At 58.7% G+C, this 57,671-nt stretch carries 49 protein-coding genes and 5 tRNA genes (2 of these 54 running past the window's edge); 8 read left to right on the forward strand and 46 right to left on the reverse strand.

Annotated elements, in window-relative coordinates; translation table 11 throughout:
* From H586_RS0114575 to rpmE, 35 genes are all read right to left on the reverse strand, one after another.
* Nucleotides 1-8 carry the 5' portion of a hypothetical protein gene (locus H586_RS0114575; protein ID WP_011368781.1) on the reverse strand. The gene continues 688 nt to the left of window position 1, outside the view, so 8 of the gene's 696 nt are visible here — the first part of the coding sequence; it begins with the start codon at nt 6-8; its stop codon lies off the left edge, out of view.
* Nucleotides 9-1,298, reverse strand: coding sequence for a L,D-transpeptidase family protein (locus H586_RS0114580; RefSeq protein WP_027182423.1), 1,290 nt, complete (start codon nt 1,296-1,298; stop codon nt 9-11).
* A gap of 63 nt (nt 1,299-1,361) precedes the next feature.
* Complete coding sequence (gene pyrE / locus H586_RS0114585; protein WP_011368779.1) at nt 1,362-1,922, reverse strand: orotate phosphoribosyltransferase; 561 nt, start codon at nt 1,920-1,922, stop codon at nt 1,362-1,364.
* A gap of 19 nt (nt 1,923-1,941) precedes the next feature.
* Nucleotides 1,942-3,237, reverse strand: a complete 1,296-nt coding sequence (gene purB, locus H586_RS0114590; RefSeq protein ID WP_011368778.1) for an adenylosuccinate lyase — start codon at nt 3,235-3,237, stop codon at nt 1,942-1,944.
* A gap of 83 nt (nt 3,238-3,320) precedes the next feature.
* A complete protein-coding gene (locus H586_RS0114595) occupies nt 3,321-3,614 on the reverse strand; it encodes an FmdB family zinc ribbon protein (protein WP_011368777.1) in 294 nt (97 codons plus the stop codon).
* 373 nt (nt 3,615-3,987) lie between these two features.
* Complete coding sequence (gene larE, locus H586_RS0114605; RefSeq protein ID WP_027182424.1) at nt 3,988-4,803, reverse strand: ATP-dependent sacrificial sulfur transferase LarE; 816 nt, start codon at nt 4,801-4,803, stop codon at nt 3,988-3,990.
* Nucleotides 4,804-4,808: 5 nt separating this feature from the next.
* Nucleotides 4,809-5,981, reverse strand: a complete 1,173-nt coding sequence (locus H586_RS0114610; RefSeq protein WP_027182425.1) for a homocysteine biosynthesis protein — start codon at nt 5,979-5,981, stop codon at nt 4,809-4,811.
* A gap of 140 nt (nt 5,982-6,121) precedes the next feature.
* Complete coding sequence (locus tag H586_RS0114615) at nt 6,122-7,477, reverse strand: response regulator (protein WP_011368773.1); 1,356 nt, start codon at nt 7,475-7,477, stop codon at nt 6,122-6,124.
* Between the two features lie 286 nt (nt 7,478-7,763).
* A complete protein-coding gene (locus H586_RS0114625) occupies nt 7,764-8,582 on the reverse strand; it encodes an ion transporter (protein WP_011368772.1) in 819 nt (272 codons plus the stop codon).
* On the reverse strand, nt 8,579-9,340 hold the full coding sequence (gene gpmA, locus H586_RS0114630) for a 2,3-diphosphoglycerate-dependent phosphoglycerate mutase (RefSeq protein ID WP_011368771.1): 762 nt from the start codon (nt 9,338-9,340) through the stop codon (nt 8,579-8,581). The genes H586_RS0114625 and gpmA overlap by 4 nt, the downstream gene beginning before the upstream one ends.
* 39 nt (nt 9,341-9,379) lie before the next feature.
* Nucleotides 9,380-10,777, reverse strand: coding sequence for a sigma-54-dependent transcriptional regulator (locus tag H586_RS0114635; RefSeq protein ID WP_011368770.1), 1,398 nt, complete (start codon nt 10,775-10,777; stop codon nt 9,380-9,382).
* A complete protein-coding gene (locus tag H586_RS0114640; protein ID WP_027182427.1) occupies nt 10,774-12,183 on the reverse strand; it encodes an HD domain-containing phosphohydrolase in 1,410 nt (469 codons plus the stop codon). Before H586_RS0114640 ends, H586_RS0114635 begins: the two co-directional genes overlap by 4 nt.
* A gap of 11 nt (nt 12,184-12,194) precedes the next feature.
* A complete protein-coding gene (locus tag H586_RS0114645) occupies nt 12,195-13,148 on the reverse strand; it encodes a TIGR01777 family oxidoreductase (RefSeq protein ID WP_027182428.1) in 954 nt (317 codons plus the stop codon).
* A 39-nt stretch (nt 13,149-13,187) separates the two neighbouring features.
* Complete coding sequence (locus tag H586_RS0114650; protein WP_011368767.1) at nt 13,188-15,389, reverse strand: sensor histidine kinase; 2,202 nt, start codon at nt 15,387-15,389, stop codon at nt 13,188-13,190.
* Between the two features lie 12 nt (nt 15,390-15,401).
* The gene (locus H586_RS0114655; protein ID WP_011368766.1) at nt 15,402-16,004 is read right to left on the reverse strand and encodes a DUF4390 domain-containing protein; all 603 of its coding nucleotides are present in this window, start codon (nt 16,002-16,004) and stop codon (nt 15,402-15,404) included.
* 269 nt (nt 16,005-16,273) lie between these two features.
* Entirely contained in the window at nt 16,274-20,434 is a 4,161-nt protein-coding gene (rpoC, locus tag H586_RS0114665; RefSeq protein ID WP_027182430.1) for a DNA-directed RNA polymerase subunit beta', read from the reverse strand.
* Between the two features lie 112 nt (nt 20,435-20,546).
* A complete protein-coding gene (gene rpoB / locus H586_RS0114670) occupies nt 20,547-24,674 on the reverse strand; it encodes a DNA-directed RNA polymerase subunit beta (protein ID WP_011368764.1) in 4,128 nt (1,375 codons plus the stop codon).
* A 493-nt stretch (nt 24,675-25,167) separates the two neighbouring features.
* Nucleotides 25,168-25,551: a 50S ribosomal protein L7/L12 gene (gene rplL / locus H586_RS0114675; RefSeq protein ID WP_011368763.1), complete on the reverse strand. Its 384-nt coding sequence runs from the start codon at nt 25,549-25,551 to the stop codon at nt 25,168-25,170.
* 39 nt (nt 25,552-25,590) lie between these two features.
* Nucleotides 25,591-26,112, reverse strand: coding sequence for a 50S ribosomal protein L10 (rplJ, locus tag H586_RS0114680; RefSeq protein ID WP_011368762.1), 522 nt, complete (start codon nt 26,110-26,112; stop codon nt 25,591-25,593).
* 176 nt (nt 26,113-26,288) lie between these two features.
* Complete coding sequence (rplA, locus tag H586_RS0114685; RefSeq protein WP_011368761.1) at nt 26,289-26,996, reverse strand: 50S ribosomal protein L1; 708 nt, start codon at nt 26,994-26,996, stop codon at nt 26,289-26,291.
* A 95-nt stretch (nt 26,997-27,091) separates the two neighbouring features.
* Nucleotides 27,092-27,514, reverse strand: coding sequence for a 50S ribosomal protein L11 (gene rplK, locus H586_RS0114690; protein ID WP_011368760.1), 423 nt, complete (start codon nt 27,512-27,514; stop codon nt 27,092-27,094).
* 57 nt (nt 27,515-27,571) lie between these two features.
* Entirely contained in the window at nt 27,572-28,126 is a 555-nt protein-coding gene (nusG, locus tag H586_RS0114695) for a transcription termination/antitermination protein NusG (protein WP_011368759.1), read from the reverse strand.
* Between the two features lie 11 nt (nt 28,127-28,137).
* Nucleotides 28,138-28,389: a preprotein translocase subunit SecE gene (gene secE, locus H586_RS0114700; RefSeq protein ID WP_011368758.1), complete on the reverse strand. Its 252-nt coding sequence runs from the start codon at nt 28,387-28,389 to the stop codon at nt 28,138-28,140.
* 24 nt (nt 28,390-28,413) lie between these two features.
* Nucleotides 28,414-28,490, reverse strand: a tRNA-Trp gene (locus H586_RS0114705).
* Between the two features lie 16 nt (nt 28,491-28,506).
* On the reverse strand, nt 28,507-28,656 hold the full coding sequence (rpmG, locus tag H586_RS0114710; RefSeq protein ID WP_011368757.1) for a 50S ribosomal protein L33: 150 nt from the start codon (nt 28,654-28,656) through the stop codon (nt 28,507-28,509).
* A gap of 4 nt (nt 28,657-28,660) precedes the next feature.
* On the reverse strand, nt 28,661-29,854 hold the full coding sequence (gene tuf, locus H586_RS0114715) for an elongation factor Tu (RefSeq protein WP_011368756.1): 1,194 nt from the start codon (nt 29,852-29,854) through the stop codon (nt 28,661-28,663).
* A gap of 48 nt (nt 29,855-29,902) precedes the next feature.
* Nucleotides 29,903-29,978 (reverse strand) — tRNA-Thr (locus H586_RS0114720).
* 36 nt (nt 29,979-30,014) lie between these two features.
* Nucleotides 30,015-30,091 (reverse strand) — tRNA-Gly (locus H586_RS0114725).
* Between the two features lie 52 nt (nt 30,092-30,143).
* Nucleotides 30,144-30,229, reverse strand: a tRNA-Tyr gene (locus tag H586_RS0114730).
* Between the two features lie 5 nt (nt 30,230-30,234).
* A tRNA-Thr gene (locus H586_RS0114735) sits at nt 30,235-30,310 on the reverse strand.
* A 187-nt stretch (nt 30,311-30,497) separates the two neighbouring features.
* Complete coding sequence (gene lpxC, locus H586_RS0114740; protein ID WP_011368755.1) at nt 30,498-31,415, reverse strand: UDP-3-O-acyl-N-acetylglucosamine deacetylase; 918 nt, start codon at nt 31,413-31,415, stop codon at nt 30,498-30,500.
* Between the two features lie 136 nt (nt 31,416-31,551).
* On the reverse strand, nt 31,552-32,445 hold the full coding sequence (gene prmC, locus H586_RS0114745; RefSeq protein WP_027182431.1) for a peptide chain release factor N(5)-glutamine methyltransferase: 894 nt from the start codon (nt 32,443-32,445) through the stop codon (nt 31,552-31,554).
* A gap of 2 nt (nt 32,446-32,447) precedes the next feature.
* A complete protein-coding gene (gene prfA / locus H586_RS0114750; protein ID WP_011368753.1) occupies nt 32,448-33,521 on the reverse strand; it encodes a peptide chain release factor 1 in 1,074 nt (357 codons plus the stop codon).
* A gap of 5 nt (nt 33,522-33,526) precedes the next feature.
* Nucleotides 33,527-34,450 (reverse strand): DUF1385 domain-containing protein, encoded by a 924-nt coding sequence (locus H586_RS0114755; RefSeq protein ID WP_148204249.1) that lies wholly within the window; start codon nt 34,448-34,450, stop codon nt 33,527-33,529.
* A 214-nt stretch (nt 34,451-34,664) separates the two neighbouring features.
* Entirely contained in the window at nt 34,665-34,874 is a 210-nt protein-coding gene (gene rpmE, locus H586_RS0114760) for a 50S ribosomal protein L31 (protein ID WP_011368751.1), read from the reverse strand.
* Nucleotides 34,875-35,094: 220 nt separating this feature from the next.
* On the opposite strand from rpmE, the gene H586_RS0114765 reads away from it, so the two are divergent.
* The 3 genes from H586_RS0114765 (at nt 35,095) to H586_RS19455 (ending at nt 37,594) form a co-directional block, all read left to right on the forward strand.
* Nucleotides 35,095-35,844: a TlyA family RNA methyltransferase gene (locus H586_RS0114765; protein ID WP_011368750.1), complete on the forward strand. Its 750-nt coding sequence runs from the start codon at nt 35,095-35,097 to the stop codon at nt 35,842-35,844.
* 96 nt (nt 35,845-35,940) lie between these two features.
* Complete coding sequence (locus H586_RS0114770; protein ID WP_027182433.1) at nt 35,941-36,156, forward strand: hypothetical protein; 216 nt, start codon at nt 35,941-35,943, stop codon at nt 36,154-36,156.
* Between the two features lie 238 nt (nt 36,157-36,394).
* Entirely contained in the window at nt 36,395-37,594 is a 1,200-nt protein-coding gene (locus H586_RS19455) for a carbonic anhydrase (protein ID WP_081701869.1), read from the forward strand.
* 92 nt (nt 37,595-37,686) lie between these two features.
* On the opposite strand, the gene H586_RS0114785 is transcribed toward H586_RS19455, so the two are convergent.
* From H586_RS0114785 to H586_RS19465, 4 genes are read right to left on the reverse strand one after another with little or no spacing between them, the layout of a single operon-like run.
* Entirely contained in the window at nt 37,687-38,259 is a 573-nt protein-coding gene (locus H586_RS0114785; protein WP_011368747.1) for a manganese efflux pump MntP, read from the reverse strand.
* The gene (locus tag H586_RS0114790) at nt 38,259-38,675 is read right to left on the reverse strand and encodes a MarR family winged helix-turn-helix transcriptional regulator (RefSeq protein ID WP_011368746.1); all 417 of its coding nucleotides are present in this window, start codon (nt 38,673-38,675) and stop codon (nt 38,259-38,261) included. Before H586_RS0114790 ends, H586_RS0114785 begins: the two co-directional genes overlap by 1 nt.
* A gap of 56 nt (nt 38,676-38,731) precedes the next feature.
* Complete coding sequence (locus H586_RS0114795; RefSeq protein WP_027182434.1) at nt 38,732-39,487, reverse strand: urease accessory protein UreH domain-containing protein; 756 nt, start codon at nt 39,485-39,487, stop codon at nt 38,732-38,734.
* Nucleotides 39,488-39,533: 46 nt separating this feature from the next.
* Nucleotides 39,534-40,355 (reverse strand): energy-coupling factor transporter transmembrane component T family protein, encoded by an 822-nt coding sequence (locus H586_RS19465; RefSeq protein WP_011368744.1) that lies wholly within the window; start codon nt 40,353-40,355, stop codon nt 39,534-39,536.
* A 96-nt stretch (nt 40,356-40,451) separates the two neighbouring features.
* On the opposite strand from H586_RS19465, the gene H586_RS21180 reads away from it, so the two are divergent.
* The 4 genes from H586_RS21180 (at nt 40,452) to H586_RS0114825 (ending at nt 45,958) form a co-directional block, all read left to right on the forward strand.
* Nucleotides 40,452-41,039, forward strand: coding sequence for a LexA family protein (locus H586_RS21180; RefSeq protein ID WP_337955204.1), 588 nt, complete (start codon nt 40,452-40,454; stop codon nt 41,037-41,039).
* Nucleotides 41,040-41,120: 81 nt separating this feature from the next.
* A complete protein-coding gene (locus H586_RS0114810) occupies nt 41,121-42,539 on the forward strand; it encodes a Y-family DNA polymerase (protein WP_234702975.1) in 1,419 nt (472 codons plus the stop codon).
* A 140-nt stretch (nt 42,540-42,679) separates the two neighbouring features.
* Nucleotides 42,680-43,264, forward strand: coding sequence for a hypothetical protein (locus H586_RS0114815; RefSeq protein WP_011368741.1), 585 nt, complete (start codon nt 42,680-42,682; stop codon nt 43,262-43,264).
* Between the two features lie 672 nt (nt 43,265-43,936).
* Entirely contained in the window at nt 43,937-45,958 is a 2,022-nt protein-coding gene (locus tag H586_RS0114825) for a methyl-accepting chemotaxis protein (RefSeq protein ID WP_027182438.1), read from the forward strand.
* Nucleotides 45,959-46,064: 106 nt separating this feature from the next.
* On the opposite strand, the gene rlmN is transcribed toward H586_RS0114825, so the two are convergent.
* From rlmN to H586_RS0114850, 5 genes are all read right to left on the reverse strand, one after another.
* Nucleotides 46,065-47,141 (reverse strand): dual-specificity RNA methyltransferase RlmN, encoded by a 1,077-nt coding sequence (gene rlmN / locus H586_RS0114830; RefSeq protein WP_027182439.1) that lies wholly within the window; start codon nt 47,139-47,141, stop codon nt 46,065-46,067.
* A gap of 165 nt (nt 47,142-47,306) precedes the next feature.
* Nucleotides 47,307-48,629, reverse strand: a complete 1,323-nt coding sequence (locus H586_RS0114835; RefSeq protein WP_011368738.1) for an HD domain-containing protein — start codon at nt 48,627-48,629, stop codon at nt 47,307-47,309.
* Nucleotides 48,630-48,743: 114 nt separating this feature from the next.
* Nucleotides 48,744-50,024, reverse strand: coding sequence for a dihydroorotase (locus H586_RS0114840; RefSeq protein ID WP_027182440.1), 1,281 nt, complete (start codon nt 50,022-50,024; stop codon nt 48,744-48,746).
* Entirely contained in the window at nt 50,024-50,980 is a 957-nt protein-coding gene (locus H586_RS0114845) for an aspartate carbamoyltransferase catalytic subunit (protein WP_027182441.1), read from the reverse strand. The genes H586_RS0114840 and H586_RS0114845 overlap by 1 nt, the downstream gene beginning before the upstream one ends.
* Nucleotides 50,981-51,026: 46 nt before the next feature.
* Complete coding sequence (locus tag H586_RS0114850) at nt 51,027-52,253, reverse strand: amidohydrolase family protein (protein WP_011368735.1); 1,227 nt, start codon at nt 52,251-52,253, stop codon at nt 51,027-51,029.
* Between the two features lie 366 nt (nt 52,254-52,619).
* Between H586_RS0114850 and H586_RS0114865 the strand changes: the two genes are divergently transcribed.
* Nucleotides 52,620-53,441 (forward strand): WcbI family polysaccharide biosynthesis putative acetyltransferase, encoded by an 822-nt coding sequence (locus H586_RS0114865; protein WP_011368734.1) that lies wholly within the window; start codon nt 52,620-52,622, stop codon nt 53,439-53,441.
* 65 nt (nt 53,442-53,506) lie between these two features.
* On the opposite strand, the gene amrB is transcribed toward H586_RS0114865, so the two are convergent.
* Both amrB and H586_RS0114875 read right to left on the reverse strand, forming a co-directional pair.
* On the reverse strand, nt 53,507-54,391 hold the full coding sequence (gene amrB / locus H586_RS0114870; protein WP_051364047.1) for an AmmeMemoRadiSam system protein B: 885 nt from the start codon (nt 54,389-54,391) through the stop codon (nt 53,507-53,509).
* Between the two features lie 26 nt (nt 54,392-54,417).
* Nucleotides 54,418-57,671: the 3' portion of a tetratricopeptide repeat protein gene (locus tag H586_RS0114875; protein WP_155891406.1), read on the reverse strand. It continues 193 nt past the right edge of the window; only the last 3,254 of its 3,447 coding nucleotides appear in the window; the start codon falls outside the window, past its right edge; its stop codon occupies nt 54,418-54,420.

Consider the following 57,671-nt stretch of genomic DNA (forward strand, 5'->3'; position numbering starts at 1 on the left):
TCGCTCATCTAGTCCTGTCTCCAGTCTTCTCGAACAATCCGCCACGATTCCCCTTCGGGGCGGAGGACGAGCGTTTTCACTCCCTCATCGCTATAGCCAGACGAGTCGGCATAGCGCTGTGTCATGGTCAGTTTCAGTCCGTCATGGTGCAGACTTACATTGATGTCGTCAAGAATAACCCGCCGGGGTTTTTTCTGCGACCACAGTGCGGCTTTCTGGCTGCGTATGTCGGCAATGCCGGAGCGGCCGCCCTGTACGGCGTCACGGGCATAACATTCCATATACTTTTCCATGTCGGCGTTCAGCCACGCCGTGCGCCAGCGGCTGACAAATTTTTCGCCCTCGCCGCGGACAAAGTCCATATATTCCTGCTTCATGCCCACGGCACCGGGGCGCCACTCCATGCCGGCCACACGCCAGGCACCCTGCGGGTCCTGCAGCCAGTACAGTCTGCGGATTCCTTCTGTGGTCAGGTTGGGTGCGCGGTAATACTGTCTGAACCATGTAACCCAGTATCCGGGGCCTTCCAGAGCCTGAACGTCACGTACTATGGTCTGTATCCAGTCCAGATGGCGGAACAGGCGTTCTTTCTGCTGCCGGAAGGCATTGAAGCGCCCTGAACCGGAAAGAGTGTATTGTTCCGGTGCGTAAAAATCAAAAAAGTCATCCGAGCGTGCCTGCCATGCGGCGGCCCACTGCTGCGAACGTTGCGCCAGCAGGCGTGCTGTGGCGGCGTCCCGTTCTGCTTCGGGCTGTGCGCCGGTGGCGTTTACTCCCTGTGCCACAATGACGGGCAGCCCGCGCTCCAGACCGGGGCCGAGCACTTCGATGTCGGCCATGTTCAGGGCGATGCAGCCCTGCGTCTCACGCGGGGTAATCTCGTGACCGCGCCCGTGTATCCATATGCCGAAGCCTGTTTTGCGGCGCAGTGCGTCCACCGGGTTGGGGTAGTTGAGAGTATAGGCTATGCCGCCGTACAGGTCCCAGTCCAGTCCTTTGTCAATGCGGTGCTCGACAAAGTAGACCCCTTCGGGCGTGCGCAGGTCGCCTTCCACCTGTTTGTCTCCGGTTGCCTGTCCGGTGGTGCAGGTGTATGTGGCCGAAACTTCCAGCGGGCTGCTGTGCCTGTACAGAAACAGGGTCTGCCTGCTTTTGTCCACGGCGACAAAACGCGGAGGAAGGTGCGGCAGTTCGCCTATGGCGGCATTCCAGCCCCCGGCGTGCGCATGCGCTGCGGGCAGTATGCAGAAGGTCAGAAAAATAAGCAGGCTTGCAAGGGGTCTGCGTGTTCCGGTCATATAAGTATGTGTGGCTGAATGGTACGCGGAGAGCCGCAAAGGGCTCTCCGCACGGTTGCAACGTTATGAGCGTGCAGCTTCCACAAGCTGCTTGCGGGTAAAAATGGAATGCAGGGCATAGCCCTTTTCTTCCAGTGCCTGGCGGCCGCCTTCTTCTCTGTCCAGCACGCAGCACACTGCGGCTACTTTCAGCCCTGCGGCTTCAATGCGTTCGATGGCTGTAAGCACCGAACCGCCGGTGGTGACCACGTCTTCAAGCATGATGACGGTGTCGCCCTGACTGAAGTTGGCCAGTCCTTCTACGTACTGTCCTGTGCCGTGCCCTTTGGCTTGTTTACGTACAATAAGGCCCGGCAGGGGGCGGCCTTTTTCGTGCGATATCACCGTGACGGCAGTGACCAGCGGGTCTGCGCCCAGCGTCATGCCGCCCACACCGGCACCGTCCATGTTCTGTATCATTTCAAAGAACAGGTTGCCGATAAGCCACGAACCTTCCGCATGCAGGGCGGTCTGACGGCAGTCGAAATAATAATCGCTTTTCTTGCCGGAGGCGAGTGTAAAGTCTCCTTCTTTATATGATTTTTCTGCAAGTATTTTTGCAAGACGGCGTTTGAGATCGTTCATGTATTGCTCTCCTGAGCGGTTAGCCCGCAAAAACGCGGTCAAAGATCATGTCTTCGTGACGCAGGTAGTACCCTGCGTCGAACAGCGCATCAAGCACCTCAGGCTGCAGATGTGCGGTTATGTCTGCATCGGCCCGGACATTTTCGGGAAAACTGGTGCCGGTATCCCAGCTTTTCATGGCTGCTTTCTGCACCATGACATAGGCTTCCTGCCGTGCCATGCCCGACTCCACCAGAGCGGTGAGCACCCGCTGTGAAAAGAACAGACCGTATGAGCTCATAAGGTTGCGGTCCATGTTTTCGGGAATAACACGCAGGTTTTCGAGCAGATTGCACAGGCGGTGCAGCACATAATCCATAAGTATGGTCGAATCGGGCATGATGACGCGTTCCACGGAAGAGTGGGATATATCGCGTTCGTGCCACAGTGCCTGATTTTCCATGGCGGCAACGGAGTTGGTGCGGATAAGCCGTGCAAGACCGGTCATGTTTTCCGCCGAGATGGGGTTCTTTTTGTGCGGCATGGCCGAAGAACCTTTCTGCCCCTTGCGGAAACCTTCTTCGGCTTCCAGCACTTCAGTGCGCTGCAGGTGGCGCAGTTCAACGCACAGACGTTCTATGCCGCCGGCGCAGACCGCCAGAGCGGTAAAGAAATGCGCGTGTCTGTCACGCTGGATGATCTGGGTGGAGATGGGGTCTGCGTGCAGTCCCAGAATCTGGCAGGTGATGCGCTCCACTTCGGGGTTGAGCATGGCGTAGGTGCCCACGGCACCGGAAATCTTGCCCACGCGTACGCTTTCCACGCCGGCCTTCACCCGTTCCAGATGCCGGCGGAATTCGGCGTAGTAGCCTGCCATTTTCAGTCCGAAGCTGGTGGGTTCGGCGTGAATTCCGTGGGTTCTGCCCATGCACAGGCGTCCCTTGTTGGCACGGGCCAGTTTTTCCAGCGTGACCAGCAGACGCTCAATACCCTGCACCACCATATCGCCCGCACGGCTCAGCATCACGCCGTTGGCGGTATCCACGATGTCAGATGAAGTGCAGCCCAGATGGATGAACCGGGCGGCAGGGCCTACCTTTTCTTCCACGGCGGTCAGAAAGGCGATGACGTCATGGCGGGTCTGTTCTTCGATTTCAAGGATGCGCTCCACATCGAAGTCTGCTTTTTCCCGTATGGTGGTCATTGTTTCGTCGTCTATCACGCCCAGGCGGTTCCAGGCTTCGCAGACGGCGATTTCCACTTCAAGCCAGACGCGGAATCTGTTTTCCAGCGTCCAGAGCTGCCCCATTTCGGGACGGGTGTACCGTTCGATCATCGGTCTGGTCTCTATAGTCGCTACGCGGTTGTGGGCTAAGCGCCCTGTGGGTATGAAAAAGGCAGCCGGAGGCTGCCAAAAAATCAGGATGCCTGGCCTGCGGTGGTGCCGGAGGCTGATGCATCGGAAGGCGAGGAAGACGAAGCGGAAGGCTCGGGTGCAGAGGCACCTGTGCCGCCGCTGTCTGAAGCGGCGCTGCGGTTGCCGTATTCTGTGGCGTACCAGCCGCCGCCTTTAAGCATGAATGAGGTGTTGGACATAATGCGCTTGGCGTTGCCGCCGCATACGGGGCAGGTTTTTGCCTGAGCCTCGAAGTTGCGCTGCCATTCCTCGAAGATTTGCTGACAGTCGTCGCATTTGTATTCGTAGATAGGCATTGCACGCTCCTGATGTGAAATACAGACGATAGACAAAAGTAAACAGCGGCTTGCGCGTTGTCAAACACCAAACCGCTGCTGAAATATGCGGGTTACACAGCGAACACCGCACTCCGGCGATGCTTCTACGTCGGCAGAGCCCCCGGTTCTCGACGAACTAGGCCTTAGCGGCTGCCTTCGCTTCTTTGATGCGCTGCTTAATGCGCTTTTCGCGACGGTGGCGCTTACGGTCCAGTTCTTTTTTTCTTTCAATTTTTTTATGAGCCATGGTTAGTCTCCTTCGAAATGAATGGGCAGACAGAGTGCATACCCCATGTGCGGGGGGCTTGTCCAGCCTTTGACACACCGGAGTGGCTTTTGGCCTGTGCGCGCTTCAGCAGCGGCGCGGGACAAGCCCGGCAGCCCTGTCATAATGACCCGAAAGCTGTTGTCCGGCGGATATGGTGCACTCTGTAAATCCTTGTTCTTCCAGCACGGTGCGCACGGTCTTCATCTGCGCCCCGAAACGTTTGTGCTCCGCACTGCTGATGTGCAGCTGCGGGGGGCCATCGGCACTGGTGATGCGCAGCCGGAATTCACGCAGCCCCAGTGCGGCAAGAGCATCTTCGGCCGCGCCGAGTCTGCGCAGCATGTGGCGGCGGGGGCGCACGCCGTAGGCAAAGCGGGTCAGCAGGCACGGACGCGCAGGCTGGTCGGCACGGGCAAGCCCCGTATACTGTGCCAGTGCGCGGATATCGTTTTTGCCGATGCCCAGCTCCATGTACGGGCTGCGTATACCGCACTCCTGCAGGGCCTTTTGCCCCGGGCGGTATTCGCGCGTGTCCGATGCGTTGGTGCCGTCGCACAGCGGACGACCGGAACAGGCGTCCAGCAGTGCGCCGTAAATGTATTTTTTACAGTGGTAGCAACGGTCATGACCATTGCGCGCTATCTGTTCCACCTGCAGAGGGTCCACGGTGACAATGACGGCGTTCACATGCGGCGCTGTCAGTTCTGCAGTGACGGCTTTTGTTTCCGCCGGAGTAAGATGCGGGCCGGAGGCGTGCACCAGCAGCGGATGCAGCCCCGCGCGCCCGGCGATGTGGGCCAGCAGTCTGCTGTCCAGCCCGCCGGAGTATGCCACGGCGGGTGATGAAAAGCCCCGGAGCAGCTGCTCCAGGGCTTTGAGTGTCGTCCGGGTGCGGGCCATGGGCATCAGTTGGACTGAATGGATTCCACAGGTTCGCTCAGCTCGAATTCGCCTTTGCTGATAAGTGCTTTCAGCTCGTTGGCGATTTCAAGAGACAGCGGGTAGCTGGTCAGGGGAACTGTGTCCACATGTTTACCCTGAATTTCCACCGAGCCGGATTTGAGCTGTTCATAGTTCACATGCTGCAGAACCCGCGGCAGGCAGTTGGGGTAATCATGACCGTAATCTTTTACCGGCATTTCAATATCGCAGTCATCCACGCCGGTGTACCACGCCACTTCTTCATTCAGTACCGGAATGGGAATGCCCACCCCCACGCTGAGCGAGCAGCCGTATCCGATAATGCTGACACCGCGCAGGTATCTGGGGTTCATGCCCTTCATGTGGCCTTTAAGCTGCAGCGTGCCGGAAGGCGAAAGCGGGATGCCCCTGTGGTTGCGTTTGGGGTTGGGGTTGTGCTGTGTGCCCGCGCCCACCACATACCCTGTGGCGCCCGCCAGAAACACGCGTGTTCCCAGACCGATGGTCATGAAAAACGGATCGTTGAACAGCGGCGACAACCTGCCGGCAGTGGCAAAGTTAAGGTTGCGCATGTTCGGTTTAAGCGGCCCCATGTAGGTGTAGATGATGCGGCTGGTCAGGTTTACCGCCGCATTATAGTTCTGGTAGCAGTTGCGCGGGTTGTACAGTTCGGCGTGGGGCAGATCGGCCAGCGAGACCATCCTGTCCATTTCGCGTCTGGGGTAGCAGTCCGTGCCGTAGGCCTGCGCCTTGAACTGCACGGACTTTCCGCGCACCAGATCTTCTATCACATGGCCGCCGCCATAACTGAACTGGCCGGGATAGACCTTGTTCAGCGGGTCGTCCTCGCGGGGTTCGGTGGCTCCCAGATAACCGTCAACGGCCGCCAGCCCCGCATAGCACGGCACGCCGTTCAGCGTGATGCGCGAGGTTTTGATGGTGGGGGCTTCCGGCTGTCCGGTGTTGAAAAGCATGCCGGAGGAACACATGGGCGAAAAGGTGCCGGTGGTGACCACATCCACTTCACGGGCGGCTTTTTCCTTGCCCATGGTACGCACTGCCTCGGTCATTTCCTCGGCATTGAGCACCACGGCGTTGCCCTTGCGGATGCGCTCGTTGATCTGGGCGATGGTTTTGTTGACTTTGTAACGGGACATGAGCCCTCCCTGTGTGTTCTGCGGCATGGAATCGTCGTCGGGCTGAAAGACGGAACGCTGAAGGTGGAGCGTGCCGTCGTCTGCGTATCGCATAAGCAGTGAGGCACTATACGGAAAAGTCCCGCGGGAGACAATGCCGGTCAGCTTTCCAGATTTTCCAGCGCCTTCTGGGCTTTTTCGAACGAAGGGTCGAGCCGGAGGGCGTTTTCGAACAATACCCTGGCATCCGCGGGTTGCCTGCCCCGCGAGAAAATTATGCCCATATTGTACGAAAGCGTTTTGTCCATGGAACCGAATGACGGTGTAATCTGGCGGATGCGCATCACGATGCTGCAGGCTTTGTCAAATTGCCGCCCCTCGGCATAGGCCATGGACATGTTGTACATGAGGTTGGGGTCATCCGGCGTGATGTGCAGGGCCTTTTCGTATTCTTCAATGGCCTGCTGCCATTTGCCCTGACGGCGCAGGGCAATGCCCAGCCTGTTGAAGGTGGCTATGTCGGTGTGGTCAAGATGACTGCCCTTGGCATCCAGAGCCTGCCGGTAGTATTTTTCGGCTTTGTGGGGGTCTCTTGAACTGTAAACAGCCGCTATTTTTTCAGAAATTTCACCAATGTAGTTCAGGGCGTCTTTGGTGGCCTGTTGTACGGCGGTTTCAAACAGCTCTTCGGCGCGTTCTTCGTTGCCAAGTTCCACATGGATTTCACCCATGTCCACCTTGCGTTCGACATTGAGTGGCGAAAGCTGATCAAGCCGTTCCAGATAGCGCAGCCGTTCGTTCATGTCGCCGGTCAGTTTGTGCAGTTCGGCCAGTTTTTTCAGCGGTTCCATATACAGGTTGGCGTGTTCGCTGGCCTGTTCAAAACTTTCACGGGCTTTATCCAGCTTTCCCAGCCCCTGCCATGCGTCACCCATCACCAGATAGCCGGCGGCGCTGTTGGGCTTCACTTCCAGAATTTTACGCGCGGCTTTCAGTGCCGTTTCAAAATTGCCCTGAGCCACCAGCGCCTTGGCGGCATCTATCAGCTGGCCCAGCTTGCCCTGCGGCTTGATGGTGAAGGCTATCTTTTCGATGAGGGTGTTGATGGATATGGGCTTGCTGATGAAGTTGTCCGCACCTATCTCGTGCAGCAGCACAAGGCGCTGCCGTTCGGTTTCTCCGGTAAGAATGATGATTTTGACGTTGGCGAAGGTGTTCTTCATCTGCCGCACCAGCATGCTGGTGTCCTTGCCCTGCATCATGCGCTCTATGAAAACAACCAGATGCTTACGACGCAGTGAAGTGTCGCGGATGACTTTCAGGATGTAGTCGGGGTCGGTGACGGATGTCAGCGGGTCGCCGCTGATGGCAAGCTGCTTGAGCAGCGTTGTGCGCAGAATGCCCACAAAGGTCTGATCGTCGCTGGCTACGATGAAATGACCCCCCTGTGCGCCAAGGTATTCTATAACTGTCTGCTCATATTGTTTGAGCTTCATTTTCATATCAAGCTGAGACATGCGGATGCCCTCCGGTGTGTGATGTGAGGTAGGGCATTCCCTCCCCCGGGTATGCCGCCCGGTACAGTATGGGGGCTGTTTTCAGTATGTCAACCATTCAGACACCCAATGCCGACAATATAAACCATACAATGATGCCGATGCCCACGGCACCGTACATGACCAGTCAGGAAGAACACCGGTCGCGCGCTGCCCTGCGGATGACAAAGGCGGCCACGGCGGCAGCGGTTATGGCCAGAGCCATGCGTATTTCCATTTGTTGCTCCTGCGCCCGGCACAGGCCGGTTTACAGTGCCGTGCCGCAGTACTTGCAGTGGACTGCGTCCACGTCGTGGCCGTCTCTTCCGCATGCGGGGCAGGCCTGCGTGCTTACCGGACGCGGTCTGACCAGCGCGGAGGTGACAATGCCGGTGGGAACGGCAATGATACCGTAGCCCAGCAGCATTATGAATGAAGCTATGCCCTGTCCCAGCGGGGTTCCGGGCGAAATGTCGCCGTACCCCACCGTGGTCAGCGTGACCACGGCCCAGTACATGCTGCGTGGAATGGAGGTGAAGCCGTATTTTTCACCTTCGATGACATACATGAGCGTGCCGAATATGGTGACCAGCGACAGTACCGCAAGCAGAAAAACCAGAATTTTGCGCCTGCTGTCCCGTAATGCGCGGATGAGATGCCGTGCCTCGGAAACATACTGGGCCAGTTTGAGTACCCTGAATATGCGCAGTACGCGCAACAGCCGCACCACGGCAAGGTAATGCGTGCCGGGCAGCAGCAGGGTGGCCCATGTGGGCAGTATGGCCAGCAGGTCCACCACCCCGAAAAAGCTTCTGGCGTACGCGGCAGGGCGCAGCACACACAGCAGCCGCAGTATATATTCCACCGTGAACAGCAGGGTGAACAGCCATTCCAGCGTGAACAGCAGACCGGCGTACCGCATGCGGACAGTGGTCACGCTGTCCAGCAAGACTACCAGCACGCTGAAGAGAATGGCGATGATAAGTATAATATCAAAAAGGCGGCCCGCAGGGGTGTCCGCCTCAAAGATGATTTCATGCAGCGTGCGCCGCCACCCGTGTACGGGTTTTACCGGATTCTGCGTCACGGGCGTTCCGTTGTTCCAGCCTTTGCCTGTTCGGCAACGGCTCTGGCTTTTGCCTCGGCGGCTTCGGCATCACCCAGATACGCGCGCCGCAGCGGTGTAAGATTACTGTCCAGTTCGTACACCAGCGGCAGCCCGGTGGGAATGTTCAGCCCCGTGACTTCGTCGGGCGACATGCCGTCAAGGTGCATGACGAGCGCCCGCAGACTGTTGCCGTGTGCGGCCACCAGCAGGCGGCGGCCGGCCTGTATGGCCGGAGCAAGGGTTTCGTGCCAGTATGGCAGCACTCTGGCCACGGTGTCTTTAAGGCTTTCGCACAGCGGCATCTGACGGGCTGTCAGCGAGGCGTACCGCCGGTCATGTGCGGGGTGGCGCGGGTCGTCGGCGGTAAGGGCAGGGGGCGGTGTGTCAAAGCTGCGCCGCCAGATGAATACCTGTTCCTCGCCGTATTTTTCCGACATTTCTTTTTTATTCAGTCCCTGCAGCGCGCCGTAGTGGCGCTCGTTGAGCCGCCAGTGGCGGTGCACAGGCAGCCACAGCAGGTCCAGCTCTTCCTGTATGATGTTCAGGGTGCGTATGGCCCGCTTGAGCACCGAGGTATGGCATTCGTCAAAGGTAAGGCCCGCTGCGGCTATCAGACGTGCGCCTTCGCGGGCTTCGGTTTCGCCCAGCGGGGTCAGATCCACATCGGTCCAGCCGGTGAACCGGTTTTCCAGATTCCATGTGCTTTGTCCGTGGCGGACAAGTACCAGCTTGTACATGCTGCCTCCTGCTTCCGGCGGGCGGTGCACCCGCGTGCACTACTCCGGAGTCTGAATGTTGTATGATTTCAGTTTGCGGTACAGGTAGCTGCGTTCAAGGCCGATGGCTTCGGCCAGGCGGGTTATGTTGCCGCCGAACTCCTGCAGTTTCGCCTCCAGAAAGCGGGCCTCGAAGGCAGTGCGCGCCGCCTTGAAATCCATGACACCTTCGGGGATCATACCATCCGACGGGCCTGCGGTACAGGGCTGAGGCATTATGCCCGCACCGGCGCAGCGGTATTCGGGCGGCAGCATGGCGGCGGTCACCGTCTGGCCGGAGTGCATGATGAGCATGCGTTCCACAAAATTTTTCAGTTCACGCACGTTGCCCGGCCAGTGGTAGCACAGCAGGGCGGAACACGCATCCGGTGCAAACGTGACAGGGCGGAAACCGTGTTCCGCGGTCATTCTGTTCATGAATTCACCGATGAGCAGCATAACGTCATCGCCGCGCTGGCGCAGCGGCGGCACCACAAGGGGGATGACCCGCAGGCGGTAATACAGGTCTTCGCGGAACCGGCCTGCGGCTATTTCATCCTCCAGACTTTTATTGGTTGCCGCGATAACGCGCACATCGACCTTTACCGTTTTATGGCCGCCCACCCGCTCAAAGCTCTGCTCCTGCAGAATCCGCAGAATCTTTGCCTGCGTTTTCAGGCTCATGTCTGCAATTTCGTCCAGAAACAGCGTGCCCTGATGAGCCATTTCAAATTTGCCGGTCTTGGCAGTTTCGGCACCGGTGAAGGCGCCTTTTTCGTGTCCGAAGAGTTCGCTTTCGATAAGCTCTTCGGGTATGGCGGCGCAGTTGACCGCCACCAGCGGTTTATCTTTTCTGCGCGAGCTTGCGTGAATGGAGCGTGCCGCTATTTCCTTGCCCGTGCCGTTTTCTCCCGTGATGAGCACCCATGCGTCCGTGGGGGCCACCCTGCCTATCTGGCCGCGCAGTTCCACAATGGAAGCGGAGTTTCCGGTCATTTCCACGGTGGTCGACTGGGTGAGCCGCGAGCGCAGGGCCTGATTCTCTCTGCGCAGGCGGTAATACTCCAGCGCCTTGTTGGCCGAAATGACGACTTTTTCCAGCGAGAGGGGTTTTTCGATGAAGTCGTAGGCCCCTTTTTTTATGGCGTTGACCGCGGTTTCGATGTTGCCGTGACCGGAAATCATGATCACCGGCAAAGAGGCATCGGCCGTACGCAGATTGTCCAGCACTTCCAGTCCGTCCATGCCCGGCAGCCATATATCCAGAAATATAAGGTCGGGGGGCGTTTCCGTGGCCAGTTTCAGGCCTTCTTCACCGGTTTCCGCCTCCGCTACCTCATAGCCTTCATCTTCCAGAATACCCCGCAGGGAAAAGCGGATGCCGTCTTCGTCATCAACAATAAGAACGCGCGCGTTCATGGTGTCAGGTCTCCGTCATTGTCCGCGGGATGCTCCGCGGGAGTGTCAAAGGCAAAGCCCTCGTCAAAAAGTTCCAGGCAGGCACGCACGGCGTCAGCACAGTACAGGGTACCGGCTCCGGTGCGTATTTCGTCCAGCGCGTGTGTCAGCCCCAGCGACGGGCGGTACGGCCGGTGTGAGAACATGGCCTCCACCACGTCGGCCACGGCCAGAACCCGTGATTCGGGCAGTATGTCATCTTTGCAGAGCCCCAGCGGATAGCCGCTGCCGTCCAGCCGTTCATGGTGCTGCAATACTGTCTGTGCCACCGGCCACGGAAAATCAACGCCCTTGAGGATGTCGAAGCCCACCCGCGGATGGGTGCGCATGATGTTCTGTTCAATGGCGGAAAGTGTGGCGGGCTTTGTCAGAATTTCCGAGGGAACATAAATTTTGCCGATGTCGTGCAGCAGGCCGGCCATGCGTATGCCCTGACAGCGGTGTACATCCATGCCGGTGCGGGCCGCAATGGCGCAGGCCAGACGTGCCACGCGCTGCTGGTGTCCTGCGGTGTAAGGGTCTCTTTTTTCCGAGGTCACGGCAAGGGCCATGACCGTCTGTTCAAATACCCGCTGCAGTTCGTCCAGAGCCTTTGTCAGCGATGCTTTGTCGCGGCGGCGGGTTGTCATGTCGCGCAGCACCAGCACGGTGCCCGCCCTGTCCGGGCTGTCGCCGGTGACCGTGGCCGAAATTTCCACAGGGCAGTGTCCCGATGCGTGCTGCAGTATTGCGTTGAGCGACCTGCGGCCTGTACCTGCATGGCGCAGCACCAGCCGTCGGGGGTCTGAGGCGGTTGCGTCTCCTTCCACCATCAGGCTGGCGACGGAGGCAAACACCCGTTGTTCCAGCTGTGCTGCCGAAAGGTGCAGCAGTTCCTGCGCAGCGGGGTTGCAGAACGTTATCACCCCCTGCCTGTCAATGATCATGACCGCTTCGCGTATGGAACGCAGCGTGGCGGCAAAAAGCTGCTCGCGCTCGGTGCGTTCCCGTTCCGCTGCGTGTTTGTACAGCGCCATCTCAATGCAGATGTGCAGTTCCCTGTCGTCAAACGGCTTGACAACATACCCGAACGGGCCGGTTATTTTGGCGCGCTCCAGCAGTGACGGTTCCATGAGGCCCGTAAGGTAGATGACAGGCACGTCGAACCGGTCATGCAGCAGCGCGGCCGTTTCTATGCCGTCCATCTCTCCTTCCAGCATGATGTCCATAAGGACGATATCGGGCCGCATGGCAGCGGCGGCACGCAGCGCTTCTTCGCCGGAAGGGACCGTGGACGGCGCGGGATAACCCAGCAGCTGCAGCCGGTGCGCCACGTCAAAGGCCACGACTGGTTCGTCTTCCACCAGCAGGATGGAACGAGGTGTCATGTGTTCTCCGTTCAGCTGCGCGGCAGAAACAGGTCGTCGAACGCCTGCCCCAGCGTGGGAAACCGGAATGTGAACCCTGAGGCGAGAAGCCGTGCGGGCAGAATGCGTCTGCCGCCGGTAATGAGTTCCGCTGCCATTTCGCCCAGCAGCGTTTCAAGCAGCCATGCGGGTGTGCGCAGCCACGAGGGGCGGTTGAGCGCTGTGCCGAGCTGACGGCAGAACGATTCCATGGTCACGGGGTCCGGTGCGGTAAGGTTGAAGGCGCCGTGCAGTGAACTGTCATTGATGAGGTGTCTGATGGCGCGTACCTCGTCTGCAATATGTATCCAGGATATCTCCTGCCTGCCGCTGCCCAGCGGGCCGCCGGCAACCAACCGGAAAGGCGTGACAAAACGCGGCAGAGCACCGCCATGCGTGCCCAGCACCATACCGGTGCGCAGCACCACGCGGCGCACTCCCATGGATTCGGCTTCCAGCGTCGATGCCTCCCAGCGGACGGTGGTGTCTGCCAGAAATCCGCTGCCGGGAGGGGCGTCTTCCGCCGCCAGCAGCGGGTCGGTGGGCGGCTGTGCCGAGCCGTAGTACCCTGTGGCCGAAGCCTGAACCAGAACTGCAGGGCGGGTATGAAGACGGCTGAGCGCGTCTGTGACAGCTTCACCGGCTTTTACTCTGCTGGCGACGATGCGTTCTTTCAGTTGCTGCGTCCAGCGGCCCGAAGCGATGTTTTCTCCCAGCAGGTTTACCAGCACATCACATTGCGCCTGTTCCATTATGGCGGCCAGCGCCTTGCCGCCGGCACCGTCCCACGGCACCAGCGTCACCTTGGCCGTCATGTCGGCGGGCAGGCGCTTTCTGCTTTTTTCAGGATCGCGGGTGGGTATTACCGTGGCACCGCCTTCTGCCATCATGCTTCGGGCCAGTGCCGTACCAATAAATCCTGTTCCGCCCAGTATCACTGCGTTCATGTGTGGCTCCCGGTTATGATGGATGATGACGGAACCGCATTATGTCACAGGCAGCTCCATTGTGACAATGGTTCCGCCGTCGGGGGCGGCATTTGCACGCACATAGCCTCTGTGGTCCTGTACTATGGATTTGACGATGGTCAGCCCCAGTCCGGTACCACCGCGCTTGCGGGAAAAGTAGGGTTCAAACAGGCGCGAGCGTTCTTCCGCGCTCAGACCGGGACCGTTGTCGGCCACGTCCACCCGCACAAGGCCCAGCGCCTTGTCATGCCGCACGGTTACGGTGACTGCGGGCGACTCGCGGCCCTCCAGCACTTCGGCCGCGTTGGTCATGATATTAAGCAGCGCCCGGTGCATGGCTTTTTTATCCAGATTCATGCGCGGCAGCGACTGCGGGGCGTGCATTTCCCACGTTATGCCGCTGTGGCTGGTGCGGAACATGGTCACCAGCTCGCTGAGCAGCGGCATGATGTCGCCGGGCAGAGGTTTGACCTCGGGCAGTTTGGCAAAGGCCGAAAATTCCTGCACCATCTGCTGCAACTGCTCCACCTGCCGCACGATGAGTTCTGTGCACTGCGGAAAAATAGGGTCTTCAATGTCCGGTCCGAACTTGCGCTGCAGCCGCTGAGCCGAAAGCTTGATGGGGGTGAGCGGGTTTTTGATCTCGTGGGCTATGCGCCGCGCCACTTCGCGCCATGCCGCCATGCGCTGCATTTTTTCCAGTTCGGTGATGTCTTCAAACACGGCCACCAGCCCGTTGTAGTCGCCCTGCGGCGTGGGCAGCCCCACAGCGTTCACCAGCAGCTTCCATTCATAGTCGCCTGCGCGCAGCGTCATCTGGCGCTGCCACTGCGATTCGGGAGAAGCCTTGAACTGCCGCACCATTTCGCGGAACATGCGGGAGTGTTCTCCGGAAAGCAGGTCCCCCGGGCGCGAGCCGAGAAGCGGGCGCGGATCGATGGAAAACATGGCTCCCGCCGCTTTGTTCATGGTGCTGATGCGGCCTTCGGCGTCCAGCGAAACCACGCCGGCGGCGATGTTGTCCAGTACGGCCTCGATGTACCGTGTGCGCTGTTCTTTTTCTTCGTTCTGCGCCGCCAGCATCAGGTTGGCATCCGTCAGGCGGCTGCGGCTCATTTCCAGGTCTTCCGTCATGCGGTTGAACGACTGCACCAGCACACCCAGTTCATCTGTCGAGCTGTCTTCCAGCCGTACAGTCAGGTCGCCGCGGGCAATGCGCTCCGTACCTTCCGCCAGCGCCATGATGGGGGCCGTCAGTTCCTTTGATAGCCTGAACCCGAACCACATGGCCCCGAGAATGATCAGCAGGGTAAGCACCCCGAGAATGAAATACAGTGTGACTTTGAGCGGATGTTTCAGAGTTTTGAGTTTTTTGTATTCGTCAAAACCGCGCACCACTCTGTCGAGCTTGTACATGAGGCCCTGACCGATGTTTTCGACCAGCACCAGATACCCTGTTCTGCCGTCGTCCACCGGCAGCACTCCCACGGCATAGTCCGCCTCCTGCCCGGGCCACAGCAGTGACCAGTAACGGGGCTGCGCTTCCAGACTGTCCCAGTCTATGCGGGCTTTGGTTTCGGCCCACAGTGCGGCTGCGCTGGCATCGCCGTGCCAGTTCTGCTCGCTTCTGTCGGTGCGCAGCACACCCACCAGCAGCAGATTGTACTCCTGCTGTTTTTTCTGGAGATAGGCATCCATGCTTTTTCCGCCCCAGGCAAACCGGCGTTCGATGATTTCCTTTACGATGAAATCGCCGCGCTGGTTCAGCCTGTCACGGGTTGTGCTGTATAGTGTCTGCCCCACGTCCAGCGCCATTTCCATGGACGTTTCCACCTGACTTTTGAACCAGTAGTCCACGGACGTCTGCACAAAGCGCGCACTGACCACAAACATGAGCACGGTGGGAAAAAGAGAAAGCGACATGAAGGCCAGCACCAGCCGTGTGCGCAGCCGCGACCCCAGCACTCTGCGGCGGCGTTCCAGTATCAGCTTGACGCCGTTGCGCACCACTATGAACAGCACCAGCAGCAGCAGAATGAAGTTGAGATTGAAAAGCGCGAGGAAAAAGTAGGAATCAACGCCGAGGTACGTCAGTTCAACCCAGGTGAGGATAATGACGGCAAGAAAAGCCACGGCGGCAAGAAGGAGTTCACGCTGGCGGCGTTTGCGTTCACGCGTGTCCGCCACGCTTACCCGTATGGTGCTCTGTTCGTCTGTCATGGCGGGCGTGGTCTAGAAGGTGAAAGTCATCGAATAGCTGATGGGCGGGGCGACATCCCACGACCAGAAAAAAAGCGTTTTGGAAAGCCAGGGCGGTACATCGGCATGGCGCAGGGTCACATCCAGCGCGACAACGTACTCGCGGTCGTGTTCCAGCGTGTTGAGCCTGCACAGCGGCAGCACCATACGGCTCCATGTGGAGTCAAGCAGCGCCTTGAGTGATTTATTCCTGTTGGGGGCTTTTCTGTCCGGTTCCGTCAGTATGAATTCCCGGGTGAGCGGGTCCATCTGCAGGGTGGACAGGCCTTCTATGGAAACCAGCGAGCCGCGGGGGATAAAGGAACTGCGCCTGCTCAGGCTCACAGTGCTGGTCAGGTTGATGGCCGAACCTTCGCGCAGGTCGCGTTTGAGCATTTCCAGATCACTGACGCTGACCCCGAACCGCAGCACCAGTTTGTCATCCACCGTATCCAGCACAAAGCTGTCCAGTTCGAGCTGCTGGGCGGCGGAAGGACGTGTGTCTTCTGCCGCCGCCTGCGCGCCGGTGCACAGGCCGATGGCGGCCGTCAAGGTCAGAATCAGACAAAGGAATATGGAGCGGATGTGCAGTCGCATGAGCCGTCTGTGCGTTGGGGTTACTGAGGCATGGGGAAGCCTGCCCGGATATTGTTCTTCGCACACGGGTGCCATGTTTGGCAAGCCGGGGCTGTACCTGTTGTATCACAGGTGTGCGGGCATCCGTCTTTCCGGCACGGCGCAGCCGCTGCGGCAGAAAAAAACGTGACTGTCCGGCTGAAACTGAAAGCATACCGGCGACTTGCGGCTGCACAAAAAAAGCCCCCGCCGGAGCGGGGGCTTTGGTATCTGCAGGGTGGAAAAGACGGTTAGTCTTCCACAACGGGCTGGGGTGCACCCACCAGCTCTTCAAGGAATCTGTCGGGGCGTTCTTTCTGTTCGGGAACCGAGATGTCGGAGTGTACATACTCGCGGTATCCGGTGCCGGCGGGAATGAGACGGCCCACGATGACGTTTTCCTTCAGGCCGCGCAGGTGGTCGTTCTTTCCGCGCAGCGAAGCTTCTGTAAGCACCTTGGTGGTTTCCTGGAAGGAAGCCGCCGAGATGAACGAAGACGTGGTCAGCGATGCCTGCGTGATACCGAGAACCAGCGGCTCGGCGGTGGCCGGAGTGCGGCCTTCCTCGATGGCTTTCTGGTTTTCGATGCGGAACTCGGCCTTGTCGACCTGTTCTCCCACAAGGAAGCTGGTCTGACCGGGGTCGAGCACGGTCACTTTTTTCAGCATCTGGCGCACGATGACTTCGATGTGCTTGTCGTCAATGCCGACGCCCTGGAAGCGGTACACATCCTGAATTTCTTCGACAAGGTAGTTGGCAAGGTATTTTTCGCCCTTGACGCCCAGAATGTCGTGGAGTTCGGGATGACCTTCGGTCAGCATTTCGCCTGCTTCCACAAAGTCGCCGTCGGTGACGGTGATGTGCTTGCCCTTGGGTACGAGATATTCTTTCTCGTCACCGGTTTCAGGGGTGACAACAAGCTTGCGTTTACCCTTGGTTTCACCGGCAAAGGTGACAATGCCGTCGATCTGCGAAACCACGGCCATATCTTTGGGTTTGCGCACTTCAAAGAGTTCGGCAACGCGGGGCAGACCACCGACGATGTCCTTGGTTTTGGAGCTTTCACGCGGCTTACGGGCGATGATGTCGCCTGCGGTGATCTCCTGACCGTCGCGCACCATCAGAATGGCGCCCACCGGCAGCGAATAGCTGGCCGGAATGTTCGATTCGGGACGCGTTTTCACCACGCCGTCGGCATCGCACAGGGCGACGGCCGGCCGGAAGTTGGTGGTACGGTATTCGATAATGGTCTGGGTGGTCATCTGGGTTGCTTCGTCGGCTTTTTCCTGAACGGTCTTGCCTTCGATGATGTCCGTGAACTTGACCAGACCGTCCACTTCCGAAACGAACGGTTCGTTGAAGGGGTCCCACTCGGCGAGCAGCTGGCCCTTCTTCACTTCCTGTCCTTCTTCCACGTGCAGTTTTGCACCGGAAGGCAGTACGTATTTTTCGCGCTCGCGGCCCTGTTCGTCCACAATGCCTACCTGACCGGATTTGCCCATGACCATGTGCTGGCCGTCTTTGTTGCGGACGGATTTGACACGGTACAGAACGGCACGGCCGGTGTGCTGCGCCTGAATGTTCGAACGTTCGATTTCGCGCGATGCCGTACCGCCGATGTGGAAGGTACGCATGGTAAGCTGCGTGCCCGGCTCGCCGATGGACTGTGCGGCGATGATGCCCACGGTCTCACCGATGTTGACCACATGCCCGCGGGCAAGGTCGCGGCCGTAGCACATGGCGCACACGCCCCTGTCGGAGCGGCAGGTAAGTGCCGAACGGATATGCAGGGAGTTGATGCCTGCCTCGTCCAGCTTTTTGGCCACGTTTTCATCAATAAGCGTGTTGGCCGGGAAGAGCACCTCGTTGGTTTCCGGGTCGGTCACCGGATACAGCGTGACGCGGCCCAGCACACGTTCTGCAAGGCGCATCTTGATGTCGCCGCCCTTGATAAGGTGGCCCACTTCCAGCCCGTCGACGGTGCCGCAGTCGTGTTCGCTGATGATGACATCCTGAACGACGTCAACCAGACGACGGGTAAGGTAACCGGAGTTCGCGGTTTTAAGCGCGGTATCCGCCAGACCCTTACGTGCGCCGTGCGTGGAGGTGAAGTACTGCAGCACGGACAGACCTTCACGGAAGCACGAGGTGATCGGGGTTTCGATAATTTCACCGGAAGGCTTGGCCATAAGACCACGCATACCGGCCAGCTGACGCATCTGGTCCTGGTTGCCTCGCGCACCGGAGTTGGACATCATGAAGATGGGGTTGAAGCTCTGGTTCAGCTCTTCTTTGCCCGTCTTTTCGTCGCGCATGACATCGTAGGAGATCTCTTTGATCATTTCCTGCGAGATGTCCTGCGTGGCTTTGGTCCACACGTCCACAACCTTGTTGTACTTTTCCGTGCGGGTGATGATACCGTCGCGGTACTGGCGTTCGATGTTGTCCACTTCCGCCTGCGAGTCGGCCAGAATGCCCTTCTTGCTTTGGGGAATGGTCATGTCCTTGACGCCGATGGTCACACCGGCACGGGTGGCGAATTCGTAGCCGATATCCTTCAGGCGGTCGCACAGCAGTACCGTGGCCTTGGTGCCGGCGTCGCGGTAAGCATTGCCCACCAGCCGCGCGATGTTCTTTTTGGTCAGAACGGTGTTCACCAGATCAAAGTGCACGCCTTCGGGCAGTACTTCGCCCACCATGATACGGCCGGGAGTGGTGTTCAGCAGACGGCCGTCGGGCATGCGCACCTTGATGCGCGCGTGCAGAGAAATGCTGCCGGCATCGTATGCGGCCACCACTTCCCACGGTGCGCAGAAAGCCATGCCTTCGCCTTTTTCAAACGAACGCTCAACCGTCATGTAGTACAGCCCGAGGACGATGTCCTGCGAGGGCACGATGACGGGAGTGCCGTTTGCCGGCGAAAGAATGTTGTTGGTGGACATCATGAGCACGCGGCATTCAATCTGTGCTTCCACAGAAAGCGGCACGTGGACGGCCATCTGGTCACCGTCAAAGTCGGCGTTGTAGGCGGCGCAGACCAGCGGATGCAGCTGGATTGCCTTGCCTTCCACCAGCAGCGGTTCAAATGCCTGAATGCCCAGACGGTGCAGCGTGGGCGCACGGTTGAGCAGAATGGGGTACTCGCGCACCACTTCTTCAAGAATGTCCCACACGACCAGTTCTTCGCGTTCCACCATTTTCTTTGCAGATTTGATGGTGGAGGCCAGTCCCCTTTCTTCCAGTTTGGAGTAGATGAAGGGCTTGAAGAGTTCGAGGGCCATCTTTTTGGGCAGACCGCACTGGTGCAGTTTAAGCTTGGGACCGACAACAATGACCGAACGGCCGGAGTAGTCGACACGCTTGCCCAGCAGGTTCTGACGGAAACGGCCCTGTTTACCCTTGATCATGTCGGAAAGGGACTTGAGGGGGCGGCCGTTGGTGCCGGTGATGGCGCGGCCGCGGCGGCCGTTGTCGAACAGGGCGTCAACCGATTCCTGCAGCATGCGCTTTTCGTTGCGGATGATGATATCGGGCGCACCCAGTTCCATCAGACGCTTGAGGCGGTTGTTGCGGTTGATGACGCGGCGGTACAGGTCGTTCAGGTCGGAAGTGGCAAAACGTCCGCCGTCCAGCGGTACAAGAGGACGCAGCTCGGGCGGAATGACGGGAACAACTTCCATCACCATCCACTCGGGCTTGTTGTCGGACTCAAGGAACGCTTCGACGATTTTCAGGCGCTTGGTCAGCTTTTTCTTTTTGGTCTGCGAACGGGTGCTCTGCGATTCTTCGCGCAGTTCGGCCCGCAGTGCCTCAAGATTCAGTTCTTCCAGCAGCGAGCGGATGGCTTCTGCACCCATGCCCACCACCAGAGCGTCTTCGCCGTAATGGTCGATGATCTGAAGATACTGGTCTTCGGAAATGACCTGCAGCTTGGCAAGACTGGTGGAACCGGGGTCAAGCACGATGTAGGAATCGAAGTAGAGCACCTTTTCCAGATCGGCCATGGTCATGTCGAGCAGGGTGCCGATTTTGGAAGGCAGAGTCTTGAGGAACCAGATATGCGCCACAGGCGCGGCCAGTTCTATGTGACCCATGCGCTCGCGGCGCACCTTTGAGGCGATAACTTCAACGCCGCATTTTTCACACACGATACCGCGGTGCTTCATGCGCTTGTATTTACCGCAGTTACACTCGTAGTCCTTTACGGGGCCGAAAATCTTTGCGCAGAAAAGACCGTCACGTTCCGGCTTGAACGTACGGTAGTTGATGGTCTCGGGCTTTTTCACTTCGCCGTAGGACCATTCGCGAATGCTTTCCGGCGAGGCAATGGAAATCTGCATTGCCTTCAGATTGCGGATGTTTGTCTGGCCGGCAGCGGTTCCGCGCATGGAGAACAGATCGTCTAAGGTCATGTTACTACCCCACCAAAGTTGAATTGCAGCGGGTTTCTCGTCGCGCTTGGCGCGATAAAATCCTGTATTCAGACAGGGCGGCCCTGTGCGGGCCGCCCCGTTGCCGTATTTGCTAGTAGCTGGTGCCGTCGCCGAAGGTCATTCCCGCACGCTTGGTGCGTTTTTTGCCTTCTTCCTGATGCAGGGTGACGTCAAGGCCCAGAGACATGAGTTCCTTCACCAGAACGTTGAAGGACTCGGGCAGACCTGCTTCAAGGAAGTTGTCACCCTTCACGACCTTTTCGTACATCTTCACTCGGCCGGTCACGTCGTCGGACTTGACCGTGAGGAATTCCTGCAACAGATATGCGGCACCGTATGCTTCCAGTGCCCACACTTCCATTTCACCCAGACGCTGGCCGCCGAACTGAGCCTTACCGCCCAGCGGCTGCTGGGTGACAAGCGAGTAGGGGCCGGTGGAACGGGCGTGGATTTTTTCGTCAACAAGGTGGTGCAGCTTAAGGATGTACATGACACCCGTGGTGACACGGTTGTGGAACCGGACACCGGTGCGGCCGTCGTACAGCTCGGTTTTGCCGTCGTTGGCAAGCCCTGCCTGCTCCATCCAGCTCCAGATTTGCTCTTCGGTGGCACCGTCGAACACGGGAGTCTTGGTCACAATGCCGTCGCGCAGTCTGCGCACGGACCGGACAAAGGTCTCGTCGTCCATGTTGTCCACCTCGGAGGAAATGGCATCGGACGCGAACACTGTTTTCACCTGTTCGCGCACGGACGCAAGATCCTGACCGTGTTCCAGCATCAGCGCCAGTTTGCGGCCCATTTCCTTTGCGGCCCAGCCCAGGTGCGTTTCCATAATCTGCCCGATGTTCATACGGGAGGGAACGCCCAGCGGGTTGAGCACGATGTCCACGGGGCGGCCGTCGGCGAAGAAGGGCATGTCTTCCTGCGGCAGTATGCAGGATACGACACCCTTGTTACCGTGGCGGCCTGCCATTTTGTCACCCACGTTCAGCTTACGCTTAACGGCGATGTGCACTTTGGCCATCTTGATGACGCCGGGGGGCAGGTCGTCGCCTTCGGTCACTTTTTCACGCTTGGATTCGTACATGGCGTTGATGAACTCGATCTGACGATCGTATGATTCCAGCGCCTGCTGTACGGCCTCGTTGGTGTCTTTGCTCTTGAAGAGGCCGGAGAGCTTCTTCACCGGCAGACCTTCAAGCATTTCCGCGGTCAGGGTCTGGCCTGCCTCGGCGATGACTTCGCCTTTTTTCTGCCCGGCCAGTCCGTAAGCAAGCTGCTTGCCCACCACAACGGGTGCCAGCTTTTCACGGGTGGTTTCGGTCAGTGCGCGGATGTGATCTTTCTCTTTCTGATCCAGCCGTGCCAGCTCGTAATCTTCGATGTTGCGCGTGCGCTCGTCCTTTTCGCCGGAACGGCGGTTGAACAGCTTGACGTCGATGACAGTACCTTCGATTCCCGGCGGAACCTTCAGCGACGTGTTTTTCACGTCGCGGGCCTTTTCACCGAAGATGGCGCGCAGCAGTTTTTCTTCCGGCGTAAGCTGTGTTTCACCCTTGGGAGTGATTTTGCCCACCAGAATGTCATCGGGCTTTACATTGGCGCCGATGCGGATAATGCCGCTGCCGTCAAGGTTGCGCAGCATGTCTTCGCCCACGTTGGGAATATCGCGGGTGATTTCTTCGGGGCCCAGCTTGGTGTCACGGGCGACAACTTCAAATTCCTCGATGTGCACGGAGGTGAAGACATCTTCCTTCACGCAGCGTTCGGAGATGAGGATGGAGTCTTCGAAGTTGTAACCGCACCAGGGCATGAAAGCCACCACAAGGTTTTTACCCAGCGCCAGTTCGCCGTCTTCGATACCGGGACCGTCAGCCAGCACGTCACCTTTGCGGATAACCTGACCGCGGCTTACGAGGGGCTTTTGTCCGAAGCACGAACTCTGGTTGGACTTGTGATATTTCTGCAGGTCGTACGAACGCACGCCCCCCGTCCTGGGGTACAGGTCGCCTTCGTAGGAAACCACGATGCGGTCTGCGTCGGCGTAGCGCACGACACCGTCTGCCTCTGCGATGATACATGCACCGGAGTCGCGGGCCACGTCCGCTTCCATACCGGTACCCACGATGGGCTTGGTGCTGCGCAGCAGCGGAACTGCCTGACGCTGCATGTTGGAGCCCATGAGTGCGCGGTTGGCGTCGTCATGCTCAAGGAACGGAATCAGCGCAGCGGAGATGGAAACCATCTGGCTGGGCGAAATGTCCATGAGGGTGACTTCTTCGCGCGGGGACATGATAACGTCGCCACGCACACGGGTGGTTACGAATTCGTCCACGAACCGGTGATCGCCATCAAGACGCGCGTTGGCCTGCGCCACCACTTCGCCGTGTTCGCTGGATGCGTCGAGGTATTTGACCTCGTCGGTCACCTGTCCGTCGCGCACAACGCGGTACGGGGTTTCGATGAAACCGAAGTCGTTCACCTTGGCATAGGTGGTCAGCGAAACGATAAGGCCGATGTTCGGACCTTCAGGAGTTTCAATGGGGCAGATGCGGCCGTAGTGCGACGTATGCACGTCACGCACTTCAAAGCCTGCGCGTTCGCGGGTAAGACCGCCGGGGCCCAGAGCGGAAAGACGCCGCTTGTGCGTCACTTCGGAAAGGGCGTTGGTCTGGTCCATAAACTGCGACAGCTGCGAGGTGCCGAAGAATTCCTTCAGCACTGCCTGCACAGGCTTGGGGTTGATGAGATCGTGCGGCATCAGCGTGGAGACTTCCTGCAGGCTCATGCGTTCCTTGATGGCACGTTCCATGCGCACAAGGCCGATGCGGTACTGGTTTTCCACCAGTTCACCCACAGGACGCACGCGGCGGTTGCCCAGATGGTCGATATCGTCCGCGGGGCCGTGTGTGTCCTTCAGGTGGTTGAGCACACGGATGGCGGTAAGGATGTCTTCATCGGTCAGCACGCGTTCCTGCGTGGTGGTCAGACCCAGACGCTGGTTGAGCTTGTACCGTCCCACGGGCGACAGGTCGTAATAATCGGGATTGCGGAACAGGTTCTCGAAGAACGTGCTGGCAATCTCGGGTGTGGGGGGCGAGCTGGGACGCAGCCTGCGGTAAATTTCCACACGGGCCTGTTCCTGATCGGCAGTTTTGTCGAGCAGCAGGGTGTCGCGGATGGAGGAAGACGTGTCGCTGCCTTTGGTGTGCAGCACGGGCACGCGCTTGATGCTGCATTCACGCAGACGGTCGATGAGGTCAAGAGTGATCTCGTCGGCGGCTTCTGCCAGCACTTCGCCGGTTGCTTCGTCCACGATGTCTTCGGCCAGAAACATGCCTGCGATGTAGTCGGGGGCGACTTCAACCGCGGGAATGCCTGCTTCGAGCATCAGGCGCCACGAACGCTTGGTGTAGGGTTTGCCGGCCTTGGCGATGACCTTGCCTTCGCCGTCGGCCACATCGGCATAGGCCACGTCCTTGCGGTACAGGTCTTTGTCCAGTTCCCACATCAGACGGCCGTCGTCTTCAAGCGTGTAGTATTCTTTTTTGTAGAAGTACTCCAGAATGTCAGAGCGGCTCATGCCCATGGCCTTGAAAAGGATGGTGGCGGGCATTTTGCGGCGGCGGTCGATGCGGACGTAGAGTATATCTTTATGGTCGTAGTCGAAATCAAGCCAGGAACCGCGCATGGGGATAACGCGGCAGCTGTACAGCACCTTGCGGCTGGAATGGGTCTTGCCGGCGTCATGCTCAAAGATGATGCCGGGAGAACGCTGCAGCTGGTTGACGATGACACGCTCGGTACCATTTATGATAAAGGTGCCTTTTTCCGTCATCAGCGGCAGAGTGCCGAAATAGATATCCTGTTCCTTGATGTCCCTGATGGTGCGGTTTTCAGAGTCTTCGTCCACATCGTACACGACCAGACGCACCTTGATACGGATAGGAGCCTCATAGGTCAGACCCTTGGAGATGCATTCGGCCTGATCGTATTTGGGCTCGCCTATTTCGTAGCTGACATACTCAAGGCTAGCGGTTCTGTTGAAATCCTCGATGGGGAACACAGATCTGAACACACCCTCAAGCCCCTCGTCAGGAGCAAGAGCGGCCGCGCCTTCCTGCAGGAACTTCTTGTACGAGTCGACCTGAAGATTGAGCAGGTGCGGAATCGGAAGAGTGACTTCGATCTTGCCGAATTTTTTTGTGAGCTGGCCCATTTTTTCACCTCAGAAAGAGACGTTTTTCCGGAAGCGGCAATCCGCGATACGAGCAAGCGGGACGCCCGGCAGGCCCGGAATGTTCGGTGACGCGGGCAGGCTGCTGCCCGTGGCACGCTATGTCGTCGGTCGTAAGACTTGATGCGACGCAATGACAGGTGTTACTACCTGTTGGCACAGAACAAAAAGCAAAACGACCGTGAAAATCGTTGAGCACGAAAGAACGGGTGACGGCGGCTACTGCGTTGCCATCACCTGATGTAATATGAATTCGGGTAGTTGGGTGTGCTTTTTGGGGAAGCAATGTACCGCCCGATACAGAAGTGCTTACACAGAGTGGAGATTGGTTAACCAAATTTATATGATAGTCTAAATCTTTTCTGAGTGCAAGTCGTTTTGTACGTAATTTGACGTGCCCGAAAGCAGAAGAGGCGCGGGCACATGTGACAAGTGCCCGCGCCTTTAATTCGCCGTAACGGCGACAAAGCCGAATTTACTTCACTTCGACTTCGGCACCGGCTTCTTTCAGCTGCTTTGCAGCTTCTTCAGCGTCGTCCTTGGACACGGCTTCCTTCAGGGTGGAGGGAGTGCCGTCAACTTTTTCTTTGGCTTCCTTCAGACCCAGGCCGGTCAGAGCGCGCACAACCTTGATGACAGCGATCTTGTTGGCGCCGGGGCTCTTCAGGATCACGTCAAATTCGGTCTTTTCTTCTTCTGCGGGAGCAGCGGCTTCAGCAGGAGCAGCAGCCATGGCAGCCACAGGAGCGGCAGCGGAAACGCCGAACTTTTCTTCCAGTTCCTTGATGAACTCGGACAGTTCGAGAACGGTCATGCCGGCGATGAATTCAACAACTTGTTCTTTGGTGATATCGGACATCTGTAATCTCCTGATAGTAATAAAATGTGTCTTGAGCGGTTAAGCTGCTTCTTTCTGTTCCTGAATGGCCTTGAGAGCGTACAGGAAGTTGCGCAGAAGGTTTGCGAAGAGGCAGACAAAGTTCGTGGGAACAGCGTTCATTGTGCCCAGTGCCTTGGCGAGCAGTTCCTGCTTACCGGGCAGCTTGGCAAGAGCATCAAGCTGTTTGTCGTCGAGGAACTGGCCCTCGAGGCTGCCAAAACGGATGGCAAACAGCTTGCTTCCCTTACGGAATTCAACGAGCGCCTTAGCCACGGCCACGGGATCTTCCGACCCAAAGGCCACGCCGCAGTTCTCAGAGAAGTTATCCTTGAGAACGTCGTGCGTGCCGCCGGTAAGGGCGATCCGCGCCAGAGTGTTTTTGACTACGGTGTAGTCGCCGCCGCTTTCGCGCAGCTTAACTCTGAGACGGGTCAGCTCTTCCACCGGCATACCCTTGAAATCGGTCACAACTGCAATGGGAGCAGCGTCGGCTTTTGCCTTCAGCTGTTCGATAATTGCAGCTTTTTCAGACCTTTTCATGGATTCTCCTTAAAGCTAAGGGTGCCTAGTGGAAATGCCGAGCGAAGGAGATGTCTCGGCAGGGTATTACGGCCGTAGGCCTACCTGCTTTCTTCGACTCGAATTTCCTGTCCAATTGTCAACAAAGCTTGGGCAACCGCAGTTGCCCAAGCCTGATATGGCGACTTCCGGAAGGACTAGCCTTCGAGGAAGCGTCTGATGTCGTTGGGGTCCACCTTGAAGCCGGGGCCCATGGTGGTGGAAACCGACATGGTCTTCATGTAGGTGCCCTTGGCGGAAGAAGGCTTCAGGCGCTGAACGGTATCGAGCAGGGCCTTGAGGTTCTCCGCAATTTTCTGGGGGCCGAAGGAGACCTTGCCGAGCGGTGCGTGCAGCACGCCGGCTTTGTCTACCTTGAACTCCACACGGCCGGCTTTCACTTCGGAAACAGCCTTGGCCACGTCAAAGGTGACGGTACCGGTCTTGGCGTTGGGCATCAGACCACGGGGGCCGAGCACCCGGCCGATCTGGCCCACAAGAGCCATGACGTCAGGAGTGGCGATGGCGCTGTCAAAATCCAGCATGCCGCCTTTCACCTGTTCGACCAGGTCTTCTGCACCAACGATGTCGGCGCCTGCTTCACGGGCTTCGGCCTGCTTTTCGCCTTTGCAGAAAACAGCAACGCGAACAGTCTTACCAAGGCCGTTGGGCAGGGTTACAGCACCGCGGACCATCTGGTCGGAGTACTTGGGGTCGACACCGAGACAGATTGCTACGTCAACGGTTTCGTCAAATTTGGCAAACGAGGCTTCGAGGGACTTTGCAACCGCGTCCTCTACCGAGAAACGGACTGCGAGGTCGGTTCCGTCGGTTGCCTTGCGGTATTTTTTTCCGTGCTTGGGCATGATTACCCACCCCTTCTTATAATCTCCTGCCGCTTGATCACTGGAATAAAATGCCGGAGTATCCGGCAAGCGGCAGTAATGTTGATTAAGGAATGCTACTTGACGTCAATGCCCATGCTGCGTGCGGTACCTGCGATCGTTTTCACGGCACCGGGCAGATCTTTGGCAGAAAGGTCAGGCATCTTCAACTTGGCGATTTCTTCCACCTGTTCCATGGTCACGGAACCGACCTTGGTCTTGTTGGGTTCTCCGGAACCCTTGGCGACCTTGGCGGCCTTGGCCAGCAGAACCGAGGCGGGGGGAGTTTTGGTGATGAACGTGAAGGAACGGTCGGCATATGCGGTGATCACTACGGGAATCACCATGCCTTTCTGATCCTGAGTCCGGGCGTTGAACGCCTTGCAGAACTCCATGATGTTCAGGCCGTGCTGACCCAGTGCGGGGCCAACAGGCGGAGAGGGATTCGCTGCGCCTGCCTGAATCTGAAGTTTGATCTTTGCTATTTCTTTCTTAGCCATTGCTGTAACCTCTATGGGTATCACCGTTCGGGTGAACGGTGAATCGCATCGGTGTCACTAACCCTTGTTGACCTGAACGAAATCCAGCTCAACAGGTGTTTGGCGGCCGAAGATGGATACGGACACCCTCAGCTTGCCCTTGTCGTAATTAACGTCTTCCACTACGCCGTTGAAGCCGCCGAACGGGCCGTCTATGACCCTGACATCGTCACCGCGTTCAAAGTTGAACTTGGGTCGCGGCTGTTCCTGGCGGGACTCCATCATGGCCAGAATGCGCTCGGCTTCACTGTCTCGCATGGGGGTGGGGCGGTTTTTGCCGCCGACAAACCCGGTAACGCGATTGATGTTCTGCACAAGGTGCCAGGAGAAGTCGGTCATGATCATTTTGACCATGATGTAACCGGGGTAGAACTTGCGCGTCGAGGTGCGTTTTTCGCCCTTGACCAGTTCGATAACCTTTTCGGTGGGAACAACGACTTCTTCGATGAGGTCTTGCGCTTCGCCGGTGCGGATCATCTGCCTGATCGTCTGCTCGACGCGCTGCTCAAAGCCGGAATAGGTGTGGACGATGTACCAGCGGGCTTTGGTTTGGGGAGTGGTCGGCTCGGTCATTGGAACCCCCGCTAGGAAAGAATGAATTCCACGATCCGAGTGAGGCCAAGATCCACGATTCCAAGAAAAAGGGACATGACAAAGACCAGGACCAGAACAGCTATGCTGGTGGCCGTAGTCTCTTTTCGTGAAGGCCAGGTGACCTTGCGAATCTCGACTTTGGATTCTTCGAGGAATTCTTTGAACTGAGTGAGCTTGGAACCCACACCGGTGTTAGCGGCGTCGGCGCTAGCTTTTTCAGCCTTGTGATGTTTTTTCGCCATGATCGCCTCTAACTCAAGAAGAAATGGCAGGGCAGGAGGGATTCGAACCCCCAACATGCGGTTTTGGAGACCGCCGCTCTAGCCGTTGGAGCTACTGCCCTGCGTTATGAAGACTACCTACTTGGTCTCGCGGTGAAGAGTATGCTTCTTATCCCAAGGGCAATACTTTTTCACTTCCAGACGGCCGGTAGTGTTCTTCTTGTTCTTATTAGTCGCGTAATTGCGCCGCTTGCACTCAGTGCAGGCCAGCTGAATATTCACGCGCATGATATTACTCCAGAATCTCGGAAACAACACCTGCGCCTACGGTACGGCCACCTTCGCGGATAGCGAAGCGCAGGCCCTGTTCCATGGCGACGGGGTGAATGAGTTCCACGATGAAGGTGGCGTTGTCACCGGGCATAACCATTTCCACGCCTTCTTCCAGACCGATGATACCGGTGATATCAGTGGTACGGAAGTAGAACTGGGGACGGTAGCCGGAGAAGAACGGAGTATGACGGCCGCCTTCTTCCTTGGAGAGCACGTACACTTCTGCCTTGAACTTCTTGTGAGGAGTGATGCTTTTGGGAGCAGCCAGAACCTGACCACGCTCAACATCATCACGCTTCACACCGCGCAGCAGCACGCCCACGTTGTCGCCGGCCTGACCCTGGTCAAGCAGCTTGCGGAACATTTCAACACCGGTGCAGGTGGTGGTCATGGTATCTTTGATACCAACGATTTCGATCTGCTCGCCGACCTTGATAATGCCACGCTCAACACGGCCGGTAACAACGGTACCGCGGCCGGAGATCGAGAACACGTCTTCGATGGGCATCAGGAAGGGCTTGTCGGTGTCGCGCTCGGGCTCGGGGATGTAGCTGTCGCATGCATCCAGCAGCTCAAGGATGGGCTTTGCAGCGTCATCGTCTGCGCTGTCGCATTCCAGAGCCTTCAGGGCGGAACCACGGATAACCGGGGTGTCGTCGCCGGGGAAGTCGTAGCTGGACAGCAGTTCGCGAACTTCAAGCTCAACCAGTTCGAGCAGTTCTTCGTCGTCAACCATGTCGCACTTGTTCAGGAACACGACGATGCTGGGCACGCCGACCTGACGGGCAAGCAGGATGTGCTCACGGGTCTGGGGCATGGGACCGTCGGTGGCGGCAACAACGATGATTGCGCCGTCCATCTGAGCAGCACCGGTGATCATGTTCTTGATGTAGTCAGCGTGACCGGGGCAGTCCACGTGGGCATAGTGACGCAGAGTGGTCTCGTATTCCACGTGAGCGGTAGCAATGGTGATACCGCGTTCCTTTTCTTCAGGAGCCTTGTCGATTTCGTCGTAGGCAACTGCTTTGGAACCCATCTTGAGGCTGGCAATCTTGGTGATTGCTGCGGTCAGAGTGGTTTTGCCGTGGTCGATGTGACCGATGGTGCCGATGTTAACATGCGGCTTAGTACGTTCAAATTTTTCCTTACCCATGAGTAATTCTCCCTGGCGTTTTTTTTCAGTTAGGAACTAAAAAAAATATGGAGCCCACGAGCAGAATTGAACTGCTGACCTCGTCCTTACCAAGGACGCGCTCTACCTACTGAGCTACGTGGGCCAATCGTAAATAGCTATAGGGAGAACTCTGGCTGGATGGAGCGGGAAACGAGACTCGAACTCGCAACCCTCAGCTTGGAAGGCTGATGCTCTAGCCAATTGAGCTATTCCCGCTATTGTGCCGTAGTTCTCCGACTTACGTCTCCTACAGCTCTTGAGCTTAGGGTGGTGGAGGGGGGAGGATTTGAACCTCCGAAGTCTTCCGACGACAGATTTACAGTCTGTTCCCTTTGGCCACTCGGGAACCCCTCCACTTATGGAGCTGGCGATGGGACTCGAACCCGCAACCGGCTGATTACAAATCAGCTGCTCTGCCAGTTGAGCTACGCCAGCAACGAGGTTGAGTATCTATACGTGCCCCGAAGAAAACGCAAGCGAAAAATGCAGGAAATTGCGTTTTTTTTGTTTTTTGATGTATTGAGCCTGTTTTTGTTCACTTTTTTATGATGGCCGGTTCCGGATATTGAAAAAGCCGTCCGGCGACGGACGGCTTTTTTCTGTGCATTGTGCCGGAGTACGGCTAAGCAGCTACAGGCGTTCCTGCGGGTGCTGCCTCAACGGCGTGCTCGCGCTGTGCCGTTTCCGAGAGCTCCACTCTTTTCAGGTAGAGTTCTTCGTGCTCGCTTATGGTGCGCAAAAAGCCGTTATTAAGGGCATGGCCGGAGCAATGAACCTGAAAATGCCCCTGCAGCGGGGCGCCCAGCAGTGCCATGTCTCCGATGAAGTCGAGAATTTTATGGCGCACGAACTCGTCATCGAAGCGGAGGCCGTCTTCGTTGAGCACATTGTATTCATCCAGAACTATGGCGTTGTCCAGAGAGCCGCCCAGCGCCAGACCGTTGCTGTGCAGGTACTCCACTTCGCGCAGAAAGCCGAATGTGCGTGCTTTGGCGATGATGCCCGCGAATGCTTCGGGGGTGACTTCGATGTCCATGGACTGTCTGCCGATGGCCGGGTGGTCGAATTCTATGGTGTATTCGATGCGCAGTCCGTCATGCGGTGCGGCTTTTATCCACTTGCCGTCACGTTCGTAGGTCACCGGCTTTTTGATGCGGTAGACCTGTCGCGGCTTGTTCTGCCGCGCGATGCCTGCATCCTTCAGCAGAAAAACGAAAGATGCGGCGCTGCCGTCCATGATGGGGATTTCGTTGCCTTCGATGTCTATCTGGATGTTGTCAATCTGCATGCCGCGTATGGCGGCCAGCAGATGTTCCACCGTGGCTACGGACGAGCCGTTGAGGCCCAGTGTGGTGGCAAGACCGGTGGCGATGACATCGTCAGGTCTGGGGGTAAGGCGGTGTACGCCGTCTTCTGTGCGGATATGAAATACGATGCCGGTGTCTTCGGGGGCGGGGCGCAGTGTCAGTCTGACCACTTTGCCGCTGTGCAGTCCGATGCCCGAGCATCCGATGGTTTTTTTGATGGTGGTCTGGTTCATAAACCCTCCGGTGCCATCGATAAAGCAATAATCGTGCCGTTGCGGTATTGGTTGTAGTCAGCTGATTTTATGAGATGTTTTTTCAGACAGGCTGTGCCGCAACTGTGTGTTTTTTACACCATGTGGTTTTTTTACATCAATCACAACGACGTGCGTACAAGGCTCTGTCTCTGCCCGCAAGGTCCTGCAGGATGACCGCAACGGTCCACTGTCCATGTTGCGCTTTGACCATGGCCATGATGTCGGGGCCTTGTTTCCAGCCGAATTCCATAAGGAAGAGTCCTCCCGGTTTCAGCCAGCCGAAAGCCAGCGGCAGCAGGGCCGCCGCGTGTTCCAGCCCGGTGGAAGCCGGCGTGTCAGGTACCAGCGCCCTTTGCGGTTCGTGGCAGCGCACTTCGGGGCTGAGCGTCTCGTATTCCGTGGCGCTGACATAGGGCGGATTGGAAAGCACCACGTCGAATGATGCGGGTCGGAAAAGAGGTGAGGTGAAGTCTGCCTGCACAAAGGCTACCCTGTCGGCAACGCGGTGCCGTGCCGCGTTTTCCCTGGCGGTGTGCAGCGCTCCGGAGCTGATATCCACCGCAGTGCCGTGCGCCGAGGGCATCTCGGCTGCAACGCTGACGGCAATGCATCCGCTGCCGGTGCCCAGATCGGCAAACCGCAGTGCGGCGTGCGGCGGGTATTCCTTTTTCAGCGTGTCTATCAGCAGCTCTGTGTCCGGACGGGGGATGAGCGTGTCCGCCGAGACAGCAAATTCCCTGCCGTAGAATTCGCGGCTGCCCGTCAGGTAGGCCACAGGTTCTCCCGCCGCTCTGCGCAGGATGAGTTTTTCCGCCTGTGCGTATTCTTTTTCTGTCAGCATGTGCCCGCGCCGGACAAGCAGCTGCAGCCTGTCGGTGCGCAGCACGTGCGCAAGCAGCAGCTCGGCGGAAAGCCGCGGAGAATCAACCGCCTTCCCGGCCAGCAGGGCCGAGAAGGCGGTAAGAGTGTCGCGGATGGTGCGGGAAGCGGGGGTAACGCTGGTGCACATGATTAATGCACGTTGGCCTGCGCCTTGAGAGCTTCGGTCTGAGCGTGGGTGATCAGGGCATCGAGCATGTCGCCTATCTGACCTTCCATGAACGCGTCCAGCTTGTACAGGGTGAGGTTGATACGGTGGTCAGTTATGCGCCCCTGCGGGAAATTGTAGGTGCGTATGCGGCCCGATCTGTCCCCCGTGCCCACAAGGCTGCGGCGCTGTTCTGCCAGTTCTTCGTGCCGTTTGTCTTCCTGAGCCTGCAGCAGGCGGGAGGCAAGAATCTTAAGCCCTTTCGCCTTGTTTTTGTGCTGCGATTTTTCATCCTGACACGCCACGGTGATGCCCGTGGGGATATGCGTCACGCGCACGGCGGAGTCGGTGGTGTTCACAGACTGGCCGCCGGGGCCGGAAGAACGGTAGACGTCAAAACGCAGATCTTCGGGCTTCATGTCCAGTTCCACTTCGTCGGCTTCGGGCATAACGGCAACCGTGGCTGCGGACGTATGGATACGCCCCTGCGTTTCGGTGGCGGGCACGCGCTGCACTCTGTGGGTTCCGGATTCAAATTTCATGCGGCTGTAAACTTTATCGCCGGAAATAAGCCCGATAATTTCCTTGAAGCCGCCGGAGTCGGTTTCCGAGCTGCTCAGCACTTCCACGCGCCAGCCCATGTCTTCGGCATAGCGCAGGTACATGCGGAAAAGGTCGGCAGCGAACAGGGCTGCTTCTTCACCGCCGGTGCCGGCCCGTATTTCCAGAACCACGTTCTTTTCATCCAGCGGGTCCTTGGGCAGCAGCAGCAGCTTCAGCTCATGTTCCATTTCGGGCAGACGCTTTTCAATGGCGTCGATTTCCTCTCTGGCCATGGCCTGAATTTCGGGGTCGCTGTCACGCAGCATTTCCTTGTTACCTGCCAGTTCTTCATTCAGCTGGCGGTAGACGCGGAAAACCTCCACAATCTCTTTGAGATCGGAGTGTGCTTTTGTCAGTTTGCGGTAGCGTTCCTGATCGCCGAAAACTTCCGGCGAACTGAGCTGCTGCTCCAGATCTTCAAACTGACGTTCCAGGTGCTCAAGCTTGGCAAACATCGAAATTACTCCGAATAGGTGTATTCTGGCGTCGTGATTTCTTCACCGGCGTCCGGGCCCAGTGCTTCGCGCAGCGCCACTATGGCCACTTCTATCTGGCGTTCGTCCGGTTCGTGCGTGGTCAGCATCTGCAGCAGCATGCCGGGGGCGCTCAGTATTCTGCCGGTAATGGTGCCCTCAAGCCGTGCTGCCACTTTGATTATTTCGTACGCCATGGCGCTGATGGGCAGCATCAGCAGCAGCTTGACTGCAATGATGAATGCATGCTTGGGCACGGTGCCTGCGGGTGTCCAGACCATGAGAATAAGCGGTACGAGAACCGTATGCAGTATGATGGATATGGACAGCACAAAAAGCAGAAACGTGGTGCCGCACCGCGGGTGCAGCCGGCTGCGCAGAATGGCGGAAGAGGGGGTGACCGGCCCGCCCTGTTCGTAGGCCCATATGACCTTGTGCTCCGCACCGTGATACTGAAACACTCTGCGGATATCTGGCACAAAGGATATGGCCAGTATATAGCCTATAAATATCAAAAACTTGAAAAGGCCGTCCCATATGTGGAACGAAACGCCTTCCACCTCGCCGGCCAGCCCCAGCCATGTCATGCACATGGTGAAAAGGTGCGGCAGCACAACGAAAAGCCCCAGTGCCATGGCAATGGAAACAGCCAGTGTGGCAACAAGATGCCACGGCTTGAGCTCTTCTTCCTCTTCGCCGCCTTCAGCTGCCTGCATGGCGGAAAAGTTGAGCGCTTTTATACCGTTGACCATGGTTTCCACCAGAATGGGAAAACCGCGGACCCACGGACGGGCGAGCCATGACGTGCGGGTAAGGCTGAACCACGGACGGCGTTCCACTACAATGGTGCCGTCGGGGCGACGTACAGCAATGGCAAGACGCTCTTTGCTGCGCATCATCACTCCTTCCATGACGGCCTGACCGCCGACGGTGGTGCAGGCGGAACGGGAAAGGAGCAGACGGCCGAGAGCGCCGGAAAAACGGCGGGTATTCTGTATCACGTTTTCCCCCGCGTGAAGCAGGCTAGGAATGCTTCTCCCCGGGAACACGCGTGCGCGTATGCCCGGGGAGGAAGAATCACCGACCGGCGAGGCCGGCAACCTCTTTGTCGGCTGGGAAAACGTGCTACTTGCTGAACTTGGCGTATTTTTTGCGGAAACGGTCAATACGGCCGGCGGTGTCCACAAAGCGCTGCTTGCCGGTGTAGAACGGGTGGCAGCTGGAGCAGATTTCCACGTTTACCACTTCACCCTTGGTGGAGGTGGTGTCGATTTCGTTGCCGCAGGCGCATACGAGTTTGGCCTTGTACACGGTGGGATGGATATTGTCTTTCATGAAAATTCTCCTTAACACGGGAAGTGCTGAACCGTTGCCAATACGCTTCTGCGGCGATGTTGGCAAGCTTTTTTCTTGAGCCCCCCACCGTGCTGGTGTAGTAGTCAGCGGCGTTCTGCACTGTTACCCTGTGCCGCGCACAGAGGTGGCGTGCAGATTTTTTCACGCAGCTGCGCCTGCAGCACCTAAGCCCGAAAACGATGATTGTCAAGGAAAGAGTATGCCCCGTAAGGAACGCGCAGATCAACTGGTTTATGAACAGGGACTGGCAGAAAGCCGCGAACAGGCCAAACGGCTTATCATGGCGGGCAAGGTGTATGTGCTGCGCCCCGGGGCAGAGCCTGAACCGGTGGGCAAGCCGGGCACGCGCTATGACGCCTGCTGGCATATGGAGCTGAAAGGTGTGGAGCGGTTTGTCAGCCGCGGCGCGTACAAGCTGCTTACCGCCATAGAGACATTCGGACTGGATGTGCAGGGTATGGTGGCGCTGGATGCGGGTGCTTCCACCGGCGGCTTCACCGACTGTCTGCTGCAGCACGGGGCGGCGCGGGTGTATGCCGTTGATGTGGGTAAAAACCAGCTGCACGAGCGCATGCGCTCCGACAGCCGCGTGGTAAGCATGGAAGGGGTCAACTTGCGGACGGCGCCGGACGATCTGCTGCCGGAACAGGTAGATATTATCGTGGCGGATGTTTCGTTCATTTCGCTTACGCTCATTCTGCCCGCCTGCCTGCGTTTTCTGCGCAAGGGAGGAGTGGTGGCTGCGCTTGTCAAGCCGCAGTTCGAGGTGGGAGCCGGTCAGACCGTCAAAGGCGTTGTGCGCGATGAGGCACTGCGCAGGCAGGCGGTGGACAAAGTGCTCGACTTTGCCCGCGACCAGCTGGGGCTGACCGTGCAGGGGGTGGTGCCTTCGGCCATCAAAGGGCCGAAGGGCAATCAGGAATACATCGCCTGCCTGCGGCTGCCATGATAACATTGCGGGGCCAGCTGCCTCGTCTTTGAGCCTCACGCCGGTTTTGCCGTATGATTCCTGCCATATTCTTTGATTGTCAGGCAGGAGGCGGCAATGCGTATCCGCAGTATAGCGACAGAGCTTTCACTGGTGGCCATTCTGTTGGTATCAGCGGCTCTGGCCGGTCTTTCCCTGTATGTTACCGGTTCCACCCACGACATTTCCTTTTCCATGCAGATGGACGGCATGATTCCAGACGGAAGCGGAAAGCCTGAAAGAGGCCATGGAGACGCCGGGCAGACAGACTGGCGGAATCCGCTGCCGCTGTGAATGATCTTCCGGCATGGCCGCATGCCTGCGCAAACTGATTGCCCAGATGCAGCAGGAATAGTATGAGTTTTTTGTCTCCTGCTGCAATACCGCCACGTTGCATCATGCTGCGTCATGCGCAGGAGGCCGGAGAACAGGTCGTTTTCTGTTTTTCGCGGCGGCCACCCTCCGGCGGCATCCGGGGTGGCGCGGACAGCATTTCCGACACACACATACAGCATGAATGAAGGAGAGAGGCATGATTTTCAAATCGCGGAAAACCCTGCTGGCTGCCCTTGGACTGGTGGCTTTGTTTCTTATTTTCGGTGCGTTTTCGTGCAGCAGTGACAGCACGGTGGAACGTACGCCCGAAGCTGCGCTGAAAGCCCTCAGACAGGGCAACGAACGTTTTGCAGCCGGCGAAGCTGTGCACCCCCGGACTGATGCCGCGCGTCTGGCGCAGGCCGGCACGGAAAGTCAGGGCGATCATGCATACGCCACAGTACTGGCCTGTTCTGACTCACGCGTGCCCGTGGAACGCCTGTTTGATGCCGGAGTCATGGATATTTTTGTGGTGCGTGTGGCCGGCAACGTAGTGCAGGGCGACGAAGCCGGTTCCATTGAATATGGTCTGGCCCATGTGAAAACCCCTGTGCTGGTGGTGCTGGGACATACCCAGTGCGGTGCCGTGACCGCCGTGACCGCAGCGCTGGAAGGACACGGTCATGCGCTGGAACGCAATATCCCCGGTCTGGTCAAGCCCGTCATTCCTGCCGTGCAGCAGGCCATGCAGGAACACCCCGATGTGCACGGTGCGGATCTGGTGCCCTTCGGCATTGAAAATAATGTCTGGCAGAACATCCGTAATCTTTTCATGCTGAGCCCCGCCACCAGAGATCTGGTAAAATCCGGCAAGGTGGCTGTTGTCGGAGCCGTATACGATGTGTCCACCGGCAATGTTGAATGGCTGCCCGCCGCCCGCGTGGATGAAATTCTTGCCGCAGTGGAAGCAGACCCCGCCCGTGCGATGGAAGCCATGGCTTCCGGGGCTGGCGCCGCACAGCCGGACCATGACGGCGCGCCCGCTGCTGCAGCAGAAAATGAACAGGCCGTATCCGAAGCTGAACACGCTGCTGATGCTGCAGAAGACGCCGCCGGATCTTCCGGTTCCGGCGCAGAGGTTGAAACCGTTGAAGCCGTTGAGGTTCCCGCAGCCAACGCCACAGACGCAGGCGAAGAGACCGTGACGCAGGAAGCCGCAGTGCCCTGCCCCGGTCAGATGGCCCGCGACACCATGGCCATTCATGCACAGGCTGCGCTGGAACAGGCTGAAATGGCGGGCAAGGCCGCACAGGTTGCCGCCGAAGCTGCCGCAAAGGCTGCCGAGGCCGCGGGAGAAGCCGCCCGTGCCGCCGAAGCCGCTGCACTGGCTGCACAGGCCGCTCAGGCGCAGCAGTAGCCCCGCCGGTTCCGTATACAGATAAAACGCCGGACTCCGCAGAGGAGTCCGGCGTTTTTGTGTCGTTCATGCCGCTGACAGCACGGGAATGGTCAGCCGAACACGCCGCTTTCGTGCAGAATTTTAAAACCAATACCCAGCAGCACTGCGCCGCCCAGTATTTCCGCATACCGCGAAAGCGCTGATGACGCGGCCAGTACTCTGCCCAGCTGCACACCTGCGGCGGTCAGCCCCAGACAGACAAGCCCGATGACCGCGGCGGGCATCCATATGGACAGCCCCAGCATGGAAAGTGTTACGCCCACGGCCAGCGCGTCTATGCTGGTGGCCACGGAAAGCATGATGAGCGACGTTCCTCTGGTGGGGTCGGCCATGCCGCATTCCGCGTCGTCGTGTTCAAAGGCTTCCTTGAGCATTTTCAGCCCGATGAACGCCAGCAGGCCGAAGGCTATCCAGTGCGCCCAGGCATCCACAAAGCTTCGTATGCCCTGTCCCATAAACCACCCCGCAATGGGCATGGCAGCCTGAAAAAGGCCGAAATGCCATGCCAGACGAAGCGTCTGACGGGCCGATACCGTGCGTAGTCTGCATCCGGTGGCCACAGCCACCGCCAGTGCATCCATGGCCAGCGCCACAGCCAGTGCAAGCAGTGCCGGTGTTTCCATCAGAACATCCTGTTCATGGAAAGCAGACAGCGCAGCAGAGCGTCTTTGTCTTCATCGGACAATCCGGCGCAGATTTCTTCTGTCAGCCGTATGTGCAGGCGGTCGTGTTCTTCAAATTCGGTACGGCCGCTGTCGGTCAGTTCCACCATGATGGACCGGCGGTCCGTCATGTGCGGGCTGCGCTGCACCAGACCTCTCTCTTCCAGCCTGTCCACCAGCACGGTCAGTGTGCCTGTGGTCACCCCCATTTTTGATGCCAGTTCTTTCATGCGCATGGCGCGGTGTATGCCCAGAATTTCCAGCGTGTGCATCTGGGGCAGGGTAAGCCCCTTGTCCCGCACAACGCAGTGCTCCCATGAAGAAAGCTTTTCATAAAATTCGACAATGGCGTGATTGAGGTCTGAAGAAGCAGTCATTATGCCCTGCCAGATATGCCGCAATGCCGGTGACAACGCGGTTTCTGTGTTGAATGTTAATGAAAATAGCTGAATACGCCGAAAAATACCGTCAGCGCACCGGCTGTGCGCATGATAAGCGGTTCCACCCACGGTCTGCGCAGGGTGCGCATCATGGTGGTCACCTTATAGATGGCAAATATGACAACGGCAAGGCTGAGACCGGTACCCAGTGCATAACTGGCAAAAACGGCCGTGCTGGCGCCGATGCTGCCGGAGTCGAGCGCGTATTTGTACATGATGGCCACTGTGGGGCACGGTACGATCATGTTCATGAAGCCGATGACAAACAGACCGGCCGCTCCTGCCTTTTGCCAGCGCGAAAGAGCCGGTGCGGAGCAGGAGCACGCACTGCTCCCGCGGCTGTGCCCGTGGTGGTCTTTCCCGTCATGTTCATGATGATGGGCATGATCATGGTCATGGTGATGTTCATGACCGTCCCCGTGCTCATGGCTGTGACTGTGCAGCAGGCCGGGTTTTATGATCAGCACCAGCCCCAGCACGACAAGCACCAGCGCCGTGACCGTGTCGGTCACTTCTTTGATATGCTGGGGAATACCGGCAGAAACTGCTCCCAGCGATGCCCCGATGGCCAGACATGCCAGTGCGGTGCCGCCGAAAAACGACGCGGTGAGCAGCGCAACACGGCTGCCTCTGTGTTCGCCCGCCACAAACGGGGCCAGCACAACCCATGAATGTCCGCAGGGGTTTACTCCGTGTATCAGGCCCAGAAACAGACTGCTTTGCAGCGCCACCAGAAAAATTGTGTCCATAGGTGTACCTTTGTAAGTTTTGTTTGGCTTTCAAAATGAATTGATATTAAAAAATTTGAAAGTCAAGACAAAATGGCAGCCACACAGGCGCGGCAGCAAGCAGAAGGAACAGTCCGCACAGGCACCATGCCCCCGGCTGGCGGGGAAAGTCCGGCTCCCACGCATCCGGAGAGTCCAGCCCTCTTGCCGCCACGGCCACGGTCTGGGCCCATGTTTTCTGGCTCATGACGCGCAGGGTGGCCTGCGGGATGAGCAGCCACCGGCGCACAGCCGTACAGCGGGGCGCACGCAGACGTATGGCCTGACGAACCTGCGCCACTGTTTTTTGAATAAGCGGAAGAAAGTGCACCATGAGGGCCAGAGACAGCGCTGCATGCCATGCCCGTCTCCCGAGCACGGGTTTCAGAAACCATGCCATGGCCAGTCCCAGAGAGCGGGGAGAGCCTGTCAGCGTCAGCAGCAGCCCTATGCCGATGAGCACCATCAGACGCAGAGCCATCAGGCCTGCCTGAGGCAGGGCTTCCAGCAGCCGGTCTGCTGCGGGCAGTGCGGTCGCCTGTGCCGCGGGGCCCAGTCCGGCAGTGTCTGCCGCCAGCTTTACGCCGGCCCATAACAGCACAAACCAGAGATACGGCCGGGCCATGGAAAATCCCGTGCGGGTGGCCGTGCCGGAAAAAAGAAACAGGGCAGCCACCAGCAGTGCATAGGCAGCCACGGCAAGGGGCGGAGCCTGCCACACCAGTACGCCCAGCGTGCCTGCGCAGAGCAGCCGGGCGCGCGGGTCCAGCCGGTAAAGGGGAATCTGCCGTGGAGGCGGGGTGTTGCGGTCTGTCTGCTGCTGAAGGTGCGGTGCCGGAAAAGTGTTCATGCGGTGTCCCGTCCGGGCAATGCGTTGCCGGTACTTGTCTGAGGTGAGCCGGAGGATATGCTGTTGTGCCGAAGCACGCAAATACCGGAGGATGACATGTCGTACCACAGCGGACTGCCCCAACAGCCTTACGGGGTCAAGCTTTTTGCGGAAAAGATACCGGCGGCGCATGCATTGCGGCCTTCCCGCACCCGTGACGCCGTTCCGGCACATGCGCACACCGGCGGTGCTGACGGTCTGCATATGCTGGCGGCTGCGGTACCGCAGCATGAGGGGGCGGAGAAAATCCGTCATGCCGCAGCGGACAGACCGCTTATGCTGTCCTGCGTGGCGGCCGGTTTTCCTTCACCGGCAGACGATTACATAGACAGACGGCTGGACCTGAACGAATATCTGGTGCGTAACCCCGAATCGACATTTTATGTGCGCGTCCACGGTGAATCCATGCGCGATGCCGGTATCTGGGCCGGAGATATTCTGGTGGTGGACCGTGCCGTGCAGCCTGCCACCGGCCGGGTGGTGATAGCCGTGCTGGACGGGGAACTGACCGTAAAGCGGCTTAAAAAAGAAGGAGACCGTCTGCTGCTGGTTCCGGAAAATCCGGATTACAGTCCCGTTGATGTCAGCGGGCGCGAAGATTTTTCCGTCTGGGGGGTGGTAACCTGTGTGTTGCACAGGGTGTGACCTGTTCAGGGCTTCGCGCCGGTGTGCTTACACTTGCGGCAGTACCGGCATGCAGCGCCTGTGCGTGAAGGAGGGACGGCTGTGGATGTGACCGTACTGGGCAGAGCTGCCTGTTCCCGCGTGCGGCATGACGGGGGAACACCGTCCGCACCCGCGGCACAGCGGCAGGGGCGTCCGTTGTATGCGCTTGTGGACTGCAACAGTTTTTATGTTTCCTGCGAGCGGGTTTTCAGGCCCGACCTTGTCCGCCGCCCCGTGGTTGTGCTGTCCAACAACGACGGCTGCATCATTGCACGCTCGGCAGAGGCTAAAGCTCTGGGTATTCCCATGGGGGCCCCGTGGTTCAAGGTGCGCAGACATGCTGAGTCCGCGGGGGTGACCGTGTTTTCGTCCAATTATGCCTTGTACGGTGATATGTCGTCACGCGTCATGCGGGTGCTGGAGCGTTTCTGTCCGGATGTGCATGTGTATTCCATTGATGAGGCCTTTATGCGGCTGGACAGCCTGATCATGCCGCCGGGTATGTCGCCGGAGCGGTATGCGGCGTGCCTGCGGCGCGAGGTGTACCGGCGTACAGGCATTCCCGTGTCGGTGGGGCTGGGCTGCACCAAGACTCTTGCCAAGCTGGCAAACAGGCTGAGCAAACAGCAGAATGCCGGAGCCCGGGCCATGGTGCCGGCGGCTTTCCGGTATGCCGGAGTATTCAACTTTGGAGCAGTGACAGATCCTGACGTTATGGATGCGTTGCTGGAAACGCTGGACGTGACGGATGTGTGGGGTGTGGGGGCGCGCCATGCGGGGCGTCTGCGGACATGGGGCATACGCACCGCGCGGGCGCTGCGTGATGCACCGGATGACAGGGTGCGCAGATACATGAGCGTGACCGGTCTGCACACCGTGCTGGAACTGCGCGGCATTTCGTGTCTGCCTCTGGATGATGCGCCGCCGTCGCGCAGGTCGGTTGTCTCTTCGCGGTCATTCGGCACACTGGTGACGCACAAGGAGCATATGCTCGAAGCTGTCACGGCCTATATGACACGGGCCGCCGAAAAACTGCGGCGCGAACAGCTTGAAGCGCACTGCGTGGGGGTTATGATCAGCACCCCGCGCCACGGCGGCGGGCCGCGCTATGCCGACAGCGCACAGGTGCAGCTTGCGGTGCCCACCAGCCATACGCCGCAGCTGATAGTCCGCGCCCGCGCCCTGCTGGAGAGTATATGGCGCGATGGCTACCGGTACCAGAAGGCCGGCGTGATGCTTTCGGGGCTTGAATCTGCGGTATCCCGTCAGGTTTCCATGCTGCCTGCCCTGCAGGGGACAGGGCGGGGACTGGAACGGGGAAGGCGGCTCATGGCGGCGGCCGATGCGGTGAATGCACGTTTCGGAAGGGGAACGCTGGAATACGCGGCGGCCGGTCTGGGAAGGCCGTGGAGCATGAAACAGGAACACCTGTCGCCCCGCTACACTTCGGACTGGAAAAAACTGCCGCTTGTGCGCTGAGCTTTTTTGGGGGAAGTTCCTACCTGACATGGCGTGTGCTGCCGTATACACTGTGCCGTCGCTGCGTACGGTGCGGCGGCTGCGCGGTGACTGCGCGGCAACTGCACGGCAACAGCACGGCAACAGGCAGGAGGATTGATATGTCCGTACCCGGAAAATGCGGCGGATGCGACGGCAGGGAGCTTACGCTGGCCGACGACGGTGTGTTCCGTTTCATCGTCTGCAGACGGTGCGGACGTATAGGGCCCAGTGCGACGGAACCGGAAGACGCCATCGAATTGTGGAACCGCTGCAGTGATGCGTTTTTTATGTATGACAAAGGACCGGAACCTTCGATTCCTGTACGGGAATATGCCGGCGGCGAGCGGCGGCGTTCGGAACGGTATGTTGTGGAGATACGGGCCGTCATGCGGCTGTATCCTTTTACCGGCGCTCCTGTGCCGGTGGTGGTAAAAAATCTTTCCATGTACGGCGCATATCTGGAAGTGGCGGAACAGGGGCTGGATGTCTGGCAGGTTCCCGATGGTACCCTGCCGTATTTCGAACTGGAAATGACACCTTCCGAAGCAGGGTTCCCCGCAGTTTTTCCCTGTAACGCCAGCCATGTAAGTGTCAAGCCTCCCCGTATTGCCGTGGGTACGAGTTTTGTACAGCAGGACGGCAGGCATCTGTATGTTCTGCGGCAGTTGCTGCGCGATGCGCCTTTGCTGCCCCGCGCTTCCTGACGACGACTTCTTTTTTTTCAGTAAATTTTCAGGCGGCCTGCTTTTGCAGGCTGCTTTTTTTATGCGCAGTGGGATATCCGCTGCGCGTTTTTATGCTGCAGCAGGCAGTTACGCGAAAAAGCCCGGAGCAGACAGTCTGCGCGAAAATATGCCTGCACAGCAGGGAGACAGCGTGTTCGCTGCTGCGTACATGTTGCGTATAAGCGGTATTCTGATGGTGTCATGAACTGTGAATCAATATGTGTGTATCGTTTATGCAGTGGCTGCACCAGTGGGGCATAAAAAATAATCTATGCACAGATGGCCAGTATTTATAAAAAAAATGTATATGTAACAATGTGCGGTTAGTATACAGTGGGCACCGCACCTTGGCAGATGCTGAGTGTATGCTTATTCACTATGCGGTGTCACTTTTGTGCTGCCGGTGAGACGGGGGGACCGTCCGCGCTTTGCGACGGTATCTGTCTTCCGCAGGGCCGGCGTTATTTGCCGCTGCTCTCAGCATGGTGAAATAATAATGTGAAACAGGGTTGTAGCAGGCGGCAGGCAGGCTATACTTGCATATTGGCCTGCTTGTTGCCGGTGCCGCGTGGAGTGCGGCGGCAGAGAGGGGCGCCTGATCCGGTTCTGCGGTCAGGCAGGAGCATGTGCTTTTTACAATGGGGCAATAGAATGAAGATGAATCTCAGGGCACGCTTTCTGGTGCCGACACTGACTATTCTGGTTATCGGCATGGGGGCCTCGGCATGGCTTACCCAGACATATTCCAAACAGGCGGTCACCGCGGCCGTCAACGCGCATATGACACAGGTTTCCGAATCTGTGGCCGGACTTATAGGCACCTGGGTGCAGGATGCCAAACGCGATCTTACGCTGCAGGCGCAGCGCGATGAGATTACACAGGCTTTTGCAGGTGGCGATATGAATGAAGTCACCCGCGAAATGCAGCAGTTTAAAAAGAACTACCCCGACTTTGACGCTGTCAAACTGGCGGACGCGGACGGAAATATTATTGCCAGCACCTACCCCCAAGAAGTCGGCAGGCTTGATATAAGCAGCCGGAAATACTTCAGGGGAGCCATGAACGGAACCCCTGTGGTTTCAGACGCGCTGAAAAGTCAGTTGACAGGTAACCTGATTTTTGTGGTGTCTGTACCGTGTATGCGTGACGGCCGAGTGGCCGGCGTCTTTCTGGGTACGCTGGAACTGGGCAGCTTTTCGGAACGCTTTGTGGCACCGGTAACCATAGGAAAGGAAGGCTACGCATTTATTATGGCCTCCGACGGTAACGTGCTGGCGCATCCTGATTCCTCGCTGCTGATGACCAATCTGCTGAAGCAGAACTGGGCCGGAGAAATGCTCAAAAACGATTCCGGCAAATTGAATCATGAGGAAAATGGCCGGTGGAAAGATGTTGTATATTCGCGGGAACCGGAAACCGGCTGGGTTGTGGGTGTCACCGCCTTTGAAGACGACATCTACTCTGCGGCTTACGAGCTTGCCGATATCGTGCGGGTCATATCCGTGGTTGTGGCGCTGCTTGTTGCCGGTGTTCTGTTCCTTATTGTGCGCAATATCGCGGGGGCCATGAGTGAGACCGCGGGATACGCCGGGGCCGTTGCCGAAGGTCAGCTGGACCATACACTGCGCGTTCAGCGGCAGGACGAAATAGGCGTACTGGCTGATGCGCTGCGTAAAATGGTGCAGAATCTCAAAAGCATGATTCAGACGGCGGAAGCCAAGACCATTGAGGCCGAGGAACAGAGCAGAAAAGCCAATGTGGCCATGCAGGAGGCTGAAGAAGCCCGCAAAGCAGCGGATAATGCCAAGCGCGAAGGTATGCTGCAGGCTGCCGCCCAGCTGGAGCACGTGGTTCTGTCACTTTCGTCGGCGTCGGAACAGCTGGCGGCACAGGTGGAAGAAGCGAGCCGCGGAAGCGATGTGCAGCGCGAGCGTACTTCTGAAACTGCCGCTGCCATAGAAGAAATGAATGCCACGGTGCTGGAAGTGGCCAGAAATGCGTCGGAAGCCGCAGGAAGTGCCGACAATGCCAGAAATAATGCCGAAGAGGGACAGGGGATTGTGGAAGCGGTTATCCAGTCCATCACCGAGGTGAAAAACCGCGCCACCAGTCTGAAGGAGAGCCTGAACACGCTGGGCGGCCACGCCGAGGGTATAGGCAAGATCATGACCGTTATCAGCGATATAGCCGACCAGACAAATCTGCTGGCGCTTAACGCGGCCATTGAAGCTGCCCGTGCGGGCGATGCCGGACGCGGGTTTGCCGTGGTGGCCGACGAAGTGCGTAAACTGGCCGAAAAGACCATGCAGGCCACCTCGGAAGTGGGCGCAGCGGTAAGCGCCATCCAGCAGGGCACGCGTGAAAACATTGAAGGAATGGACAAGGCGGGCGAGGCCGTTTTGAAATCGACAGAACTTGCCGGTCGTGCTGGCAAATCACTGGGCAGCATCCATTCCGTGGTGGAAAGCACCGCCGATCAGGTGCGCTCCATTGCCACTGCGTCGGAACAGCAGTCTGCCGCCAGCGAGCAGATAGCCCGTGGTGCGGAAGAAATAAACCGCATTGCGGCGGAAACGTCCGAGGTGATGACGCAGTCCAGCGAAGCGGTAAGCAACGTGGCCCGTATGGCTCAGGAACTGCAAAACGTGGTTGAGCAGCTTAAAAGACAGTAGCGCGAGCTGCGGCTGTCTGTGAAATATGAAGACTCCGTACCGGAGCACCGCAGGGTGGCCGGTACGGAGTCTTTTTTATGGCTGTGCCGCAGAGGGCGGCATCGGGTCAGTCGCTCTGCGCGCAGCAGGGGGTGCCGCCAGTTTCGGCGGCTTTCAGCTGACCGCAGGCGGCTTTGATGTCCGCCCCTTTGCTTTTGCGTATGATGGCCGTGACATGCTTTGACCACAGGTATTGCTCAAAAGCCAGAATGCGTTCTTCCGTGGGGGCTGCATAAGGGTCTGCCTCGTCGCCCGACGGGTTGTACACAATGAGATTGAGCTTTGCCTTGGTGCGTGAAACAAGCCGGACAAGCTGTTTTGCGTGCTCCAGCGAGTCGTTGACCCCGCCCAGCAGCAGATATTCAAAGGTTATGCGTTCACGCGTTTTCAGCGGGTAGCTCTGCAGGGCTTCAATGAAGTCATTCAGTTCCCAGCGGGCGGCTTTGGGCATGATGGTGCGCCGCAGTTCCTGCGTGGGCGCGTGCAGTGATACAGCCAGATAGGCAAGCCCGCTTTCGCCCAGCCTGCGCAGCCCTTCGGGGTTTACCCCGCAGGTGGAAACCGTGATGCGCCGCGGAGAAAACTGCAGTCCCAGTTCGCTGTTAAGCGTGTGCAGGCTGCGCATGATTTCGTCCAGATTGAGCAGCGGTTCACCCATGCCCATAAAGACAAGATTGCGCAGGATGGGCCGTTCGGCGACGTCGTTAAGATATTCGCGTGCCACCAGCACCTGCCCCAGTATTTCAGACATGGTCATGTTGCGTTCAAACCCCAACGTGCCGGTGGCGCAAAAGGTGCACCCCATGGCGCAGCCCACCTGACAGGAAAGACACTGGGTAATCCTGCCCTGTGAACCGGGTATGAGCACTGTTTCCACCAGTGCGCCGTCGGCAAGACGCAGCAGAAATTTTGTGGTGCCGTCCTGACTTTTGCTGGTTGTGACCACCTCTGGCCAGAAAATGCGGGCGTGTTCTTTCAGCTGTGCGCGGGTCTGTTTCGATACATTGGTCATCTGGTCAAAATCGCGCACATATTTGTTCCACAGCCACTGCCATATCTGGCGGGCGCGGAATTTTTTTTCGCCGAGCTTTTCCACCAGAAAAGTTTCAAGCTCTTCAAATGTCAGGTTCAGAATATCGACCATGACTGTTTCTCCGGTGAGTGGAATGGCTGACGCACAGGCGCTGCCGCGGCCCGGCGCGCTGCGGCACGACGGGAAAGGCAGCAGCCCGCGGTAAAAACGGGCGGCGTCGACAGGGGGAATATAGGAAGAAGGGCCGGAAGGGGAACCCCTCCGGCCCTGATTTTTTTATCGGGGAGCGCGTTCACTGTACGTTTTGACGTACTCGATGGCTTCTTCCATGCTGGTCACCTCACCCGTAACCTGCGCTTTAAGCAGCGCATCGCGGATAACCCCCACATAGGGGCCGGGCTTCAGACCGGTGAATTCCATGATTTCGTTGCCGTTCAGCAGCGGTTCCAGCATCTGCTCGGGGGTTTCGGCACGTTCAAGGTACTTCATATTGTGGTTGAAGTGCGTGTAGTTGCCGTCGCGGGCTTTAATGTCGGCTCTGGCCATTTCAATCAGGCGCGGGTATTCATCCAGCGCCTTGAACCGGCGTATACCCTTGTCGGTGAGCATGAAATGGAAACGCATGTGGTTGCGCACCAGATGGCAGATAAGGTCGACATCTTCCGGCAGAAAGTGCAGCCTGCGCAGAATTTTGCGTGTGACTTTGGCACCGATGCGGTGGTGCTGATAGAATGTCCATTTGCCGTTGTAGTATTCGGCGGCATACAGTTTGCCCACATCGTGGAACATGGTGGCCACGGTGCCCAGCCAGTCAAAGGGCAGTTCTTCGGGGTAGCGGCGCATGCATTCTATGGTGTGGTCGAGCACGGTCTCTTCGCCTGCCTCGGGCGTGCGCAGGTGGCGGATGCGCGACAGTGCGGCCAGTTCGGGAATGAGTCCGTGCAGCAGCATGGAGTCAAACATCAGCTGGACGAACTTGTACATGTTTTCGGCTTCCACCTTGCGCCATTCGTCCATGATTTCCGTTACCGGCACATAGTCTAGAATGCGGCTTGCACTGCGTACTATGGCCATCCACGAGTTGGGTTCGATGGGCAGGTCGAAGTTGGCGGCTATGCGCATGGCGCGCACACCCAGTACGTAAGAACGGCGCAGGGTTTCGTCGGGCACGCCCTCAAAGCGTATGTCGCCCTTGGAAAAATCGTCAAAGCCCTGATATGTTTCCGCCGAGCTGGGAATGAACGGACAGGCCAGCGAGGCGGGCAGCGTACCTTTTGCCTCAAGGCGGCGCAGCATGGTGGGGGTCACACGGGCAAGTGTGGCTTCCGGATGCGAAGAATCATCAGTGTCGGTGTGGTAGAAGCGGAAAAGGGTTCCCCCTTCGCGCAGGGTGCCCACCACGCCGTCTTCGCCGGACATTTCAAGACCGGGAAAAATCTTGCCGAGCTCCACATAACCGGGCTCGCACGCGATGTCTATTTCAAGGCAGTCCTGATCGAGAATTTCGGACTGCAGCTGGGTGTTGACCACGTAGGCGTCGTACCCGTTGCGCATTATGGCCTTGCAGATGCCTATGGCATCCTTGAAGGGCTGGGTCATTCTTCCTCCTTATGCATACGCCGGCTTTCGGCGGAAAAGCTGTTCGTTCAGCCAATGCATTTCAAGCTAACCGTGCGTTGTCAAGCCGGAACCGCCCGAAAGGCATTATTGCGGTCATGCTATTCTGTGACCGCCCATCCAGTGGGATGTCACCTTACCGGTAAGCTTCCACCCGGTAAAGGGCGTGTTTTTGCCTTTTGAATGCATCGCCTCAGGGGTCACAGTCCATTCATGCGCAGGGTCGAACAGGAAAAAATTTGCAGGGTCGCCCGCCGTGAAGCGGTTTACCGGCAGACGGAACAGGCTGCCCGGAGCATGGCACCACAGGCGCACCATGTCGGCTTCGGTCAGCAGGCCTTCCTGCACCAGACGCCATGTCAGAGCCACCGCCGTATCCAGACCGGAAATGCCGTTGGGCGCTTCATCCAGCGGGGTATCCTTTTCGTGCGCGGCATGCGGGGCGTGGTCTGTCACCAGTATGTCTATGGTGCCGTCAGCCACGGCACGGCGCATGGCCGCCACGTCGTCGGGGGTGCGCAGCGGCGGGTTGACCTTGGCTGCTGTGGAGTACTGTTCCAGTGCCAGATCGTCCAGCAGCAGATAGTGCGGGCAGGTTTCGGCCGTTACTCTTACGCCGCGCTGCTTGGCCCACGCGATAAGCTCCACGGACTGACGGCAGCTGATATGTGCCAGATGGACCGGAATGCCCAGATATTCGGCCAGCAGAATGTCGCGGGCCACCTGTACCGATTCGGCCACCACCGACTGTCCTTTGACTCCCAGGCGTCCGCTGGTCACCCCTTCGTTCATGTGTGTGCCGCGCGCCAGTGAAGGATCTTCGCAGTGATCGATGACTATTTTACCGAAGTCTGCGGCGTATTCCATGCAGCGGCGGAACATTTCGGCACCGCCCACCGGCAGTCCGTCGTTGGAAAAGGCGACGCAGCCCGCGGCGGCCAGTTCGCTCATGGGGGCCAGTTCTTCGCCTTTCAGTCCTTTGGTGGCGGCACCCACAGGATGCACGCGCGGGCCGTGGGGCCATGCCTTGCGGGCGCGTTCCAGCATCAGCTCGGTCACACTGCCCTGATCGTTGACGGGACTGGTATTGGCCATGGGCAGTACCGCCCCGAATCCGCCGTGCGCAGCGGCTGCGAGTCCGGAGGCAATGTCTTCCTTGTACTCAAAACCGGGTTCGCGCAGGTGCACGTGGCAGTCAATAAAACTGGGAAACAGTATCTTGCCCGCCGCGTCCACAGTTTCGGCGTGCTGCGGCGCGGGGGCCGCCCCGTGTTCGCTGACGGCGGCAATGCGTCCGCCCGATACGGTGACATCCACCGCGCGTCCGGAAAGAAGCGCGCCCGAAACAAACAGTGTGCCGGAAATATGATCAGACATCAGCGGTCTCCCGTGTCTTTGCGGGTTGCATGAAGAAACAGAATGGCCATGCGTGTGGCCACGCCGGAAGCCACCTGGTCAAGCACCAGACTCTGGCCGGCGTCGGCAAGGGCGGACGAAATTTCCACACCGCGGTTCATGGGGCCGGGGTGCAGCACCCTGGCACCGGGGGCTGCATGCTGCATATGGTTCAGGTTCAGGCAGTAGCGCGAGGCATACTCGCGCAGGTCGGGCAGCAGACCGGCCTGCTGGCGTTCCAGCTGCAGACGCAGCGCCATGACTGCATCGACCCCCTGAACGGCTTTGTTCAGATTGTCAAAGATTTCGACGGGCCATGTGTCGGCGCCTGCCGGCAGCAGGGTGCGCGGCGCGCACAGGCGCACTCTGGCACCCATGCGGGTGAGCAGATGCACGTTGGACCGTGCAACACGGCTGTGGGCAATATCGCCCAGAATAAGCAGAGTCTTGCCTTCAAATTGTCCGTTCCATGCGCGGTTGAGCGAAAATGCGTCAAGCAGCGCCTGTGTGGGGTGTGCGTGCCAGCCGTCGCCCGCGTTGACCACGGCGCATTCCAGCCGTTCGGCCAGAAACTGTGCCGCCCCGCTGGAGGTGTGGCGGATGACGATGACATCCGGCGACATGGCCTGCAGGGTCAGCGCGGTGTCTTTCAGGCTTTCGCCTTTGACCAGACTGGATCCTGATTTGGCCAGTGAAAACGTGTCGGCTGAAAGGCGTTTTCCCGCCATGTCGAACGATGTTTTCGTGCGGGTGCTCGGCTCCGCAAAGAACAGCACCACGGTTTTTCCTTTCAGGGTGGGAACCTTTTTTACAGGGCGCTGGTTTATTTCATGAAACTGTCCGGCAAGGTCCAGCAGATGCCTGACTTGCTCACGGGAGAGTTGCGTGACGTCCAGCAGATCTTTGTGGGGCCAGATGAATCGTTCTTGGTCTTGCATTGTCTTCCGGTCTCATTGCGGGATACATGTCCCGGTTCGTGCCTGCTCAGGCGGGGCAGAGGTCGTCGGGCACTACGGCCCATCCGGCGGCCATGCCCGGGGCAAGCGCTCCCAGTCTGTTCAGGCCCAGAGCCTGAGCGCCGCCGGCTGTGAGCATGAACAGCAGATTATCGGGGGCTGCTCCGTGCCGGTCGCGCAGCGCGCGGGCCTCATTCCACAGGTTCAGGTCATGGTTCGAGGCCAGACTGTCCGTGCCCAGACACAGCAGCAGTCCGGCCTGTATAAAACTGTTTACAGGGGCATCACCCGAGCCGATGGCGCTGTTGCTGCGCGGGCACAGACAAACGGCCGTGCCGCTGCGGGCAAGGGTCTGGATGTCGTGCCGGTCGCAGTGCACGCAGTGGACGGCCAGCGTACCCGGACCCAGCAGCCCCAGCGCGTGGGCATGGCTGACAGGCGAACAGCGCGGCGGGGTGTAGTCTGCGGGCAGCACCCGTACGGAAAGCAGATCCCTGAATGCACCGGTACCGGTAGCCAGCATTTCCACTTCGCCCTGATGCTCTGCCAGATGCATGGAAAAAGGCATGTGGTGCGCGCGGCACCAGTCTTTTGCCTGCCGCAGCCGTTCGGGATGGGTGGAATACAGGGCGTGTCCGGCAGGAGCGCAGCATGCCTGCAGCACGGCCTGAGGCAGCTGTGCTGCCGCATCAGGCAGGGCAGGAGCGCCGGACGCGGGCGGCATATGCCCGAACCATTCAAGCAGCAGGTGGTACGAAAGACCGGCCTGCTGCGCGCAGCGTGCCACCAGCGCCGGAGCGCGGCTTGTGATGTCTGCCACGTGTACTGTGCCCGTGCGGTGCATGAATGCCGTGGCATTGAGCACGGCCTCTTCCTGCGGTGTCATATCCTGCCGGATCATGTGCCCGACCCAGCTGGTGAATCCTTCTCCCAGCAGGGTTTTGCCGTGCAGATGACTCAGTTCCAGATGATTGTGGCAGTTTATCAGGCCGGGAACCAGTGTAACCGGCCCCAGATCGTGCAGCGGTATGCCCGCGCGGCGGACAAACCGGCTGTGGGGTTCCACACACAGAATGGTGTTGTCGCGCACAATAATAACCCCGTCTTCGAAAACGGGACGGGGTGTTGAAGCAAAACCTGAAAATTGCTGATATTGCGGAGATATACCGGATGAAAACGGTGTGGCGGCAGCGGCAGCCAGCCGCTTTTCGGTCATGGTTATGATGCGTTTCGCCCGGAAAGCGGTAGGTTTCATCACCGGAAAAGCCTTGTTCATCCGTAGATTGCAGACAGGGACAGGCCGGACGCGGATGATCGTGACGGCATGTGCTGCGCAGCAGAGTACGCTGTTGCGCGAAGCTTGTACACTGTGCGGGCAAAGACGTAAAGCGCGGGGCGGCAGAACGCGGAAAAACAGAGCCGTGCACTGCGGCATGTTTGTGTGTCATGCCGCATGGTTTTGCCGTTGCCGGATGCCTGTGGCTGCAGATTATTTTTTGCCGCCGGAGTATGTGTGTGTTTCATCATGTCCGCTGTGCAGGCGTCTCCGGACCGGCGCAGGTGCATGGCGCACGTGGTGGCGGGGGTTGCCGTAAGCGCCGCTGTGCCCTAGATACCCTGTATGCGAAAGGAACTGTGCATTATACACGCCAACTGTCAGGGCGATCCGCTGGCGCGTCTGCTGTTGTCCTGCGACGCCTTCGCCCGCAGGTTCGAAGTGCGCAAATATACAAATTTTCAGCGGGAGCAGATTCCGGACCGCGAACTGGAATCCTGCCGGCTGTTTCTTTTTCAGCATCTGGGAGAAAAGTGGGCGGAGCAGGCTTCGGCGCATCTGCTGCACCGGCTGGGACCCGCGGCCGAGGTGCTGCGTCTGCCCAACATGCTTTTCAAGGGATACTGGCCGTTGTGGACCAGCCGCAGTCCCAGCGAATTCGGCGATGTATACCTTGATCATCTGATTGATATGGGGCTGGAGAAAAAAGAGATTCTGTACGTGTATCTGCACACGGACCTGACAGCGAAGTACGATCTGGACGCCATGCTGCGCGAATCGCTGGCCGTGGAACGTGCCAAGGAAGAGGAAACCGTGGTGCGTACCGTTGATCTTGTGGAGTCGTTATGGCGTGGGGAGCTGCTGTTCAACACCATAAACCATCCGGGCCGCAGGCTGCTGCTGCATGTGGCCGGAGGCGTGCTGCGTGCCCTAGGTTTTTCGCAGCTTTCAGCTGACGTATGCGCCGGATTTGCCGACCCCTATCCCGAATTCATCCTGCCGGTGCATCCTCAGGTGGCGGCGTTTCACGGGCTGGCTTTCGGGGGAGAAGACTGGCAGTACCCCGTCTTCGGCAGGCAGAAAACATTTGCCCGGTATGCCGAGCATTATGTGGACTGCCGTCTGCTGGGGCTGGAAAGCCTGAGCGCGTATCTGCATCTGGTGTGAGCCCCGTTGTATAGTTGCCCCGTTGTACCGTTGTGACGTTGCACCATGCGGCGGCAGCGTCGCGTCTAGGGCACATCCACCAGCGCTCCGGCATAGCCCACCACACTGTCAGTCTTTCCTGTTATATCTCCGGATGTGGCATAGCGTGTCAGGCGTGCGCCCGTGGCGCCCAGCAGGCGGCAGGCTTCCAGTGCCGCGGTCATGGGCAGCACGCCGCACATGGAAATGCGCTTCTCGCGCACCGTTGTGTACAGCCCCTGCGGGTTCAGAGCGGTAACCTGTTCCAGCGCCATGGCGTCAAGGCGGCGGGCTTCATCCTGTGGCAGAAAGTGCGTCATGTCCGAACTGACCACCATGGCTATGCGGTTCTGCCTGCCGGGGTCTGCCGTCTGAGCCGCACGGCGTATGATCTGCGCCATTGCGGCGCCTGCGGCAGTAAGCACCGCCAGTGACGGATCGCCGATGGATACAGGCACAATACGTACGCGGGGCACGCGGAACTGCAGAAACGGCAGAACGACCTCCAGCGAGTGCTCGGCACTGTGGGCCAGCGTATCAGGCCGGGCCGGCGCGCAGAGCGCGCAGAATTCGGCGGCCAGCGCATTGTCCACGGGTACATCACCCAGCGGGGTGCGCCAGACGCCTTCCGGCCAGACGGCAATGCCGGATCCCCTGCCGGTATGGTTGGGGCCCAGCACAAACAGCGTCTGCGGCAGCATGGCCTGCGCCAGAGTGCAACCTGCCACCGCACCCGAAAATACATAGCCCGCGTGGGGCACCATGGCGAGCAGAGTAGGCTTCTGCGGCGGTGCGGCAGCTTCGTCCAGATATGCCCGCAGCATGCTTTGCAGTTCGGCGGGCGAATCGGGGTAAAAGCGGCCTGCCACTACCGGACGGCGTATGTGCTGTGCGTCCTGCTGCCCGGATGCGGTGCTGCCGGTGGTGTTCATGAGCTTTTTCCCTCTGCACCCGCGGGTTACAGCCTTCCCGTGGGGGAAAACTGGGCCGCGTCCTGTGAAAGTTCATGGGTTCGCAGTTCCGAAGCGGCCATGCGGCCGTACAGCGACTGCGGGTTGTTGTCCCGCAGTTCGGTCAGAATGGTGCGCCACTGCTCAACGTCTGAAGTCTTTTTATACAGCCGTGCCAGACGGTAGCGCAGTGCAGGATAGTCCACGTCGCCCGGTTTCACATGTTCGGCGTACTGTTTGGCCCAGTCCAGCGATTCCCGTGCTCTGCCGGAGCTTTCGGTGATATCCATAAGCAGGCTCAGCAGGTCTTTGATTTTTCCGTTATCCGCCTGTGCCGGATTTTTTTCGGCCATCTCGGTAAAATTGCGCAGTGCTCCCTGTGCCAGTTTGTAGGCTTCACCAAGATCGCGGCGCTTTTCGGCATCGCGCGCAAGAAAATACTGGGTGTAGGCTTCCTGACTCTGGGGTACATCCTGATCCGTCTTCAGGCGTTTCCACAACGCCGTGGCTTCTTCGGATTCTCCCGTGTTTTCCATGGCCAGAGCACGGGCATAATCAAGCTGGCGCTGCGCTTCCGGATTCAGTTCCCACAGCTCGGTGCGTTTTGCCAGATCTTTGATGTCGTCCCACTGTTCGTGCTGCAGGTATATGGAAAGGGCCAGATTGAGAGCCATTTCGCTGTACCTCGGCACTTTGAGTCCGCGGAAAAACGGGTCGATGATTTCCAGAGCCTTGGCCGGATCACCCCGTTCAGACATGCTCATGCCCAGAGCGATACGGCTTTCCGGAGTCAGCTCGCCTTCCTGCCCGCGCACGATGGGAAACTGATCCCATACCTGCATTATCCGCGCGTAGTTGTTCTGGTCTATGTTGTCGGCCACCTGAATGTTAAAGGCTTTCATGGCCACTTCACGCGCACGGGGCAGCAGCTCGCCCGCGGGGTATTTTTCGGCAAAGTCCGTGGCGGCTGCCATGGCTTCGGGGTACTGCCTGTTCCACAGATACCACATGGCCAGCTTGACCTGTGCCAGCGGCGCAAGATCACTCTGCGGGTGTTCGTTGATTATTTTCAGGTAGATATCCCGAGGACGCAGAGAAAACGGCCTGTCAAACACGGTGAACATGTCACCGATGCTGGGGGTGTCGTATATGCCTTCCTCGGCCAGACGCATGAGCGAGATCAGACCGCCGTCCCTGTCGGGAAATTTGCGCGCCGCCTCTTCATACACTTCACGGGCCGCATCGGTTTTGTCCTGCCGCAGATATATGTCGCCCAGCCTGGCCAGAATCAGGTCGGCCTCTTCACCGTCGGGATCGATGTTATAATATGTCCAGTAATGGATGCGGGCTTTTTCGTACTTCTGCATGCGGTATGACACATCGCCCATCATGTTCAGAAACGGCGGGTACTCCACATAAAAACGCGGCCAGCGTTTTTCGATGTAGTCCACAATCTGGTACGCCTGATCATAATAGCCCAGACGGTAGAGCGCACGGGCCAGCCCCACGGACGATTCGCGGACAAAACGGGAATCCGGATGGTTCTGCACCACAAACTGGAACTGGTCGGCGGCTTTCTGGTACTGGCCTTTATTGAAAAAGTGGTCGCCCCAGTAATAGTAGATGAGCGGAATATTCTCATCGTCGGGGTGTTCGCGCTTCAGTATGTTGAAATATGCTTCCGCCTCGCGGATGTTGCCTATCTTCAGGTTGATAAGCCCCATACGCAGCAGCGCGCCGGGGATGCGTTCGGAAGACAGGTTGTAGTTCATGGCCTCGGTCAGCGCGCTGGTGATGGTGTCGTAACTGGCCAGCAGGTCATCTTTTCCGCGCGAATACAGCACGTCGCTCAGCAGGTAGAGCATTTCCTCCTGCAGTTCCGGCTCCAGATCATTGCGGCGGCGCAGCTCCTCCAGAGTTTCAAGTGCGGTCTGCTGGTCGCCGTTGTTCATGGCGGCCTTGGCCCTGAAAAGCAGCTCGGCCGAAGTGGGCGGCGGGTCCACCGGGTTGCCGTCTTCGTCCACGTAGACGATTTCTTCCTGCGGGGCGGCCTTTTCCGTGCCGGAAACTTTTTCAAGCTCGCGGGGGGGCACCTGTACCGCATCACCTGAAGGGGCGGTGACACTGCCGGTGCTGACATCCGGCGCCGGAGCCTCGGGATAGGGCGGCGCTGTGCGTTCTTCCTGCGATATGGTACCGCCTGCGCTGTCACCCTGCGCCGCGGGCAGCGCAGTATCCGTCACGGGCTGACGGGCTGCGGGAGCGGCCACAGGCGGCTGTGCGGTTTGCGGTGGGGTGCTTTCCGCATTGTCTGCCTGCAGGTTTTGTGCGGCAGATGGCGCGGGTGCAGCCCCCGCCTCGTCAAGGTACGGCCCCGTGGCGGGGCCGATGACGCCGCGTACGGTATTTTCTGCCGTCTGCGGGGGAGCAGTGTCGTCCTCTGCAACGGGCAGCACTTCCACAGGCAGGGTCAGTTTGGGCGGTACCGGTTTCCATGCTTCGGGCCCGCCGGTGTTGATGCGCGAGCGGAATGTGTACGGCACGGAAAAAAACGGCTGAGGAGCCTGTTCCTGTGTCCGCGTACCGGCGGAAGGAGCCTGTCCGCCCTGTTGCTGCATTTCCGTCGGCGTGGCGTTGACGGGTGCGGGGCTGCTCTGCGGCGTGGCATTACGGCCGGAAAGTCCGTTTTTCAGCTGGTCGTTAAGTTCGCCGGAAATTTTCTGTGCGGCTTTGATAAGGTTGTCGGCGGCTGCCTGCAGGGCGGGGCGGTCGTCCAGTGTTTCCTCCGCTACCGGTGAGGAAGGGGCGGCAGCTGCCGGCGGCTGCACAACAGGGGTGCGGGCAGTGCCGGACGGGGCTGTGCTCTGCTGTGCCGCAGGCGGAGTCAGCGCGCGTCCTGCGTTGCCGGAAGAGTTGCGGGCCGATGGTCTTTCTGCCGGAGAGGGCGAGGCGGCGCGGGCCGCCGGACCGGCTGGAGATGCGGTCTTTCTGCCCTGTGCGGCGGCCGCGGCAGCGGGAGGCTGTTCCGCGGGGGCGGCTTGTTCCGCCGGGCGCCAGCGTGTACCGACAGGGTCTGCAAAAAAATCGATGACAAGCCTGTTGCCCTGCCGGGGCAGCACTATGTAACCGAAGGCATCTGTGCGTGTGGCAATGGATATGGTGTTGCCGGCGCTGCGTACCGTGCCGAGCAGCGCTGCGCTGTCCGTGGCGGGGCTGCCGGCGCTACGGCTCAGCGTTTCGGGTGCGGGCAGCAGTACTGTGA

It is taken from the genome of Oleidesulfovibrio alaskensis DSM 16109 (assembly GCF_000482745.1).
Lineage (GTDB): Bacteria > Desulfobacterota > Desulfovibrionia > Desulfovibrionales > Desulfovibrionaceae > Oleidesulfovibrio > Oleidesulfovibrio alaskensis.

Coding starts and splice junctions, on each gene's coding strand:
- nusG (WP_011368759.1), bottom strand. CDS start 28,126: ATGACCGAGCCGACCACTCCCCAAACCAAAGCCCGCTGGTACATCGTC.
- rplA (WP_011368761.1), bottom strand. CDS start 26,996: ATGCCCAAGCACGGAAAAAAATACCGCAAGGCAACCGACGGAACCGAC.
- H586_RS0114635 (WP_011368770.1), bottom strand. CDS start 10,777: ATGAACGCGCGCGTTCTTATTGTTGATGACGAAGACGGCATCCGCTTT.
- rplK (WP_011368760.1), bottom strand. CDS start 27,514: ATGGCTAAGAAAGAAATAGCAAAGATCAAACTTCAGATTCAGGCAGGC.
- pyrE (WP_011368779.1), bottom strand. CDS start 1,922: ATGAACGATCTCAAACGCCGTCTTGCAAAAATACTTGCAGAAAAATCA.
- H586_RS0114755 (WP_148204249.1), bottom strand. CDS start 34,450: ATGGAAGGAGTGATGATGCGCAGCAAAGAGCGTCTTGCCATTGCTGTA.
- H586_RS19465 (WP_011368744.1), bottom strand. CDS start 40,355: ATGAACACTTTTCCGGCACCGCACCTTCAGCAGCAGACAGACCGCAAC.
- prfA (WP_011368753.1), bottom strand. CDS start 33,521: ATGTTTGCCAAGCTTGAGCACCTGGAACGTCAGTTTGAAGATCTGGAG.
- rpmG (WP_011368757.1), bottom strand. CDS start 28,656: ATGCGCGTGAATATTCAGCTGGCCTGCACTGAGTGCAAGCGGCGCAAT.
- H586_RS19455 (WP_081701869.1), top strand. CDS start 36,395: ATGATTTTCAAATCGCGGAAAACCCTGCTGGCTGCCCTTGGACTGGTG.
- rpoC (WP_027182430.1), bottom strand. CDS start 20,434: ATGACCTTAGACGATCTGTTCTCCATGCGCGGAACCGCTGCCGGCCAG.
- secE (WP_011368758.1), bottom strand. CDS start 28,389: ATGGCGAAAAAACATCACAAGGCTGAAAAAGCTAGCGCCGACGCCGCT.
- rplJ (WP_011368762.1), bottom strand. CDS start 26,112: ATGAAAAGGTCTGAAAAAGCTGCAATTATCGAACAGCTGAAGGCAAAA.
- H586_RS0114865 (WP_011368734.1), top strand. CDS start 52,620: ATGCGAAAGGAACTGTGCATTATACACGCCAACTGTCAGGGCGATCCG.
- H586_RS0114835 (WP_011368738.1), bottom strand. CDS start 48,629: ATGACCCAGCCCTTCAAGGATGCCATAGGCATCTGCAAGGCCATAATG.
- rpmE (WP_011368751.1), bottom strand. CDS start 34,874: ATGAAAGACAATATCCATCCCACCGTGTACAAGGCCAAACTCGTATGC.
- tuf (WP_011368756.1), bottom strand. CDS start 29,854: ATGGGTAAGGAAAAATTTGAACGTACTAAGCCGCATGTTAACATCGGC.
- H586_RS0114765 (WP_011368750.1), top strand. CDS start 35,095: ATGCCCCGTAAGGAACGCGCAGATCAACTGGTTTATGAACAGGGACTG.
- prmC (WP_027182431.1), bottom strand. CDS start 32,445: ATGTGCACCAGCGTTACCCCCGCTTCCCGCACCATCCGCGACACTCTT.
- larE (WP_027182424.1), bottom strand. CDS start 4,803: ATGGCCCGCACCCGGACGACACTCAAAGCCCTGGAGCAGCTGCTCCGG.
- H586_RS0114615 (WP_011368773.1), bottom strand. CDS start 7,477: ATGTCTCAGCTTGATATGAAAATGAAGCTCAAACAATATGAGCAGACA.
- amrB (WP_051364047.1), bottom strand. CDS start 54,391: ATGAACACCACCGGCAGCACCGCATCCGGGCAGCAGGACGCACAGCAC.
- H586_RS0114610 (WP_027182425.1), bottom strand. CDS start 5,981: ATGTCCCGTTACAAAGTCAACAAAACCATCGCCCAGATCAACGAGCGC.
- H586_RS0114790 (WP_011368746.1), bottom strand. CDS start 38,675: ATGACTGCTTCTTCAGACCTCAATCACGCCATTGTCGAATTTTATGAA.
- H586_RS0114850 (WP_011368735.1), bottom strand. CDS start 52,253: ATGAAACCTACCGCTTTCCGGGCGAAACGCATCATAACCATGACCGAA.
- lpxC (WP_011368755.1), bottom strand. CDS start 31,415: ATGAACCAGACCACCATCAAAAAAACCATCGGATGCTCGGGCATCGGA.
- gpmA (WP_011368771.1), bottom strand. CDS start 9,340: ATGTACAAGCTGGTACTTGTCCGCCACGGACAAAGCACATGGAATCTG.
- H586_RS0114815 (WP_011368741.1), top strand. CDS start 42,680: ATGTCCGTACCCGGAAAATGCGGCGGATGCGACGGCAGGGAGCTTACG.
- rpoB (WP_011368764.1), bottom strand. CDS start 24,674: ATGGGCCAGCTCACAAAAAAATTCGGCAAGATCGAAGTCACTCTTCCG.
- rlmN (WP_027182439.1), bottom strand. CDS start 47,141: ATGGTCGATATTCTGAACCTGACATTTGAAGAGCTTGAAACTTTTCTG.
- H586_RS0114845 (WP_027182441.1), bottom strand. CDS start 50,980: ATGCAAGACCAAGAACGATTCATCTGGCCCCACAAAGATCTGCTGGAC.
- rplL (WP_011368763.1), bottom strand. CDS start 25,551: ATGTCCGATATCACCAAAGAACAAGTTGTTGAATTCATCGCCGGCATG.
- H586_RS0114785 (WP_011368747.1), bottom strand. CDS start 38,259: ATGGAAACACCGGCACTGCTTGCACTGGCTGTGGCGCTGGCCATGGAT.
- H586_RS0114640 (WP_027182427.1), bottom strand. CDS start 12,183: ATGACACCTCGTTCCATCCTGCTGGTGGAAGACGAACCAGTCGTGGCC.
- H586_RS0114650 (WP_011368767.1), bottom strand. CDS start 15,389: ATGACAGACGAACAGAGCACCATACGGGTAAGCGTGGCGGACACGCGT.
- H586_RS0114840 (WP_027182440.1), bottom strand. CDS start 50,024: ATGTCTGATCATATTTCCGGCACACTGTTTGTTTCGGGCGCGCTTCTT.
- H586_RS0114645 (WP_027182428.1), bottom strand. CDS start 13,148: ATGAACGCAGTGATACTGGGCGGAACAGGATTTATTGGTACGGCACTG.
- H586_RS0114655 (WP_011368766.1), bottom strand. CDS start 16,004: ATGCGACTGCACATCCGCTCCATATTCCTTTGTCTGATTCTGACCTTG.
- H586_RS0114595 (WP_011368777.1), bottom strand. CDS start 3,614: ATGCCTATCTACGAATACAAATGCGACGACTGTCAGCAAATCTTCGAG.
- H586_RS21180 (WP_337955204.1), top strand. CDS start 40,452: ATGTCGTACCACAGCGGACTGCCCCAACAGCCTTACGGGGTCAAGCTT.
- H586_RS0114770 (WP_027182433.1), top strand. CDS start 35,941: ATGCGTATCCGCAGTATAGCGACAGAGCTTTCACTGGTGGCCATTCTG.
- purB (WP_011368778.1), bottom strand. CDS start 3,237: ATGATCGAACGGTACACCCGTCCCGAAATGGGGCAGCTCTGGACGCTG.
- H586_RS0114795 (WP_027182434.1), bottom strand. CDS start 39,487: ATGGACACAATTTTTCTGGTGGCGCTGCAAAGCAGTCTGTTTCTGGGC.
- H586_RS0114580 (WP_027182423.1), bottom strand. CDS start 1,298: ATGACCGGAACACGCAGACCCCTTGCAAGCCTGCTTATTTTTCTGACC.
- H586_RS0114825 (WP_027182438.1), top strand. CDS start 43,937: ATGAAGATGAATCTCAGGGCACGCTTTCTGGTGCCGACACTGACTATT.